The sequence below is a fragment of the Streptomyces tubbatahanensis genome, assembly GCF_022699385.1.
In the GTDB taxonomy this organism is placed as follows: Bacteria; Actinomycetota; Actinomycetes; order Streptomycetales; family Streptomycetaceae; genus Streptomyces; species Streptomyces diacarni.
The window spans coordinates 1,950,684-2,008,354 of sequence record NZ_CP093846.1; the positions used below are offsets into that span (position 1 = coordinate 1,950,684).

Genomic DNA, 57,671 nt, shown 5'->3' on the forward strand with positions numbered 1-57,671 from the left:
AGTAGATACGCAGCAGAGCACACTGCGTGTCGGCCTCCGCCTGCCGGCGCAGGGCCTGGATCAGCCCCGAGTGATCGACACTGATCCGGGAGCGGGTCGGCTCCCCGGCCAGCAGGCTGGCGGCGGCGCCCAGCAGGTAACCGGCGTCCACCAGGACGACGCAGCGGTCCACGACGTTCCACCCACTCTCGGTCATGACCTACAGCCGAGGCCCTGCCTTCGCGTGCTGGCCGTTCCCCGTGTCCTTCGGGTCTGCTCCGAGTCTGCCCGACCGCAGCGGGGTTATCAGCCCGACCTCGATCATCGGCGTGGCGCCGTCACCGGCAACCCCCCTTCGGCAATTGTCCGAAATGCAGAGCTATTACCGATATGCAAGGCTGAATTGACAGACCGCGCACCGGGCGGAACACCGCCCCAGGAGGCGAGCATGGCCAAGAACGCCAAGAACGCCGGGAACGCCAAGAACACAGAGCGCCAACAGACCAGCCGACAGGGACGCACGGCGGAGCAGCGGCAGCAGGAACAGGAGAGGGCACGCGCCGACGACGAGCGGGCGACCACCGGCGACGTGGCCCGCAAGGGCAAGCAGCGCCGCTTCGGCCACAACTGAGCCACCACACCCGGCCGTTACTCGCCGCCCGGGGGCGCGGGCCCCCGGGCGGCGAGCGGTCAGCCGGCCAGGCAGGACGGGCCCAAGAGCTCCTTGAGGTCACCGAAGAGGGCCGGGTCGGGCGTCACCCGGTGGCGGTCGAGCCGGAGCACCGTCGTCGTGCGAGCGCCCTGCAGGCGCACCCGGACCTCGCTGCCGCCGCGGTGCTGCGTGAGCACGTACCCCAGCTTCTCCACCAGCGGCGGCGTCACCTTCACGGTCGGGATCGTGATGGTGATGGGCGCGGAGGCGGACGCGTCGCTGAGATCGGGAATCATCAGCTCCATGGCCACGAGCCGGGGCACGTCCTCGCGCTTGTCCAGGCGGCCCTTGACGAACACGATGGCGTCCTCCACCAGCTGTGTGGAGACCAGCTGATAGGTCGCGGGGAAGAACATGCAGTCGATGGAGCCGGCCAGATCCTCGACCGTCGCGATGGCCCAGGCGTTGCCCTGCTTGGTCATCTTCCGCTGAAGCCCCGAGATGATGCCGCCGATGGTGACGATGGAGCCGTCCGAGTAGTCGCCGCCGGTCAGCTGGGCGATGGCCGCGTCCGCCTTGTCGTTCAGCACGTGTTCGAGGCCGAAGAGGGGGTGGTCGGAGACGTACAGTCCGAGCATCTCGCGCTCCTGCGCGAGCAGATAGGTCTTGTCCCACTCCTCCTCGGAGAACTGCACGTCGAGACCGAAGCCGGGCCCGGAGTCCGCCGCGTCGCCGCCGAGGTCGCCGAAGAGGTCGAACTGGCCCTCGGCCTCCTTGCGCTTGACCTGCACCACGTTGTCGATCATCGGCTCGAACTGGGCGGTCAGGCCCTTGCGGGTGTGGCGCATCTCGTCGAAGGCGCCGGCCTTGATCAGGGACTCGACGGTGCGCTTGTTGCAGACGACGGCCTCGACCTTGTCCAGGAAGTCGGGGAACGAGGTGTACTTGCCCTTGGCCTTGCGGCACTTGACGATCGAGTCGACCACGTTCTGGCCGACGTTGCGCACGGCGGTGAGCCCGAAGACGATCGTGGAGTCGTCCTGCGAGGTGAAGTTGGCCTCCGACTCGTTCACGTTCGGCGGCAGCACCTTGATGCCCATCTTGCGGCACTCGTTGAGGTAGACCGCCGACTTGTCCTTGTCGTCGCGCACCGAGGTGAGCAGCGCCGACATGTACTCCGCCGGGTAGTTGGCCTTCAGGTAGGCCGTCCAGTAGGTGACCAGGCCGTAGGCGGAGGAGTGCGCCTTGTTGAAGGCGTAGCCGGCGAAGGGGACCAGCACGTCCCAGACGGCCTGGATGGCGCCGTCGGAGTAGCCGTTGTCCCGCATGCCCTTCTGGAAGTTCACGAACTCCTTGTCGAGAACCTCCTTCTTCTTCTTGCCCATCGCGCGGCGGAGCAGGTCGGCCTGGCCCAGCGAGTAGCCGGCGAGCACCTGGGCGGCCTTTTGCACCTGCTCCTGGTAGACGATGAGGCCGTGGGTGATGTCGAGGACCTCCTTGAGGGGTTCCTCGAGCTCCGGGTGGATCGGGGTGACCTCCTGCTGGCCGTTCTTGCGCAGGGCGTAGTTGATGTGGCTGTTCATGCCCATCGGGCCCGGGCGGTAGAGCGCGGAGACGGCGGAGATGTCCTCGAAGTGGTCGGGCTTCATCATGCGCAGCAGGGAGCGCATGGGGCCGCCGTCGAACTGGAAGACGCCGAGGGTGTCGCCCCGGCACAGCAGCTCGAAGGTCTTGGGATCGTCGAGCGGGAGGTCCAGCAGCTTGAGGTCGACGTCCTTGTTCTTGCGGATCATCTTGACCGCGTCGTCCATGATGGTGAGGTTGCGCAGCCCCAGGAAGTCCATCTTCAGCAGGCCCAGCGACTCGCAGCTGGGGTAGTCCCACTGGGTGACGACTGTGCCGTCGTTCTTCGGGGAGAAGATCGGCGCGTGGTCGATGACCGGCTCGCTGGACATGATCACGCCCGCCGCGTGCATGCCCATCTGGCGCACCAGGCCCTCGATGCCCATGGCCGAGTCGATGACCTTCTTGACGTCCGGCTCGTTCTCGTACATCCCCCGCACCTCGCCCGCCTCGCTGTAGCGGGGGTGGTTGGGGTCGGTGATGCCGGACAGCGGGATGCCCTTGCCGAGGACGTCGGCCGGCATGGCCTTGGTGATGCGGTCGCCCATCGCGTACGGGTAGCCGAGCACGCGGGAGGCGTCCTTGATGGCGGCCTTGGCCTTGATGGTGCCGTAGGTGCCGATCATGGCGACCTTGTCGGCGCCGTACTTCTCCGTCACGTACCGGATGACGTCGCCGCGCCTGCGCTCGTCGAAGTCGATGTCGACGTCGGGCATGGTGATGCGCTCGGGGTTGAGGAACCGCTCGAAGATCAGCCCGTGGGTGACCGGGTCGAGGTCGGTGATGCCCATGGCGTAGGAGACGATCGAGCCCGCCGCCGAGCCGCGCCCCGGGCCGACCGCGATGCCGTTGTCCTTGGCCCAGTTGATGAAGTCGGCGACCACGAGGAAGTACCCCGGGAAGCCCATGTCGATGATGACCTTCATCTCGTAGTCCGCCAGCTCCTGGCGGTCCTGCGGGACCCCGCCAGGGTAGCGGCGGGCCATGCCGCGCCGCACCTCCTCCTTGAACCAGGAGATCTCGTCGTACCCCTCGGGCACGTCGAACTTCGGCATCAGGTTCTTCGGCTCGAACATGCCCTCGGTCTCGATGCGCTCGGCGACCAGGAGCTGAGTGTTGCGGCAGCCGGACTGCCAGGCGTCCGAGGAGTCGATGCCGTACATCTCCTCGGCGGACTTGAGGTAGTAGCCGGCGCCGTCGAAGCTGAAGCGGTCGGGATCGGAGAGGTTGCTGCCCGTCTGGATGCACAGCAGGGTGTCGTGCGCCGCGGACTCGCGCTCGTAGGTGTAGTGCGAGTCGTTGGTGACGATGAAGGGCGCGTCGATCTTCCGCGCGATGCGCTCCAGGCCGTCCCTGGCCCGCTTGTCGATCTCGATGTTGTGGTCCATCAGCTCGACGAAGAAGTTGTCCTTGCCGAAGATGTCCTGATACTCCCCGGCGGCCTTGAGGGCCTCGTCCTCCATGCCGAGCCGGATCTTGGTGCTCACCTCTCCCGAGGGGCAGCCGGTGGTCGCCAGCAGCCCGTCGGCGTACTCGGCCAGCAGCTCGCGGTCCATACGGGGCTTGCGGAAGAAGCCCTCCAGGCTGGCGCGGGACTGGGCGCGGAAGAGGTTGTGCAGCCCGGTGGCGTTGCGCGCCCACATCGTCATGTGCGTGTAGGCGCCGTTGCCCGAGACGTCGTCCCGCTTCTGGTGGGGGGTGCCCCACTTGACCGGGCGGGTGTTCCTGCGGTGGTCGGGGGCGAGGTAGGCCTCGATGCCGATGATCGGCGTGACCCCGGCGTCCTTCGCGGAGTGGAAGAAGTCGTAGGCCCCGTGCAGATTGCCGTGATCGGTCATCGCGATGTGCGACATGCCCATCTCGTTGCACGCGGCGAACATGTCCTTGAGCCGGGCGGCGCCGTCCAGGAGCGAATACTGCGTGTGCACGTGCAGATGCGTGAAGGGCTGCTCACTCACGGCGAAGGCCACCTCCGGGCGCGGGTCTTTGGGGGCGAATGAGGAGTCTACGACCCGGCACCGACAACCCGCCGACGAACCACCCGCTCCCCCGCGCCGACACCCGCCGGTGCGGCCGCACGCGCGGGACATCCGCTCGCACGGGGGTACGCCGGACATCCGCCGGCACGGGGGTACGCCGGACATCCGCTGGCACGGGCGTACGTCGGGCACTCGCCGGCGCGGGCGTACGTACGGACTCCGCTCGCGCGGCCGTACGCCCCGGGCACCCCCGCGCGCGGGCGTACGTTAAGGCGGACAGCACAGACCCACCGACCGCACCGACGGAGCGCACACATGACCAAGGCAGGCCAGGCAGCAGAGCGCGGCGAGACGATCCTGGAGGTCTTCGAGACCGCCTTCGGCGATCTCCTCGCCGCCGACCCGGCGGCCTTCCAGACGAAGTTCCGCAAGATGGCCGCCTCCGCCTTCGCCTTCTACCGGGGCACGGCCTGCCTGTTCTACGCTGACCTGCACGAGGGCAGGGACAGCGGCCCCTTCCTGAACGAGCGCACCAGCCGGGTGTGGATACACGGCGACCTGCACGCGGAGAACTTCGGCACCTACATGAACGCGCAGGGCCGCCTGCTGTTCAACGTCAACGACTTCGACGAGGCGTACGTCGGCCCCTTCACCTGGGACCTGAAGCGGTTCGCCGCCTCGGTGGCGCTGCTGGGCTACAGCAAGGCGTTCAGCGACACGCAGATCACCTCGCTGGTGACCACCTACGCCGACGCCTACCGCGACCGCATCCGCGCCCTGCTCTCCGGCGCCTCGGAGAGCGAGCCGCCCGCCCTCACCCTGGACACGGCGCGCGGTCCCGTGCTGGACGCCCTGCACTCCGCCCGCGCGAACACCCGCTTCGGGCTGCTGGGCACCATGACCGAGATCCGCGACTGGGAGCGCCGCTTCACCCCGGGCGGCGGCTCCATCGAGCTGGACAAGGCGACCAGGGAGACGGTCCTGGAGGCCTTCGACGCGTACCTGGAGACGCTGCCGCGCCACGAGGGCCGCGAGCGGCACGGCGCGCACCGGGTCAAGGACGTGGTGGGGCGGCGGGGCATCGGCATCGGCAGCGCGGGCCTGCCCTCGTACAACATCCTGCTGGAGGGCCACAGCGACGCGCTGGAGAACGACCTGGTCATCTACATGAAGCAGGCGCAGACCCCGGCGGTCTCGCAGCACATCACCGATCAGGCGGTGCGCGACTACTTCCGGCACGAGGGGCACCGTACGGTCATCTCGCAGCGCGCCCTCCAGGCGCACGCCGACCCGTGGCTGGGCTGGACGGAGCTGGGCGGAGCGGGCCAGCTGGTGGCGGAGGTCTCCCCGTACGCGGTGGACCTGGACTGGTCGGACCTGTCGGACCCGGAGGAGATCGGGCAGGTCACCGCCGACCTCGGGCGGGCGACGGCGACGATGCACGCGGCGGCCGACGAGGCGGAGAGCGGCCACAGCCTGGTGCCGTTCTCCACCGAGCAGGCGATCGACGAGGCGATCTCGCGGGACGAGGACGGCTTCCGCGCGATGCTGGTCGACTTCGCGCACTCCTACGGCGCCACCGCCCGCCGCGATCACCAGATCTTCGTCGACCTGTTCCGCAACGGCCGGATCGCCGGGGTCTGAGCCCACGCCAGGACCGCCGGTGCCCGAGCGCCGCCCGCCGCCGGCGGCGGCTCGGGCGCCATGCCGGGCGTTCCCGAACATCCCGGGCGCCCGGCGGCCCGTGAAACGGACGGGTCGGCGACCTTTAGGGACCGCTTACACGTCCTCGTGGCACACTCGGTCATCATGGGTGCGGTAGGCATACGAACAGCGCGGGCGGGGCTCTTCACGGCCCTGTGCGTCGCGCTGTCCTGCGGCTCGCACGTGCTGCTGTCCGGCGCCCCCGTCCCGCTGCGCCCGCTGCTGGCGGTCTCGGCCCTCGTCTTCGTCCTGGCGTTCGCCCTCGCGGGCCGCGAGCGCGGCTTCGGCCGGATCGCCGCCGCTCTCATCCCGCTGGAGCTGGCGGCCGACACGGTCTTCACCACCGGGCAGCACGCCTGCTACGGGCAGGCCGGCGGTCCCGTGACGGGGCCGCTGCGCTCCGTGGGCGTGGACCTGCTGTGCGGCGGCGGCAACGTCGGCACCCCGCTGGCGCGGATGGCCGCGCGCGGCGCCGACACCGGCGCGTACCCGCTGGGTGTCCACGGCGTGCCCGGTGCCGCGCTGCCGTGGCTGCTGCTGGCCGCGCACGTGTGCGTGGGCCTGCTGGCCGCGCTGTGGCTGCGGCGGGGCGAGGCGGCCCTGGCCCGGCTGCTGCGGGCGGTCGCCGCCACCGCCTTCCGTCCGCTGTGGTGCGCCGTGACCGCCTGCCACACCGCCTCCGGTGGTACGGGGCCGGCCAGCGCGGCACGCCCGCACCCCACACCCGCGCCCCACGCGCTGCCGCTGCTGACGCACTCTGTGCACCGTCGCGGCCCGCCCGCGCTCACCGCCGCCCCGGCGGCCTGAGCACGGTCGGGTTTCCTTTCGCGTACGGACATCACGGAGAAGAGAAGAACACTCATGAGCAAGCGCAACAGCCCCGAAGCCAAGCGTGCGGCCCGCGAGCGGCTGCGGGTCGAGCGGGAGAAGCAGGCCAAGAAGGAGCGCACCCGGCGGCAGTTGCTGGTCGCCCTGACGGTGGTCGGTGTGCTGGTCGTGGTGGCCGGCATCGGCGTCGCCGTCGCCAAGCTGAACGGCAAGGACTCCAGCGGCGACGACATGGCCGTCACCACGGGCGGCGCCAAGGCCGAGAAGACCATCGACGTCTACGAGGACCTGCGCTGCCCGGCGTGCGCCAGCTTCGAGCAGGCCATGGGTGAGCAGTTGCAGAAGGGCGCGGACGACGGCAAGTACAAGCTGCGCGTCCACCTCGGCTCGATCATCGACGACAACATGGGCGGCTCGGGTTCGAAGAACGCCGCCCGCGCGCTGGGGGCCGCCAAGGCGGTGAGCATGGACGCGTTCGTCGAGTACAAGCACCAGCTCTACTCGAAGAAGTGGCACCCCGAGGAGCAGGACGACAAGTTCGCCGACAACGCCTACCTGCTCAAGGTCTCCGACGAGGTCCCCGCCCTGAAGGACAACAAGAAGTTCGAGAAGGCGGTCGAGTCCAAGAAGTACAACAAGTGGGCCAAGGACATGATCGCCAGCTTCAACGGCGCCGAGATCCAGGGCACTCCGACCGTCAAGATCGACGGTGAGCAGGTGCAGCCGCAGGACCTGCCGGGCAAGCTCAAGGACATGGGCGTCGACGTGAAGACGGGCGGCAAGGAAGAGAAGAAGTAACGCACCGGCGCCGCGAGGGTGTTCTTCGCCCTCGCCGGCGCGGGTCGAGGGGCGGACCGCCACGTGTGCGCGGTCCGCCCCTCCTCGCACGCGTACGGCGGTCCGCACACTGAGCGGTCCGGTGCCCGTACGCTGTGCGCATGACTGGGGGAGGGCATGGCAGGCCCGGCGATGTCGTCGACGGCCGCTTCGAGCTGCTGGAACGGCTGGGTGCCGGGGGCATGGGCACCGTGTGGCGGGCGCGGGATACCGCGCTGGATCGCGAGGTGGCGCTCAAGGAGGTGCGGCAGCCCGCCCTCGGACCCGGCCCTGACCCGGACGAGGCGCAGGCGGCGCCCGAGGGGCCCGGCGCCGGCGCGCCGCGGGAGCGGGTGCTCAGGGAAGCGCGCGCGCTGGCCCGGCTCAGCCATCCGCACGTGGTGACGATCCACCACATCGTGGACGCGGGGCCCTGCCCGTGGCTGGTGATGGAGCTGGTACGCGGCCCCTCCCTCGAACAGCGGCTGGCTAGCGGGCCGTTGGAGCCGCGGGAGGCGGCGCGGCTGGGCCGCGAGGTGCTCGCCGCGCTGCGCACCGCGCACGCGGCGGGCGTCCACCACCGTGACGTCAAGCCGGGCAACGTCCTGCTGCGCGAGGACGGTTCCGCCGTCCTCACCGACTTCGGCATCGCGGCGCTCCAGGGCTCCGCCACGGTGACGGCGACCGGCGAGTTCCTTGGCTCCCCCGAGTTCGTCGCCCCCGAACGGGTGCGCGGCGTCGAGGACGACCCGGCCGGCGACCTGTGGTCGCTCGGGCTGACGCTCTACGTCAGCACCGAGGCGCACAGCCCGCTGCGCCGCGCCACCACGCTGGCCACCATCGCCGCCGTCCTCGACGACCCGGTGCCGCCGCCGGTGCGCAGCGGGGCGCTCGGCCCGGTACTGGAGGCGGTGCTCGTGCGGGACCCGGCCGCCCGGCCGACCGCCGAGGCCCTGGAGCGGATGCTGGCCGACGTCGCCGAGGGGCGTGCGGCGACGCCCTACCTGCCGACCGAGACGTCGATGCCGGTACGGAGCCCCTCCGCGTTGCCTCCGGGGACGGTGGCTCCCGGGACAGCCCTTTCCGGTACGGGTCCTTCCGCTACAGACCCTTCCGGTACGCATCCTTCTCCGGCGACGCGCCCCGGCGCGGTCCCGACCGGCACCGCCGCGCAGGGCGGGTCCGGCGCGGCCCCGGCCGCCCACGGCCCGGGCGGGGCCTCCCGCGCAGGGCACCGTCTTGGACGTGTCCCGCTGGTGGTGGCGGCCGCCCTCGTGGCGGCGGGCCTCGTCGCTGCCGGGATCTTCGTGCTCACCCGGCCCGACGGGACGGGGAACTCAGCCGACGACGCGCGCTCCCCGCTCCGCACCCCGACGGCGACCGACGCCGGCGACCGCTCCCCCGGCTCCGGCCCGTCCGACGCGGAGACCGCTCCCGGCCGCGAGAGCCGGAAGCCGGCCGACAAGGGGACGAAGAAGGCGGAGGACCCCGCGAAGGGACCCACCGCCGGCCCGGCCGCCCCCGAGAGGCAGGGCCCGGGCGACAGGTGGGTGGCCCAGCTGGGTTCGGTCGCCAAGTCGGAGGGGGTCGCGGCGCGCGAGAAGATGCGGGCCTCCCTCAGCCGCAAGGTGCCCGTCGTGCGCCACGTCGACAGCGACCGGTTCGCCTCCCTGCGCTCCGGCTACTGGATGTTCTACGCTCCCGGCCCGCCGGGCGGCTTCGCCAGTGGCCGGGCGGCAGCCGACTGGTGCGGCGAGCGGGGGCTGGCCTCCTCGAACCAGTGCGTGGGCCGGTACGTCAGCGACGACCCGGCCGACCGCGTGCACATCTGCTCCCCGGACAAGAGCCGGGGCACGGGCCGCTGCCGGCGGTGAGGCCGCAGGGCTACAGGGCTACAGCGTCTCCAGGAAGCCCAGCGCGGTGCGCCAGGTGGCCTCCGCCGCGTCCTCGTCGTAGTCGTCCAGCGAGGCGTGGGTGTACAGGTGCCCCACGCCGGGGTGGCGGTGGACCTCGACGTCGGCGCCGGCGCGCTGCATGCGCAGATACCAGGCGGTGAGCCAGTCGTGGGGCTCGAAGGCGTCCGGGTCGCCGACGTGGAGCTGGACGGGGAGGTCGTCGACGGCGGCGTCCTCGGGGATGTCGGACGTCCCCGAGAAGAGCAGGAGGCCCCGGGCCTTCTCGTCGGCCAGCGCGAGGGTCTGGGCGACGGAGCCGCCCAGGGAGAAGCCGGCGTAGACCAGCCCCCGGTCCAGGAGCGGGGCCGTGGCGGTCACGGCCCGCCGCAGCAGCTCGTCGCGGTCGGGGCTGCCCTCCTTCTCCCGCATCCGCATGCCCTCCTCGACCGAGGCCGCGGTCGCGCCCTCGAACAGGTCGGGGGTGACCACCTCGTGCCCCGCCGCGCGCAGCCGCTCGGCCGCGGCGTGCACGTCCGCCGTGAGCCCGCACACGGAGTGGAACAGGACGATCGATACGGGTGCCACTGGATGTCACTTCCTTCACAAAGGGCCGGGGTGAGCGCCCTGGAGCCGGTTACTCCACATGGTGCCAGGTACGGTCGTCGGTGGCCTGGACGGCCGCGTGCACGGGTGTGCGCACGGCCGTCGCCCCCGGCGCGCGGCGCCCGCGGGGTCCCCTAGGAGAAAGGCGACCATGGAGAACGTGCTCCGGCCCGTCATCGTCTTCGGTGGCGCGATCGTGCTGTCGTACGTACTCGCCTGGGCCCTCGACCGCCTGCTGGTCCGCCTCGACGCCCGGCACCCGGAGACCCCGATGTGGGGCCTGCTGCGCAGTGGCCGTGTCCCCTTCAACGCGGTGCTCTTCGTCGCGCTGGTCAGCGGCTTCTTCGACTCCACCCATCTGGCCAAGGACCACAGGGAAGGGGTCGACCTGTGGCTGACGATCATCACGATCGCGGCCTCGGCCTGGCTGATCCTGCGGATCGTCGCCGCGATAACCGAGACGATCGCCGCCCGGTACGCGGGCGCCACCCACGACCCGGCGCGCGGCCGGCGGGTGCGTACGCAGCTGACGCTGATCCGGCGGCTGATCACCGCCGTGGTGACGGTGATCGCGGTCGCGGCCGTGCTGCTCCAGTTCCCCGGCATGAAGACGTTCGGCACCTCGATGCTGGCCTCGGCCGGTGTGCTGGGCATCGTCGCCGGTATCGCGGCACAGTCCACGCTGGGCAACCTGTTCGCGGGACTGTCGATCGCCTTCGGGGACATGGTGCGGATCGGCGACGAGGTGGTGGTCGACGGCGAGATGGGCACGGTGGAGGAGATCACCGTCTCCTACCTGGTGATCTTCACCTGGGACGAGCGCCGGATCACCATGCCGGTCTCGTACTTCACCAACAAGCCGTTCGAGAACTGGTCGCGCGGCGGTCCCCAGATGACCGGCACCGTCTACCTCCAGCTCGACCACGCGGCGCCCGTCACCGAGCTGCGCGCCAAGGCCGAGGAGCTGGTACGGGCGAGCGACGAGTGGGACGGCCGCAGCTGGAGCCTGGTCGTCACCGACACCACCCCCTCCACGATCGAGGTACGGGTCGCCATGACGGCGCGCTCCTCGGGCGACCTGTGGACGCTGCGCTGCTCGGTGCGTGAGCAGCTGCTGGCCTGGCTGCACGACAAGCACCCCGAGGCGCTGCCGGGCATCCGGATCACCTCCCCGCAGGAGAAGACGCTCTGACCCGCCCCCGGGTGCGGGATCGGTTCACACGTCCCTCGGGCCCGGGCCGCACACGTCCCTCGGGCCCGGGCCGGCCGGGGGACCTGCCCTGAGGTGGGCCGCACGGGCCCCCGAGGGCGTTCACGCGGGTGAGGTCACGCGCCGCGGAAGCTGCGGACGTCGAGCTGGTGCAGCACGCGGTCCACGACCTCCGGGTCCACCCCGGCCTCGCCGCGCGCGGCGATCACCTCGTGGCGGGCGGCGGACAGCAGCTCGCCGTTGAGGCGCCGCATCTTCTGCAGCCGGTCCACGCGCTTGCGGTGGGCGGCCCGGCGCTCGTCGTCGACGATGTCGGGAGAGATCCGCGCCCCCATGTCCCAGACCCTCCTGGCCAGCGCCTCGGAGACCTCTTCGGGCAGGTCCTCGACCTCCTCGATCTCCCTCAGCCGCTTGCGGGCCGCCTTGGCCACCCGTACCGCCAGCTGCCGCTCGACCTCGCGCTCCGCGGCGCTGTCGGCCTGGACGTTCAGCCGGTTGACGAGCCACGGCAGGGTCAGCCCCTGGAAGACGAGCGTGACGAGGACGACGGCGAACGCGATGAAGATGATCGCCTCGCGCCCGGGGAACGCGCCGCCGCCCGCCTCGGGCTCCAGGCTCAGCGGCACGGCCAGCGCCAGCGCGACCGACGCCACTCCGCGCATCCCCGACCACCACACGACGACGGTCTCGCGCCAGTTGCGCGGAATGTCCTCGTCCAGGTCCTTGCGCTGGTGCAGCCGCTGGGCCAGCCACGCGGTCGGCAGCAGCCACAGCAGCCGCAGCACCACGACGACGCCGACGACCGCGCCCGCGGCGGGCAGCAACTGGCGCCACTCCTGCTGGACCGTGCCGAAGATCGTGTGCAGTTCCAGTCCGATCAGCCCGAAGGCGATGCCGGTGACCAGGGTGTCCACGATCTGCCAGAACGTCTGTCCGGCGAGCCGGCCCTGCACGTCGTCCGCGTCCACGGCGTGCCCGGAGGCCAGGTAGAGCGCGGTGATCAGCACGCCGAGCACGCCGGAGCCCATCAGCTCCTCGGCGAGCACGTAGGAGGCGAAGGGCACCAGCAGGGTCAGCCCGGTCTGGAGGGTGGCGTCGCCGAGGTAGCTCATGAGCTTGTTGGCGAGCCAGCCGAGCCCCAGCCCGACGGCGACCGCGACCACGCCGGAGAGCACCAGCTCGCCCGCGGCGACCGGCAGGGAGAAGGAGCCGGTGACGGCGGCCGCGATCGCCACGTGGTAGAGGGTGATGGCCGTCACGTCGTTGAACAGGCCCTCGCCCTCCAGCGCCGAGACCAGACGGCGGGGAAGGCCCACGTTGCCGGCCACGGCGGTGGCCGCGACCGGGTCGGGCGGTGCGACCAGGGCGCCCAGCGCCACGGCACCGGCGAGGCCGAGCCCGGGCACCAGCGCGTTGGCGACGGCGGCCACGGCGGCGGTGGTGACGAAGACCAGCGCGACCGCCATCAGGAAGATCGGTCTCTTGTTCGCCGCGAACTGGCGCCATGAGGTGCGCTGGGCCGCCGCGTAGATCAGCGGCGGCAGCACCAGCGGCAGGATGTACTCGGGCGGCAGCGAGACGTTCGGGATGGAGGGGACGACCGCCAGCACGCCGCCGAACAGGGTCATCAGCACCGGCGAGGGCAGGTTGAGCTTGTCCCCGAGCGGGACCATGACGACGGCGGCGAGCAGCAGGGCGAAGAAGAGTGCGAGCTGATCCATCGGTCAGGAGCTCTCCGCCCGCACCCGGTCGAGCGCCACCTGGAGGTCGTCGGGGTAGGAACTCTCGTACTCGACCCAGCGCCCGTCGCCCGGGTGTTCGAACCCGAGGCGTACGGCGTGCAGCCACTGCCGCTCCACCCGCAGCCGCTTGGCCAGCTTCGGATCGGCGCCGTAGGTGAGATCACCCACACACGGATGCCGGTGCGCGGCCATGTGCACCCGGATCTGGTGGGTGCGGCCCGTCTCCAGCTTGATGTCGAGCAGGCTGGCGGCCCGGAACGCCTCGATCAGGTCGTAGTGCGTCACCGAGGGCTTGCCCTCCGAGGTGACCGCCCACTTGTAGTCGTGCTGCGGATGGCGGCCGATGGGCGCGTCGATGGTGCCGCTGAGCGGATCGGGGTGGCCCTGGACCAGCGCGTGGTACCGCTTGTCGACGGTACGTTCCTTGAACTGGCGCTTGAGCAGCGTGTACGCCCGCTCGGACTTGGCGACGACCATCAGCCCCGAGGTGCCCACATCCAGCCGGTGGACGATGCCCTGGCGCTCGGCGGCACCGGAGGTCGCGATGGTGTAGCCGGCGGCGGCCAGCCCGCCGATGACGGTGGGGCCGCTCCAGCCGGGGCTCGGATGCGCGGCGACACCGACCGGTTTGACGATCACCACGATGTCGTCGTCGTCATGGACGATCTCCATGCCCTCGACGGGTTCGGCCACGATCCGCACCGGCTGCGCCTGCTGGGGCATCTCCACCTCGAGCCACGCGCCGCCCTGTACGCGGTCCGACTTGCCCGCGGGCGCCCCGTCGAGCAGCACCTTCCCCTCAGCGGCCAGCTCCGCCGCTTTGGTCCGCGAGAAGCCGAACATCCTGGCGAGCGCGGCGTCGACGCGCTCACCCTCCAGGCCGTCGGGTACGGGCAGGGTCCGGGTCTCAGGAAGCGTGCTCACCTGATCGAGTATGCCGGACACACCCGTACGGCCCGCACGCCCGCACCCGGGCGCTCCCTCACCCGCGCGGCTCACCCGGGGGTGCGGCGCCCCTGCCGCGAGCGGACGGTGTCACCACGGACAGCCCTTGAGCCCCGGGGTCGGCGAGCTTATGCGGAGGGATCAGCCGATGACGCCGCGCAGGACACCGAAGCGCCCCGCCCTGGCCGTGGTCACAGCTTTGGCGACAGCGTGCCTCACCCTCGTTCCCGTCCCGGTCGCGGCCGCCCAGGGCATCTCGGGGCCGTGCGCGATAGCGTCCGGCTCCGGCACCGACGAGGGGCCCCTCGGGGCGGGCTACGTCCGGCCGCGCGGGCACAAGCGCGCGCTGATGCTGATGGTCGACTTCCCCGACCACCCCGCCACCACCCCGGCCGGCGAACGCGCCCGCTTCTTCTCCCGGTACGGCGACCGCTTCCTCGACCGCGCCTCGTTCGGCAAGTACCGCCTGGAGACCGCCCCCAGCGCGGACTGGATACGCATGCCGCGGCCGTGGTCCTCCTACGGGATCACCCGCGGCATCCCCACAGGCCTGATGCGCGGTTACGTCCAGGACGCGCTGGAGGCCGCGCAGCGCCAGGGCACCGACGTGCGCGGCGCCGACCTGGTCTTCGTCGTCGCCGACAGCAACGTCCCCGCGCCGCCCACCGTCTCCCAGGCCCACACCTTCGAGGGACTGCGGGCGGGCGGCACCCCGGTGCACGGCGCCGCCCTCATCTTCGGCCGCGCCTCCGACTCGGCGCTGTGGCAGCGCGGCAACTTCGTCCACGAGGCCAACCACCTCTACGGGCTGCCCGACCTCTACAACGTCTCCCAGAACGCCTCGGTCGAGTACGCGGGCGGCTGGGACACGATGAGCATGGCCGGGATATCCGACCTGCTCGGCTGGCACAAGTGGAAGTTCGGCTGGCTGGACCGCTCCCGCGTCGGCTGCGTCACCGCGCCCGGCACCAGCGAGCACACCCTCTCCCCCGTCAGCGGCCGGAACGCGGGCATCACCGTCGTGCGGACCGGCAGCCACAGCGCCATCGTCGCCGAGGCCCGTACCCGCACGGGCCTGGACCGGGACATCTGCGCGGAGGGCGTCCTCGTCTACACCGTCGCCTCCAGCACGCCCACGGGCGAGGGTCCCGTCCGGGTGGTCGACTCCCGGCCGCACAGCGGCGGCGGTCCCGCCTGCGCCGACCGGCTGCCCACCGAACTCGCCGAGATGTCCGACGCGCCGTTCACGCCGGGCGAGAGCCACACCTTCCGCGGCGGGGTGCGCATCACGGTCACCGAGGCGACGCACGACGGCTACCGGATACGGGTGCACGTACCCGACCGCGAGAAGTGACGCCCGACGGGAGCGGGCGCGGCCGCGGGCCCGCTGCGACGGGCGGGAGGCGGGGAACGCCGGAAGCAGGGGGCGGGGACGGCGGCGGGTCAGTCGCGGTGGACGGTGCCGTCCGGGTCGAGACCGCGGAAGGAGAGCAGCACGATCAGGACGCCGCCGCAGACGATGGCCGAGTCGGCGAGGTTGAAGACCGCGAAGTGCTTGGGGGCGATGAAGTCCACCACGGCGCCCTGGAAGACGCCGGGCGCGCGGAAGATCCGGTCCGTCAGGTTGCCGCAGGCGCCGCCCAGCAGCAGCCCCAGCGCGATGGCCCACGGGGTGCTGTAGAGCTTGCGTGCGAGGCGGGCGATCACGACGACGACGGTCGCCGCGATGACCGTCAGCACGATCGTCAGCGCCTCGCCCACGCCGAACGCCGCGCCGGCGTTGCGGATGACGTTGAGCTGGAGCCAGGAGCCGAGCACCTCGATCGGTGCGTGGTTCTCCAGCTCGGCGACCACCACCAGCTTGCTGACCAGGTCCAGCACGAGGGCGAGCGCCGCCACCGCGACCAGCACGGGGATCCGGCGCCTGCCCCTGGCGGGCGCGGGCGACTGCCCGGCCTCGCCCGGCTGTTCGTCACCCCGCTGCTCGTCACCCTGCTGTGCGTCGTCCTCGGCCACACCGGCCGCGCGGTCGTCGGGGCCCTCGCCGGTCCGGTCCACCTCAGTCACGCCTTGAGGGTACGACATCCGGGCCTGACGCGGGTCATCGGCGGTCAGCGGCGCTCCTGCTTCTGCTTGCACTCCACGCACAGCGTCGCCCTGGGGAACGCCTGCATCCTGGCCTTGCCGATCGGCTTGCCGCAGTTCTCGCACAGGCCGTAGGTGCCCGCGTCCAGCCGCTCCAGGGCCCGCTCGGTCTGGTACAGCATCTCGCGGGCGTTGGCGGCCAGCGCCATCTCGTGCTCGCGGGTGATGTTCTTGGTGCCGGTGTCGGCGTCGTCGTCGCCCGCGCCGTCACCCGAGTCGCGCATCAGCCCGTTGAGCGCCTCTTCCGCCGAGGCGATCTCGTGCTTGAGGCGGGACACCTCCTCGCGCAGCCCGGAGCGCGCCTCCTCGACCTCTTCGGGGGACCAGGGGTCCTCGCCCGGGCGGACGGGCAGCTCCCCGGGGGCGGCGGGCCCTGTGCCGGTCCGCGCCGAGGGCACCGCCTCGGCCTGCGCCTTGGACGTCTTCTTCGCAGCCACCGTCTCAGCTCCCGTCGTGTTCTGCGCGGCCTGTCCGGCGGGCGCCTGGTGAGTGTCGCCCGGCCGGTCCGCGGCCGCGTCGGCCGCTGTCACTTCCGCCGCGGCCTCGGGTGCCGCGGGCCGTTCCCCCGCGGCCTTCTTCGCCGCGGCCTTCTTCGCCGGAGCCTTCGCCGGTGCCTTCTTCACCCCCGCCTTCCTGGCCGCCGTCTTCTTTTCCCCCGCCTCCCCGCCGGGAACCTTCTTGGCCGCCGCCTTTTTCGTGGCTTTCTTCGCCGCCGCCTTCTTCGCCACCTTCTTCGCGGCCCTCTCCTCCGCCACCATGACCGCGACCCCTTCACATTTTGTGATCTTGCTCGCGAAACGTGACCGGAACGATAAATCGACTTCAAGCGCACGGCAACGGGGCACGCCGGTCTGCATCCGTTGTGCCCCGCCCGGCCGGTCGAAAACCGCTCCGCCGCCCCGCGCGGAGCCCCGTACACTGGGGGTGGCGTGAGGCGATGAAGGGGACGAGTAACCCCGTAGGCAGCCCCAAGCGATCCGGGGACGGTGGGAGCCCGGAGGCGAGCGCGGTGTGAAGATCACCCCGGAGCCGCCGGAAGAAAGCTCCACGGACACCCTCCGGGAGCGAGTAGACCCGGCAGCGCTGCCCCAATGAGGGGGCGGAGGGCCGCTCCGGCCCGCCGCCAAGGAGGGTGGTACCGCGGGTTCGCCGCCGCAAGGCAGCGCGCTCGTCCCTCCGACGGTAATGAAGGCGCACCCGCCTTCTGGATGTCCGCCGGAGGAAGAAGACCCGACGATGCAGTACAACCAGGTGCCCGCCCAGGTCGACCTGCCCGCGCTGGAGCGGGCCGTGCTCGACTTCTGGCGCGAGAGCAAGGTGTTCGCCCGCAGCCTCGAGATGTCCGAGGGCCGCCCCGAGTGGGTCTTCTACGAGGGCCCGCCCACCGCGAACGGCATGCCGGGCGCGCACCACATCGAGGCCCGCGTCTTCAAGGACGTCTTCCCCCGCTTCCGCACCATGCGCGGCTACCACGTGGCCCGCAAGGCCGGCTGGGACTGCCACGGGCTGCCCGTCGAGCTGGCCGTGGAGAAGGAGCTGGGCTTCAACGGCAAGCAGGACATCGAGAACTTCGGCATCGCCGCCTTCAACGCCAAGTGCCGCGAGTCGGTCACCCGGCACACCGACGCCTTCGCCGAGCTGACGACCCGGATGGGCTACTGGGTCGACCTGGACGACGCCTACCGCACGATGAACCCCGAGTACATCGAGTCGGTGTGGTGGTCGCTCAAACAGATCTTCGAGAAGGGGCTGCTGGTCCAGGACCACCGGGTCGCCCCCTGGTGCCCCCGCTGCGGCACCGGCCTCTCGGACCACGAGCTGGCCCAGGGCTACGAGACCGTCGTGGACCCCTCGGTCTACGTGACGCTGCCGCTGACCTCGGGCCCGCTGGCCGGCGAGGCCTCGCTGATGGTGTGGACGACCACGCCGTGGACCCTGGTGTCCAACCTCGCGGTCGCCGCCCACCCCGACGTCACCTACGTGGTCGCCTCCAACGGCACCGACAAGATCGTCGTCGCCGAGCCGCTGCTGACCTCCGCCCTCGGCGAGGACTGGCACATCACGGGCCAGCGCTACACCGGGCGCGAGATGAACGGCTGGCACTACCAGCGCCCGTTCGAGCTGGTCGACATCCCGGACGCCCACTTCGTCGTCAACGACACCTACGTCACCACCGAGGACGGCACCGGCATGGTGCACCTGGCGCCCTTCGGTGAGGACGACTTCCGGGTGGCGCGCGCCAACGGCATCGAGCCGGTCGTGCCCGTCCGCGCCGACGGCACCTTCGACCCCGAGCTGGAGCTGATCGGCGGACAGTTCTTCAAGAAGGCCGACGAGGCGCTGGTCGCGGACATGGACGCGCGCGGCATCCTCTTCCGCCACGTCGCCTACGAGCACAGCTACCCGCACTGCTGGCGCTGCCACACGGCGCTCATCTACTACCCCCAGCCGTCCTGGTACATCCGCACCACCCAGATCAAGGAAGCCCTCCTGCGGGAGAACGAGGCGACCAACTGGTTCCCCGAGTCCGTCAAGCACGGCCGCTTCGGCGACTGGCTCGACAACAACGTGGACTGGGCGCTCTCGCGCAACCGCTACTGGGGCACCCCGCTGCCCGTCTGGCGCTGCGAGGAGGGCCACTTCACCTGCGTCGGCTCGCTGGCCGAGCTGAGCGACCTGTCCGGCACCGACCAATCGGGCCTGGACCCGCACCGCCCCTACATCGACGCCGTCACCTTCGCCTGCCCCACCGAGGGCTGCGGCCTGCAGGCCACCCGCGTCCCCGAGGTCATCGACGCCTGGTACGACTCGGGCTCGATGCCCTTCGCGCAGTGGGGCTACCCCTACAAGAACAAGGAGCTGTTCGAGAAGCGCTACCCGGCGCAGTTCATCTCCGAGGCCATCGACCAGACCCGCGGCTGGTTCTACACGCTGATGGCCGTCGGCACCCTCGTCTTCGACAAGTCGTCCTACGAGAACGTCGTCTGCCTGGGGCACATCCTCGCCGAGGACGGCCGCAAGATGTCCAAGCACCTGGGCAACATCCTGGAGCCCATCCCGCTCATGGACCAGCACGGCGCCGACGCGGTGCGCTGGTTCATGGCCGCCGGCGGCTCGCCCTGGGCCGCGCGCCGGGTCGGCCACGGCACCATCCAGGAGGTCGTCCGCAAGACGCTGCTGACCTACTGGAACACCGTCGCCTTCCAGGCGCTGTACGCGCGCACCAGCGGATGGGCGCCCGCCGAGTCCGACCCCGCGCCGCACGAGCGCCCCCTGCTCGACCGCTGGCTGCTCAGCGAGCTGCACGCCCTGGTCGACCAGGTCACGCTCGCCATGGACGGCTATGACACGCAGCGCGCCGGCAAGCTGCTGTCCACCTTCGTCGACGACCTGTCCAACTGGTATGTGCGCCGCTCCCGCCGCCGCTTCTGGCAGGGCGACCCGGCCGCGCTGCGCACCCTGCACGAGGTCGTCGAGACGGTCACCCAGCTGATGGCGCCCCTCACCCCGTTCATCACCGAACGGGTCTGGCAGGACCTCATCGTCCCGGTCACCCCCGGCGCCCCCGACTCCGTACACCTGTCCGCATGGCCGCAGGCCGACCTGAGCCGCATCGACCCCGAGCTGTCCCAGGACATGCTGCTGGTCCGGCGCCTGGTCGAGCTCGGCCGGGCGTCCCGCGCCGAGTCCGGCGTCAAGACCCGCCAGCCGCTGTCCCGCGCCCTCATCGCCGCACAGGGGTTCGAGACGCTCTCCCCCGAGATGCGGACGCAGATCACCGAAGAGCTCAACGTCGAACAGCTGGCCTCGCTCTCCGAGGTCGGCGGCTCCCTCGTCGACACCTCGGCCAAGGCCAACTTCCGGGCGCTGGGCCGCCGCTTCGGCAAGGACACCCAGGCCGTCGCCCAGGCCATCGCGGGCGCCGACGCCGCGGCGCTGTCCGTGGCGCTGCGGGAGGGCAACGCCACGGTGGAGGTCGACGGCGCGACGGTCGCGCTCAGCCCCGAAGAGGTCATCATCACCGAAACCCCGCGGGAAGGCTGGTCGGTGGCGTCCGACACCGGCGCCACGGTCGCGCTCGATCTGGAGATCAGCCCGGAGCTGCGCCGCACCGGCCTGGCCCGGGACGCCATCCGGCTCATCCAGGAGGCCCGCAAGAACTCCGGGCTCGACGTGGCCGACCGCATCGAGCTGCGGTGGCAGTCCGCCGACGAGGAGGTGTCACGCGCCCTGGCCGAGCACACCTTCCTCATCGCCGAGGAAGTCCTGGCCACGGAGTTCGCCCAGGGCGACCCCACCGAGCTGGAGGGCCCCTCCTTCGAGGACGAGGCCCTGTCCCTCACGTTCCGGCTGCGCAAGGCGTAGCGGGCTCTCTCCCCTACCCCCCCTTCCCGAAACTGGGGGCTCCTCCCCCAGTTTCGGGAAGGGGCGGGGTAGGGGACAAAAACGGCCCGGGCCCGAGAGCGGAAGGTGCTCTCGGGCCCGGGCCGTCTTACAAGGTGTCCAGCGTCAGCTGTCGTCCTCGTCGATGAGGAAGCCCCGCATCGGCGAGGGGGCCTGCGCCGCCTGGGGACCGCCCTGCGGGCGGACCGGCGCCATCGGCTGCGTCATCGCGGGCGACATCTGCTGCTGCCCGCCGTACGACTGCCCGGCTCCGCCCTGGGTGTGGTGCGAGCCCGCACCCGGGCCACCGTGGCCGCCCATGGAGTGCCCGTTGGCACCCATCGACTGGTGGCCGCCCATGGAACCGCCACCACCCGCGGGCCCCTGGGAGGGGCCGCCGGCACCGGCCGTCGCCATGGAGGGCGAGGGCGCGGGCAGCGAGGCGGTCGCGGGCGTCCGCGGGGGTGCCAGCGAGTCGTCGGCCTGGTTCTCCAGCTGACGCAGCTGGCTCTCCAGGTACGACTTCAGCCGCGTGCGGTACTCGCGTTCGAAGCCGCGCAGGTCCTCGACCTTGCGCTCCAGCGTGGCGCGCGCGGACTCCAGGGAGCCCATCGCCACGCGGTGCTTCTCCTGCGCGTCCCGCTCCAGCGCGTCGGCCTTGGCGCGGGCGTCCCGCTCCAGGCCCTCGGCGCGGCTGCGTGCCTCACCGACGATCTTGTTGGCCTCGGAACGGGCCTCCGCGATCGCCTGGTCGGCGGTCTGCTGCGCCAGCGACAGCACGCGCGCGGCGCTGTCGTTGTTCTGGCCGCCGGGACCGCCGGGACCGCCGGGGCCACCCGGGCCACCGGGCATCTGGGGGCCGCCCTGCGGACCGCCGGGGCCCATCGGACCGCCCTGCTGCGGCCCCGGACCACCGGGACCCATCGGGCCGCCCTGCGGGCCCGGACCACCGGGACCGCCGTGCCCACCCGGGCCACCGGGGCCCGCGGGGAGCTGCGCCTGCGCGCCGGGAAGCTGCGGCGGACCGCCCATGCCCTGCTGCTGGGGCGGGACGGGCTGCGGTCCGGATATGGCGGCGGGCACAGGCGCCCCGCCTTGCTGCGGCTGCCTGTCCTGAGGTTCAGGAGGCTTTCGCATACCGCCCTGTTGCTGGTTCTGCGCGGCCGCGCGCGTGGCTGCTGCCAGCTTGGCGCGCAGGTCCTCGTTCTCCCGCAACAGGCGGGTCAGTTCGGCTTCGACCTCATCGAGGAAGGCATCGACCTCGTCCTCGTCATAGCCTTCACGCAGACGGACGGTCGTGAACTGTTTGTTCCGCACGTCCTCGGGGGTCAGGGGCATCTCTTCACCTCAACGTAAGTCGTCGGCATACCGGCAAGACCATTCCGATCGTTCACACCCAGCCCACGACGCTGATCAGGATGTAGACGATGATCATGAGCACGAAGAAGGACAGGTCTAGCGCTACGCCCCCGAAGCGCAGCGGGGGGATGAACCGCCGCAATAGCTTGAGTGGCGGATCGGTGACAGTGTAGGTGGCCTCCAGAACGACCACCATCGCCTTGCCGGGTTGCCAAGAGCGGGCGAACTGGAAGACGTAGTCCATCACCAGTCGGAAGATCAACACGAGTAGGTAGACCCACAGCACGATTTGGACCACGCCCAAAGCGGTTCTCATCTGCGCGTCCCTCTCCCCTGGGGGTGCTCTGTGCGGTCCTGCCGACCGTTTCCGGACTCTGCCTGTCTCAGCTCTGGTTGAAGAACCCGCCCTCTGCGATGCGGGCCTTGTCCTCCGCCGTGACATCGACGTTAGCAGGAGACAGCAGGAACACCTTCTGCGTCACTCGCTCGATACTGCCGTGCAGACCGAAGACCAGACCAGCCGCAAAGTCGACAAGTCGCTTCGCGTCGGTGTCGTCCATCTCCGTCAGATTCATGATCACAGGAGTGCCTTCACGGAAGTGTTCCCCGATGGTACGGGCTTCGTTGTAGGTCCGGGGATGCAACGTGGTGATCCGGTACGGCTCTCGCTCGGACACGACCTTGGGCATGATCACCGGGGCACTCTTCTCGACGTTCTGGCGTTCAGGTGTGATGGATGACACCGGGGCGATTCTCCCCGCTCGTCCACTTTCGGCGGCAACTGCCGGAGTCGGCTCCGTCTCCCGTTCCCGCTGCGCCGGCGGGTGAACGACCCGTACCGGTTCGTCCGGTTCGGTCTTTTGAAGGGAATGATGTGACTCTTCCGACTCGTACCGTCGACGGTCGCGTTCGGGCTCGGGTTCGGGCTCGAACTCGTCGTCGGGGTCGAAGCCCCGGCTGTCGTACCCATCGTCCTCCACGAGGCCGAGGTAGACCGCCATCTTGCGCATCGCGCCGGCCATTCTCTGCGTCCTCCGCTCTGTGGTGGATCGACTCCATCGACGCAGCCCCCGTCACCGGTGGCCCTGGGATGATCCACGCAGCCTCTCCGACCGGTCTTTTCCGGCGGAAATGACCATATATTCTGCTGTGGCCCAACTCGTTTGGCGACGTTACCGGAGCGGGGGGCGCCGACCGAGTACCGCGCTGCCGACGCGCACATGTGTCGCACCCGCACGCACCGCCTCTTCGAGATCCGAACTCATCCCTGCCGAGACCATCGTCGCAGCAGGATGCGCCGTACGCAGGCCGGTTGAGATTTCCCTCAGCTGCGCGAACGCCTCCTGCGGCCGCCCGGCGAGCGGCCCGGAAAGCGGCGCGACCGTCATCACTCCGTCGAGCCGCAGCCCTTGGGCCGCCCCGATCGCCTCCGCGAGATCCGTCACACCGTCGGGTGCCACGCCCCCGCGCTCCCCGACGGAGCCCGCCTCGGCGTCGAAGGCGACCTGCACCGCGCACCCGATCTCGCGTTCCGCGCGCGCCGCGGCGTTCGAGAGCGCGGTGACCAGCCGCAGCCGGTCGACGGAGTGGACGCGCTCGGCGTAACCGGCCACCGAGCGGGCCTTGTTCGTCTGGAGCTGGCCGACGAAGTGCCAGCGCAGCGCGGTGTCCGCGCACGCGGCGGCCTTCGGCGCGGCCTCCTGGTCGCGGTTCTCGGCGACGTCACCGACACCGAGCTCGGCCAGCAGCCGCACGTCCGAGGCGGGGTAGGTCTTGGTGACGACGACGAGGGTGACCTCCGCGCGCTCGCGCCCCGCCGCGTCACAGGCGCGCGCGATGCGCTCCTCCACCCGGGCGAGGTTGGCGGCCAGCTCGGCCTTGCGCGCCTCCCCGTCGGCGCCGAAGGACGCCGCGGTCATTCCTGCCGTCACTACTCAGTTCGCCTCGATCCAGACATAACTCGCAAGCCGTCCCGTCGTCTTGTCCCGCCGGTACGAGAAGTGATCACCCGATTCGAGGGTGCACACGGACGAGAGTTCCCCCTGCGTGACACCCGCCCGGGCGAGCTGCGCCCGCACCCCGGCCGCCATGTCCACGGCCGGTGTGCCCCACCGGGTCGTCGCACGCGCCTCGGGAACGGCGGCCGCGACCTCCTCGCGCATCCACGCGGGCACCTCGTAGCAGCCGCCGCACACCGCGGGGCCCGTGCGGGCCACGATGCGGTGCGGCTCGGCGCCGAGCCCGACCATGGCGTCCACCGTCGCACCCGTCACGCCGGACAGCACCCCCGGCCGCCCCGCGTGCGCCGCGCCCACGACCCCGGCAACCGGGTCGGCCAGCAGCACGGGGGTGCAGTCGGCGGTGAGGACGGCGAGCGCGAGCCCCCGGCGCGCCGTCACGACCCCGTCGACCTCCGGCGCGTCCGCACCGAACGGCGCATCGACGACCGCGACGTCGCGCCCGTGCACCTGACGCATCCACACCACCTCGTCGGGCGACAGACCGAGCGCCCGCGCGGCCCGCTCCCGATTGGTGCGTACCGCGCCGGGGTCGTCACCGACCGCGCCGCCGAGGTTCAGCTCCTCATACGGAGCGGCGCTCACCCCGCCCCACCTGTCGGTGGAGGCGAAGTGCGCGCCGCTGACGTTCTCTTGTGCGGATATCACTTCGACACTCGCATCACTTCGCCACTCGCGTCACTTCAGGAAGTCCGGCACGTCCAGTTCCTCGGCCTGGCTGTCGTGGTACGGACGGGCCGGCGGCACCTGCGGCGTGGTGGGCGGAGGCGGCGGCACCTCACCCACGGGCGAGGGCTCCCTGCGGGAGGGGATCGAGTCCTCCTCCTCACGCGGCGTCACCGAGCCGAGGCCGCCGAACGCGGGGCGCTCCGGCTCCGGATCGCTGCTCGGGGACGGCGGCTCCTCCTTGTACGCGGGCTGCGAGGAAGACGACGAGGAGGAGGAACCGAGCGCCTTCTCCCCCTTCTTGGAGGGCGGCTGACCGCCGTCGAAGCCCGCGGCGATGACGGTGACCCGCACCTCGTCGCCGAGTGCGTCGTCGATGACGGCGCCGAAGATGATGTTCGCCTCGGGGTGCGCGGCCTCGCTCACCAACTGGGCGGCCTCGTTGATCTCGAACAGCCCGAGGTCCGAGCCGCCCGAGATGGACAGCAGCACCCCGCGCGCCCCGTCGATGGAGGCCTCCAGCAGCGGCGAGGAGATCGCCATCTCCGCCGCGGCCACCGCGCGGTCGTCCCCGCGCGCCGAGCCGATCCCCATCAGGGCCGACCCCGCCTCGGACATCACGGACTTGACGTCGGCGAAGTCGAGGTTGATCAGGCCCGGGGTGGTGATCAGGTCGGTGATGCCCTGGACACCCGAGAGCAGCACCTGGTCCGCCGACTTGAACGCGTCCAGCACGCTGACCTGACGGTCGGAGATGGACAGCAGCCGGTCGTTCGGAATGACGATCAGCGTGTCGACCTCGTCGCGCAGCCCGGCGATGCCGTCCTCGGCCTGGTTGGCGCGGCGGCGGCCCTCGAAGGTGAAGGGGCGGGTGACGACGCCGATGGTGAGGGCGCCGAGCGAGCGGGCGATGTTCGCCACGACGGGCGCGCCGCCCGTGCCGGTGCCGCCGCCCTCGCCCGCGGTCACGAAGACCATGTCGGCCCCCTTGAGGACCTCCTCGATCTCCTCGCGGTGGTCCTCGGCGGCCTTGCGGCCGACGTCCGGGTTGGCGCCGGCGCCGAGGCCGCGAGTCAGCTCGCGGCCCACGTCGAGCTTGACGTCGGCGTCGCTCATCAACAGGGCTTGCGCGTCAGTGTTGATCGCGATGAACTCGACGCCCTTGAGACCGACCTCGATCATCCGGTTGATGGCGTTCACGCCACCGCCGCCGATTCCGACGACCTTGATGACTGCGAGGTAGTTCTGCGGTGCTGCCACGTCGAAGGCCTCTCGCCTCGAGTTACGTATCCCTGTGGGGCGGTCCGAACGCCGACCCGAACCCTAAGCGTGAAGTTTAGGGTTACCAGTGCCTGTCTTACTTGGACTCTTCGCAACGGACACTAAGTCGACAAGTGCTGGGTGTTCAACGAACACGCCGAACCTCCCGTTTTTCTTTTCACCCTATGTGATCAGGCCTTGCAGTAGCCATCCAGGGTGCTCACCAGCGGCTATGTCAGTCAACTGACCAAGCCGCCGACCGATGTGGGTTCAGCCTGGACAAGCCGGGTGCCGCCGGTCAACTGACGCGGCCACGAGCGTGGCGACTCCAGCCGTTCGCCGAACCCGGCCGGGGGTACACGGGGGTTGTGCCGCCCGTACCACGACGGGTGGACGGGCGCGGTTCAACCGCCCGAGGCGGCGGGGGCACTGGGCACCGTGACGTCGAAGTGGGTGGCGTCCTCGGCCGCCTTCAGCAGGGCGGTCAGCGCGGCGGCTTTCGCCTTGCCGCGTTCGGCGCTGCCCCACCGCACGGTGCGGTCCTCGGCGAGTTCGACGGTGATGTCGTCGTATGAGCGGACTCTTACCAGCCGGGTGGCGTCCTGGACGGCGTCGGGCAGGGAAGTGGCGACCCGCGCCGCCTCCTTCCGCAGCCGCCGCGCGGAGAAGTACCTCTCGGCGGCTTCCTTCTTCGGTTCCACGGCGAGAAGCGGAACGCCTTTCGGTGGCTTGTCGTCTGTGGCGAATCGCACGCCTTCGGCGTCCACCTCGACGTACTTTCCCGCCTTCTCCATGGCGAGTTCGGGCCGTCTTTCGGTGACGGTGAGGGTGATGCCGTGCGGCCAGTCCCGCTCGGCGACCACCTCGCGCACGCGCGGCAGCGCGGCGCGGACGCGGCGCTGCACCGCGCCCTTGTCGACGGAGATGAGCGGCTCCCCGAGCGGGACCGCCGCCGCGCGGGTGACCTCGGAGCGGGTCAGGGCCCTGGTCCCGTCGACGGAGACGTTCTCGGCGCGCAGCCAAGGGGAGCCCCAGAGCACCCAGGTGCCGAACCCGCCGAGCGGCAGCACGAGCGCGAGGGCGAGGACGAGGGTGCGGCGACGCGGTACGCGTGCCCCCAACCCGGCCCGGCGCAGCGGCCCCTGCGGCTGATCACCGTGACCGGGCCCCGGCCCGGAACCGGAACCCGAACCGGAGGCGCGGGCGCCGGGCGCGAGGCGGGCGCCGGCGCGCCCGCCCTCGGCCTCGGCGGTCCGCGCCCGTGGCCGCGCCGCCGCCGCTTCGGCCCTGCCGTTCGCCTGCTCCGCCTGGGCAGCCTTGGCAGTTCTGGCAGCTCTGACCACGCCGGACCACCCTGCTTTCTGCGTTGTCGGCGAGTCGCCGCCGCACCGCGCGGGGCTCAGCCCTCGCGGCGCGAGGCGATCGCCTCGTACACCATGCCGACGAGGAGTTCGTCGGCGTCCGGACGGCCGAACTCGGCTGCCGCGCGCGACATGGCGGTGAGCTGCTGCGGGTCGGTGAGGACCGGGAGCACGCTGCCCTGGATCCACTCCGGTGTCAGTTCCGCGTCGTCGACGAGGAGTCCGCCGCCGGCCTTGACGACCGGCTGGGCGTTGAGCCGCTGTTCGCCGTTGCCGATGGGCAGCGGCACGTAGGCGGCGGGCAGCCCGACGGCCGAGAGTTCCGCCACGGTCATCGCGCCCGCGCGGCAGAGCATCATGTCGGCCGCGGCGTACGCGAGATCCATCCGGTCCACATACGGTACCGGCAGATAGGGCGGCATTCCGGGCATCTGCTCCACGTGGGGGAGCTCGTTCTTCGGGCCGACGGCGTGCAGGATCTGCACGCCGGCGCGCTGGAGATGCGGAACGACCTGCTGGACGACCTCGTTGAGCCGCCGCGCGCCCTGCGAGCCGCCGGACACCAGCAGCGTGGGCAGGTTGGGGGAGAGCCCGAACGCGGCGCGCGCCTCGGCACGCAGCGCGGCCCGGTTGAGCGTCGCGATGGAACGGCGCAGCGGGATGCCGACGTACCGCGCGCCGCGCAGCTTGCTGTCGGGGGTGGAGACGGCCACGCCGTGGGCGTACCGGGAGCCGATCTTGTTGGCGAGCCCGGGGCGCGCGTTGGCCTCGTGGACGACGATGGGCACGCCGGCGCGCTTGGCCGCCAGGTAGCCGGGCAGCGCGACGTAGCCGCCGAAGCCGACGACGCAGTCGGCCTTGTTGCGCTCCAGGATCTGCTCGGCCGCCTTGATGGTGCCGCGCAGCCGTCCCGGCACGGTGATCAGCTCGGGTGTGGGTTTACGCGGCAGCGGAACCGCCGGGATCAACTCGAGCGCGTAGCCGCGCTCGGGCACGAGCCGCGTCTCCAGTCCGCGCTCCGTACCGAGGGCTGTAATCCCCACGGTCGGGTCCTGCCTGCGCAGGGCGTCCGCGAGGGCGAGCGCGGGCTCGATGTGGCCGGCGGTCCCCCCACCGGCGAGTACGACGTGCACGCTGTTTCACCGCTCTCCGGACGGCGGCCGGGTGGCGCGCCGTCTCATCGTCTTCTTACTCCTCCGCCCGTAGGTGGCCCCCGGACGTAGCACCCCCGGCCCTCCTCCCGTGCGCAGCCGCAGGGCGGGCTGTCGCACGGCCAGCGCCGCACGTGCCGCCGGGTCGCTGCGCGCGAAGGCGATCAGCAGCCCGACGGCGAACATCGTCGGCAGCAGGGCGGACCCACCGTAGGAGAACAGCGGGAGGGGGACGCCGGCGATCGGCAGCAGGCCGAGCACCGCACCGATGTTGATCACCGCCTGGGCGGTGATCCACGTTGTCACGCCTCCCGCGGCGTACCTCACGAAGGGTTCCTCCGAGCGTCCGGCCACGCGGATACCCGCATAGCCTAGAGCCGCGAACAGAGCGAGTACCGACAGCGTCCCCGCCAGTCCGAGTTCCTCCCCGGTCACGGCGAAGATGAAGTCGGTGTGCGGTTCGGGGAGTTGGCCCCATTTTTCCATACTCGCACCGAGTCCGGAACCGAACCAGCCGCCCGAGGCCAGCGCGTAGATGCCGTGCACGGCCTGCCAGCACTGGTCGTCGCGGCCCGGTTCGGTGGCGGCGATGCAGCCGAGGCGGGACATCCGGTTGGGGCTGGAGACGATGAGGAACGCGCCGGCGGTGACGGCCGCGGCGAGCACCCCGGTGAACAGCCGGGTGGGCGCCCCGGCCAGCCACAGCAGTCCGAACAGTACGGCGGCCAGGATGATGGCGGTGCCCATGTCGCCGCCGAGCATGATGAGCGCGAGGAGCAGCAGGCCGACGGGCACCAGGGGGACGAGCAGGTGTTTCCACTGGGCGAGCATCTTCTTCTCGCCCTTGCGTGCCAGCAGGTCGGCGCCCCACAGCACGAGCGCCAGCTTGGCGAACTCGCTGGGCTGGAGCTGGAAGGGGCCGCCCAGGTAGATCCAGTTCCGGTTCCCGTTGACGGTCTGCCCGATGCCGGGCACCTGGACGAGGCACATCAGGAAGACGGAGCCGGCGAGCAGCGGGTAGGCCAGCGCCCTGTGCAGCCGCAGCGGCATCCGGGCGGCGGCCAGCAGCAGCACCGCGCCGAGCGCGGCGGCGACGAGCTGCTTGCGGAAGTAGTAGGTGGAGGCGAGCCCGGACTGGAGGGCCTGGATCTGCGAGGCGGAGAAGACCATCACCAGTCCGAGGACGGTGAGGAGCAGGCTGCCGCCCGCGATCAGGTAGTACGCGGTCAGGGGCCGGTCCCAGGCGCGTTTGGCGCGCAGGAACAGGCGCTGGGGCGCGGTGGTGCCCGGCGTCGCCCGGGGGCGCCCCGACTCACGCGGGGGCGCGGGACGGGTGCTCGTGCGCCGGGGTGTGGGCGGTTTGGCGGATCGCGCCGTCATCCGTGTCCCCTCCGTCTCCCCCGCGTCCACGGCCGACGGGGCGCGGGGTCACTGCTCGCTGCGGCCTTCGGCGGCCAGTGCGCGGACCGCCTCGGCGAACGCGTCGCCGCGGGCGTTGTAGTTGACGAACATGTCCATCGACGCGCACGCGGGAGCCAGCAGTACGGTATCCCCCTGGCGTGCCAGCGCTCTCGCCTCGCGGACGGCCGAAGCCATCGCCCCAGTGTCGGTGCGGGCCACGTCGGTGACCGGCACATCGGGGGCGTGTCGCGCCAGCGCTTGCCTGATCAGCTCCCGGTCCGCGCCGATGAGGACCACACCGCGCAGCCGCGGCGCCGACCTGGCCACCAGGTCGTCGAAGGTCGCGCCCTTGGCCAGCCCGCCCGCGATCCACACGATCGGTTCGTAGGCGGCCAGCGAGGCCTCGGTGGCGTGGGTGTTGGTGGCCTTGGAGTCGTCGACGTAGGCCACCCCGTCCACGTCGGCGACGTGCGTGATGCGGTGCGCGTCGGGGCTGAAGGCGCGCAGCCCGTCGCGGACGGCCGAGGGCGGCACGCCGAAGGCGCGGGCGAGCGCGGCGGCGGCGAGCGCGTTGGCGATGTTGTGCGGGGCCGGAGGATTGACGTCGCCGACCTCGGCGAGCTCCTGCGCCTGCTGCTGCCGGTCCTCGACGAAGGCCCGGTCGACGAGCACCCCCTCGACCACACCCAGTTGCGAGGGCGCGGGCGTACCGAGCGTGAAGCCGATGGCGCGGGCGCCCTCGACCACGTCGGCCGCGCGCACCAGGTCCTCGGTGCGCGGCGTGGCGTCGGCAGGAGCGTCGGCGTTGTAGACGCAGGCGACCTGGTTGCCCTCGTAGATGCGGCCCTTGGCGGCGGCGTACGCCTCCATCGAACCGTGCCAGTCGAGGTGGTCGGGGGCGAGGTTGAGCACGGCGGCGGAGTGCGGGCGCAGGCTGGGGGCCCAGTGGAGCTGGTAGCTGGACAGCTCGACGGCGAGCACGTCGAGCCCGTCGTAGGGCTCCTCGCCCAGCACCGCGTCGATGAGGGAGACGCCGATGTTGCCGACCGCGGCCGTGCGCAGCCCGGCGGCCCGCAGGACGGCGGCCAGCATCTGCACGGTGGTGGTCTTGCCGTTGGTGCCGGTAACCGCGAGCCACGGCGCGCTGCCGGGCCCGCGCAGCCGCCAGGCCAGCTCCACGTCGCCCCACACCGGGACGCCCGCCTCGGCCGCCGCCTCGAAGAGGGGGCTGGTGGGCTTGAACCCCGGCGTGGTGACGACCAGGTCCGTGCCCTCGGGAAGGGTACGGTCGTCGCCGAGCCGCACGGCGATGCCGAGGGCCTCCAGCTCGGCGGCCTGCCGACGCGGCCCCTCGCCGTCGCCGCCGTTGACCGCCGTGACGCGGGCACCGAGGCGGTGCGCCACCTTGGCCGCGGGCATGCCGCTGACGCCGAGCCCGGCCACCACCACGTGCTTGCCGGACAGCTCCCGCGACAGTGCGGTCGTATCCGCCGTGCTGGTGGAGGTCACGCGCTCGCCACTCCGTGAGGTCACTTGCTGGCCGCCCAGCCCGCGTAGAAGATGCCGACGCCGACGATGGCGCACATGCCCTGGATGATCCAGAACCGCACCACCACAAGGACCTCGGACCACCCCTTGAGTTCGAAGTGGTGCTGGAGCGGCGCCATCTTGAAGACGCGCTTGCCGGTCAGCCTGAAGGAGCCGACCTGGATGACGACGGACATGGTGATGAGCACGAACAGCCCGCCGAGGATGGCCAGCAGCAGCTCGGTGCGCGAGCAGATGGCCAGGCCGGCGAGCGCGCCGCCCAGCGCCAGGGAGCCGGTGTCGCCCATGAAGATCTTCGCCGGGGAGGTGTTCCACCACAGGAAGCCGAAGCAGGCGCCCATCAGCGCGGCGGCGACGACGGCGAGGTCGAGCGGATCCCGTACCTCGTAACAGCCGGGGCCCGCGGTGGCGATGTGCGCGCAGGACTCCTGGTACTCCCACACGCAGATGAACACATAGGCGCCGAAGACCATCACCGAGGCGCCGGTGGCCAGACCGTCGAGACCGTCGGTGAGGTTCACGCCGTTGGACATCGCCAGGATCATGAACAGCGCCCAGACGACGAACAGCACGGGCGGCAGTGCCCAGCCGAAGTCCTGGGTGAAGGAGAGCTTGGTGGAGGCCGGGGTGAGCTCGCGCGCGTTCTCGAAGCTGAGGGCGAGGGCGGCGAAGGCGATACCGACGATGAGCTGCCCGGCCATCTTCGCCTTGGCGCGCAGACCCAGGCTCCGCTGCTTGACGATCTTGATGTAGTCGTCCAGGAAGCCGACCAGGCCCATGCCCGCGAACAGGAAGAGCACCAGCACGCCGGAGAAGGACGGCGGTGCGCCGGTGACCAGCTTGGTGAGCACGTAGGCGAGCAGCGTCGCCAGGATGAAGGCGATGCCGCCCATCGTGGGGGTGCCGCGCTTGCTGTGGTGGTTCTGCGGGCCGTCGTCGCGGATGAACTGGCCGTAGCCCCGCGAGGCGAGCAGCTTGATCAGCAGCGGGGTCCCGACCAGGGACAGGAAGAGTCCGATGACCCCGGAGATAAGGATCTGCCTCATCGGGCGGCGCCTCCGGCCTCGTGCGCCGAACCGGCCGTTCCCTCCAGGAGGGCTGCCGCCACCTTCTCCAGACCCACCGACCTGGAGGCCTTCACCAGTACGACATCCCCCGCGCGCAGTTGCTCACGCAACAGGTCGACGGCCGCCTCAGTGCCGGACACGTGCACCGACTCCTCACCCCACGAACCCTCGTTCTTGGCACCCATGTCGAGCCAGGCGGCCTCCCGGCCTCCGACTGCCACGAGCTTGCTGACGTTGAGCCGGACGGCGAGCCGTCCGATCGCGTCGTGCTCGGCGAGCGAGTCGTCGCCGAGCTCGGCCATCTCACCCAGCACCGCCCAGGTCCGGCCCCCCCGGGCCTTCGCTGCCTGGCCCATGGCGGTCAGCGCGCGCAGCGCGGCCCGCATGGAGTCGGGGTTGGCGTTGTAGGCGTCGTTGACGACCGTGACGCCGTCGGCGCGTTCTGTGACCTCCATCCGCCACCGGGAGAGCGTGCCCGCCGCGGAGAGCGCGTCAGCGATGTCTCCAGCGGGCATGCCCAGTTGGTGGGCGACGGCGGCCGCGGCAAGCGCGTTCGACACGTGGTGCTCACCGTACAGGCGGAGGGTCACGTCCCCGCACCCGGTGGGTGTGTGAAGCGTGAAAGCGGGGGTACCGCGCTCGGACAACCGCACGTTTTCCGCCCGTACGTCCGCTTCGCGATCCTCGCCGAAGAACAGGACGCGGGCCTCGGTGCGCGCGGCCATCGCGCGCACGTACGGATCGTCGGCGTTGAGCACCGCCACTCCCCCGTCGTCCGCGCCGGGCAGCGTCTCCACCAGCTCGCCCTTGGCCTGGGCGATCGCCTCGCGGCCGCCGAACTCACCGATGTGCGCGGTGCCGACGTTGAGGACGACGCCGATCCGCGGCGGTGTCAGCTCGGTGAGGTACCGGATGTGCCCGATACCGCGCGCGCCCATCTCCAGCACCAGGTGCCGGGTCTCCGCCTCGGCACGCAGCGCCGTCAGCGGCAGCCCGATCTCGTTGTTCTGGGAGCCCTCGGGCCACACCGTGGGGCCCAGCCGCGACAGCAGCTGGGCGATGAGGTCCTTGGTACTGGTCTTGCCGCTGGACCCGGTCAGCGCCACCACCTCGGTGCCGAGGGTCTGGACGGTGTGCCGGGCGAGGGCACCGAGGGCGCGGGTGACGTCGTCGACGACGATCGCGGGCACACCGACGGGACGGGTGGCGAGCACGGCGAGCGCGCCCGCTTCGACGGCCGCCGCCGCGAAGTCGTGGCCGTCGGCACGCTCACCGGGGAACGCCGCGAAGAGGGCGCCGGGGCCCACCTGGCGGGAGTCGATCACCACGGGCCCGGTGATCCACGCGTCCTGGTCCGTTATGTCGTGCTGCCGTCCGCCGGTGAGGGCGGCGATCTGGGCGAGGGAGAGGGGGATCATCGGTTCTGGTCGTCTGTCCGGTGGGTCTCGGCGGATGGGGACGGATCGCTGCGCTCAACGGAGGGGGCCTGCGGGGCCGCGGCACACTCGGCGGCCCGCTCGTGGATGGCCGCACTGAGCACCTGGGTGTCGTCGAAGGGCCGCACCACGCCCGCGATGTCCTGGCCCTGCTCGTGTCCCTTGCCCAGGACGAGCACGGTGTCGCCGCTGCCGGCGCGGGCCACGGCCGCGCGGATGGCGGCGGCCCTGTCCTCCTCCAGCAGCACGGTGCCGCGCTCGTACGCGGGGACCTCGGCGGCGCCGCCGAGCATGGTGGCCAGGATCGCCAGCGGGTCCTCCGTGCGGGGGTTGTCCGAGGTGAGCACGGCCGTGTCGGACAGCCGGGCGAGCGCCGCGCCCATGGCGGGGCGCTTGTGCGGGTCGCGGTCGCCACCGCAGCCGAGGACGGCGTGCACCGCGCCGTCGGTGACCTTGCGGACGGCGTAGAGCACCGACTCGACGGCGTCGGGCTTGTGCGCGTAGTCGACGATCGCGAGGTAGTCCTGGCCCGCGTCCACCCGCTGGAGGCGTCCCGGCACGCCGGGCACCTCGCTGATGCCCTCGGCGGCCGTGTGCGGGTCGATGCCGGCGGCCACCAGCGCGGTCAGCGCCGCGAGCGCGTTGGCCACGTTGAAGGGTCCTGCCAGCGGAACGCCCGCGGACACCTGCTGCCCCTCGGGGCCTACGGCCGTGAACGTCGAACCGAACGGGCCGAGCACCACGTCCTGGGCCCGCCAGTCCGCGTCGGGGTGCCCCTCGGCGGAGAAGGTGGTGACGGGGAAGCCCTCCTCCCCCAGTTCGGTCAGCAGCCGGAAGCCGTACTCGTCGTCGAAGTTGACCACCGCGGCCCGCGAGCGGCGCGGCGTGAACAGCTGCCGCTTGGCCTGGAAGTAGTCCTCCATGTCGGGGTGGAAGTCCAGGTGTTCGGGGCTGAGGTTGTTGAACACCCCGATGTCGAAGACGCAGCCGTCCACCCGGCCGAGGACGAGCGCGTGGCTGGAGACCTCCATGGCCACCGCGCCGACACCGCGCTCCCGCATCACCGCGAACAGCGCCTGGAGGTCGGTCGCCTCGGGGGTGGTGCGCTCCGACTTGATCCGCTCGTCGCCGATGCGGGACTCGACGGTGCCGATCAGACCGGTCAGCTCGGCGCCGCCCCGGGCGGGCCGCGCCGCGCCCGGCAGCCCCTTCTCGGCGGCCTTCCGCAGCCCGCCGTCCACCAGGTAGGCGGTCGTCGTCTTGCCCGAGGTGCCGGTGATGCCGATCTGCAGCAGGTCCTCGCCTGGCTTGCCGTAGAGGGTGGCCGCCAGTTCGCCCATACGGCCGCGCGGGTCGGGCACCGTCAGCACCGCGAGCCCCGTGGCCTCGGCGCGGGCCGTGCCGCCCGGGTCGGTGAGCACGGCGACGGCGCCCAGGCTGCGCGCCTGCTCCACGAAGTCGGCGCCGTGCAGCCGGGCGCCCGGCAGTGCGGCGTAGACGTCGCCGGGGCGCACGGCGCGCGAGTCGTGGGTGATGCCGGTGGCGGACACGTCGGTGTCCCCGGTCCCGGTCACGACCGCGTCCGGTGCTTCGGCGTCCAGCAGTCGGGCCAGCTCCGCGAGCGGCACGGGCTCCACCCGCGCGGGGCGGGGCGGCCCGGGGTAGGACTCGGGGGAGGTCTGATCAGCTTGTGGCACGGCGGTGAGCGTACCGGGCGGGGCGGTGGTGCCGCGAAGCGAGGGGCGCGGCGCCGCTTCGGCCACCTGGGGGTTGCACTCGCTGTCAGTGATCGTTCTCACGTGGTGCATGGCTCAGTCGTTCTTGTCCTTCTCCGCGGACACGGGAAGCCGCGCGGACTTGGCCCCCGTCGGGGGGATCTGGAGGGTCTTGAGGGAGAACTTCATGACCTTCTTGTAGACGGGCCCGCACACGTCGCTGCCGAAGTAGCTGCCCTTCTTGGGGTTCTGGACGGCGCAGTAGACGGTGATGCGGGGCTTGTCGGCGGGTGCGAACCCGGCGAAGGAGGAGGTGTAGCCGTGGTAGCGGCCGGTCTTGGGATCCACCCGGTTGGCCGTACCCGTCTTGCCCGCGACGCGGTAGCCGGGGATCTTCGCCGTGGTGCCGGTGCCCTCCATGTCGGAGACGACCGACTCCAGCATCCTGGCCAGCGTCGTGGCGGTCTTCTCGCTGACGACACGGCGCTTGGCGGGCGGTTCGGCGGGCCGGTAGCGCCCGTCGGGGCCCGTGGTGCCGCGGATCAGGCTGGGTTCGATCCGCTGGCCGCCGTTGGCGATGGTCGAGTAGATGGAGGCGGCCTGCACCGCGTTGAGGGACAGGCCCTGCCCGAAGGGGATCGTGTACTGCTGGGAGGCGCTCCAGTTCTCCGGCTTCTCCAGCAGGCCGTTGGTGCCGCCGGGGAAGTCGAGCCCCGTGGGGCGCCCGATGCCGAACTTGCTCAGGTAGCTGTGGAGGACCTTGTTGGCCTGCTTCTGGGTCTTCCCCAGCTGCTCGGTCGCCAGGATGGTGCCGATGTTGCTGGACTTGGCCAGGACGCCGTTGAGCGTCAGGTGCCAGGTGGGGTGGTCGACGTCGTCGGCGAAGGAGCGGTCGGCGCGCTTGAGCCGGTTGGGGACGGTGACCGCGGTGCGCGGAGTGGCCTTGCCCTCCTCCAGCACGGCCGCCATCGACATGACCTTGCTGGTGGAGCCGGGCTCGTAGGCGTCCTGCACGGCCGGGTTGCCGAAGGAGTCCACCGTGGCGCTGCCGATGTCGTTCGGGTCGAACACCGGTGCGCTGGCCATGGAGAGCAACTCTCCCGTGCGGGTGTCCTGGACGATGACGTACCCGCTGTCCGCGTGCGACTTCGCCACCTGGTCGCGGATCGCCTCCTGGGCGGCCCACTGGATGTCACGGTCGAGTGTCAGCTCCACGTCGGCGCCCGGCCGTGGCGCCTGCTCGCGGACGCCGGCCGTGGGAACCTGGCGGCCGCCCGACTGGGCGTAAGTGATCTTGCCGTTGTCGCCGGCGAGCTTCCGGTTGAGCATCGCCTCGACCCCGGCGCCGCCCTTGCCCTCCCGGTTGACGAAGCCGAGGACGGAGGCGGCGAGCTTCTTGTTCGGGTACACGCGCTTGGCGTGCTTCTCCTGGTAGACGCCGGCCAGCACGCCGGGCCCCCCGTCCCCGGCCTTGCCCGCCGCCTTCTCCGCGAGCTCCTGTTTGAGTTTCTTGATCTTCCGCCAGGTCTGCGGGGTCTGCTGGCGGGCCAGCAGCACGTAGCGGGTGTCCGGCTTGGAGAGCTTCTTCACCAGCTCGGCGGGGCTCTTGTCCAGCAGCGGGGCCAGGATCTTGGCGGCGCGCTCGGGGGCGTCGGCGACCTTGGCCTGCTTCGGCGTGAACAGGAACGGGTCGGCGGTGATGTCGTAGGCGTCCACGGTGGTCGCCAGCGCGGAGCCGTCCCGCGCGCTGATGGTGCCGCGCTCGGCCGCCAGCGGCACGGTGATGTACCGGTTGACGGCGGCCTTCTGCGCGTACGCGCCCGCGTCCACGGCCTGCACCTGGAGCAGCCTGGCCGTGAAGACGAGCATGACGAGGGTCAGCGCGACGGCGACCAGCCGCAGCCGGGGCCGCGGGTTCACCAGCCGCAGCGCCTTGGACGTGCCGGCCCCGCCGCCTCGTGGGGGCCGGCCCCCGGTACGCGGTGGGCGCCGCGCGGCGGCCGGGCGGGCGCCCCTGGCCGCGCCCGCGCCGGAGGCGGCGGAGCCGGAAGCGCCACGGGCCGATCCGCTCCGGCCCGAACCGCTCCGGCCCGATCCGGCGTCGCGGTCCGCGGGGTTCCTGGACGAGGGGGTGCGGCCCGGTGTCCTGGACGACGGGGTGCGGCCCGGTTCCCTGCCGCTCGGGCGGGGGACCCGGCGCGGGCCCTGCCCCGCGCCACGGCCCGGTTCGCGGGGGCGCTCGCTCACGGACCCACCTGCCCCGCGCCGGCTTCGCCGGCCTCGCCGCCACCCGGAGTGCCGAGCACGGTGCCGTCGGGGCGCAGGAAGACGGGGTTGCCACCGGGCACCAGGCCGAGTTCGCGGGCCCGGTCCTCCAGGTGGTCGGGGGCGGAGTAGCCGTCCACCTCCTGCTGGAGGGCCTGCTGCCGGTCCGTCAGCTCCTCGGTCTCCTTCTCCAGCTTCGACAGCTGGAAAGAGCCCTTGTTGAGGGAGGCGTTCAGCAGCAGCAGGGCCAGCAGCCCGCTGCCCAGCAGCAGGACGATCAGCAGGACGAAGGGGGTGCGGGCCGCCTGTGCGCTGCCCGCGGGCACCAGTCTGGCCAGGCGCGCGAGGCGCTGCTGTGCGGTCACCTCGCCTCCCGGGGGTCGCTCGTGCGGGTGGTCACGTGGCCTCCCTGATGCGCTGGACGGCCCGGAGCCTGGCCGGGGCGGCCCGGCGGTTCTCGGCGATCTCCTCGTCGGTGGCCTGCTCGGCGCCGCGGGTCAGCAGGCGCAGCCGGGGCTGGTACTGCTCGGGCACCACGGGCAGTCCCGGCGGGGCGGTGTTGGCGGCCCCCGCGGCGAACAGCCGTTTGACCAGCCGGTCCTCCAGCGAGTGGTAGGACATCACGACCATACGGCCGCCCACCGCGAGCGCTTCCAGCGCGGCAGGCAGCGCCCGCTCCAGCACCGCCAGCTCCCCGTTGACCTCGATGCGCAGCGCCTGGAAGGTGCGCTTGGCCGGGTTGCCGCCGGTGCGCTTGGCGGCCTGCGGCAGCGCGTCACGGATCAGTTCGACCAGCCGGGCGCTGCGCGTGAAGGGCTCCTTCTCCCGCTCCCGCACGATGGCCTCGACGATGCGGCGGGCCTGCTTCTCCTCCCCGTAGGTACGCAGGATGCGCACCAGGTCGCCGGGGGCGTAGGTGTTGAGCACCTCGGCGGCGCCAGGGCCCGTCGTCTGGTCCATGCGCATGTCCAGCGGCGCGTCCTGCGCGTAGGCGAAACCCCGCTCCGCCTCGTCCAGCTGGAGGGAGGAGACCCCCAGATCGAACAGGACGCCCTGGATCCGGGGGACGCCGAGGCGCTCCAGCACCTCGGGCAGCTCGTCGTAGACGGCGTGCACCAGCGTCGCCCGGTCGGCGTACGGGGCCAGGCGCTCGCCCGCCAGTTCCAGCGCGGCGGTGTCCCGGTCCAGGCCGATCAGGCGCGCGGCGGGAAAGGTCGACAGCAGGGCCTGGCTGTGGCCACCGAGACCGAGGGTGCAGTCCAGGACGGTCGCGCCGGGCTCGGCCAGCGCGGGAGCGAGCAGGTCCAGCGTGCGCCGGAGCATCACCGGATTGTGCAGTTCGCCCACGGGACGCTCGTTGGTGGTCACTGTGCCCTCTCAGATCTGGCGGGCACCGTGCACGTGCTCCTTGGTCCCCGCCCGCTCGAAGGGGAGTGGCCGCAGCGCCGTGAAACGCCGTCGGCCGGGAGCGGGAGGAGGCCGAGCCGCACGTGCGCGCCCGCGGGCGCGAGGGGAATCGGGGTCCTTGGGGAGCGTTCTTGCCTCCCACTTCGCGTCACTTTAGTCCACTCGTCCCCTCGGTCAACTACGGGACCAGGCGCGTCCCGACAGGGGCTGACACCCGATCCGTGGACGTGTTGCCCGCCGGACGGGTGAGACGGGGCTCCCGCCTGTGTATTACCTCACAACCGGGTGCACCGTTCCCTCTTTCACCCGGCTCCGGGCAGGCCACCCGCGCCGCGGCGGGCTAACGTCATACACATGTCGATATCCGCCCCTCAGTCACCCGAGCCCTCCCTCTCCGCCACCGAGGCCGCCATCGCCGCCAACCAGGCGTACGCGCGCGGCTTCACCGACCCCGGTCTGGGCGCCCGTCCGGCGCGCCAGGTGGCCGTCGTCACCTGCATGGACGCCCGGCTGGACCTGTATCCCGCGCTCGGCATGAACCTGGGCGACTGCCACGTCATCCGCAACGGCGGCGGGGTCGTCACCGACGACGTCATCCGCTCGCTGACCATCAGCCAGCGGGCCCTGGGAACCCGCTCGGTCATGCTCATCCACCACACCACCTGCGGACTGCTCAGCATGACCGAGGACTTCCGCGCCGAGCTGGAGCAGGAAGTGGGCCAGCGCCCCTCCTGGGCCGTCGACTCGTTCCAGGACCTCGACCAGGACGTGCGCCAGTCGATCGAGCGGGTGCGGACCTCGCCGTTCCTGCCGCACCGGGACGACGTACGCGGCTTCGTTTTCGACGTGGCGACGGGCGAGCTGCGCGAGGTCGCGCCGGCCTCGGCCTGAGGCGAACCGTCCGGTCCCACGCCGTCGCGCCCGTCGCGCCGTCGCCCGCAGCTCCGTCGCTGCCGCGCGGCGGGGCGGCGGGGCGGTGGGGCGGCCGGGCGGCCGGGCGGCGGGGCGGCGGGGCGGCCGGGTGACCCCGGGGGGCCCGACCGGCCGGGTTCGGTGCCGGGGATGCCCCCGGAAGAGTGACGGAAGGCCCTGTGGCCGTGAAGAATGAGCAACAGCGCACAATGCAGGGCCAGGTCGAGCGGACGCGAGGGGCGTACGCCCGGGTGGTACGAGCGGGGATGGGGCCGAGGAGGGCCGGTGACGACCTATGACGAACGGGCGAACCTGAGCGAGCTGAGCGCCACGGCGGGCGAGGTGCGCCGCTGTGTCGAGTCGGTGATCGAGGGCAAACCCGAGGCCGTGCGGCTCTCGTTGACGGTGCTGCTCGCCGAGGGGCACCTGCTGATCGAGGACGTGCCCGGCGTCGGCAAGACGATGCTCGCCAAGGCGCTGGCCGCATCGGTCGACTGTTCGGTGCGCCGTATTCAGTTCACCCCCGACCTGCTGCCCTCCGACATCACCGGGGTCAGCGTCTACGACCAGCAGCGCAAGGACTTCGAGTTCAAGCCGGGCGCCGTCTTCGCGCAGGTCGTCATCGGCGACGAGATCAACCGCGCCTCGCCCAAGACGCAGTCCGCGCTGCTGGAGTCGATGGAGGAGCGGCAGGTCACCATCGACGGGAAGTCCTACGAGCTGCCCGACCCGTTCATGGTCGTGGCCACGCAGAACCCGGTCGAGATGGAGGGCACCTATCCGCTGCCCGAGGCCCAGCGCGACCGGTTCATGGCGCGGATCTCCCTCGGCTACCCCAGCCCGTCCGCCGAGCTGGAGATGCTCGACGTGCACGGCAGCGCCTCGCCGCTGGAGGACCTGCAACCGGTGGCGCACGCGCACGACATCGTCAAGCTGATCGAGGTGGTGCGCCGCGTGCACGTCGCGGACGCGGTGCGGCGCTACGCGGTCGAGCTGGTGTCCGCCACCCGCGCGCACCCGGAGCTGCGGCTGGGCGCCTCGCCGCGCGCCACCCTGCACCTGCTGCGCGCCTCCAGAGCGGCGGCCGCGCTGGCCGGGCGCGAGTTCGCGCTGCCCGACGACGTGCAGGCGCTGGCCGTCCCCGTGCTGGCCCACCGCCTGCTGCCGACCGCGCAGGCGCAGTTGAACCGGCGTACGGCGGATCAGGTGGTGGGCGAGATCCTGCAGCGCGTGCCGGTGCCCGCCCTCGGCTCCGGGTCCGGGCACGGGGCGGGTCCGGGTGCCGGCGCCCCGCCCGGCGCCTTCGGGCAGCCGCAGCAGCCGGGCCGGCCGCCGACCGGCGCGGGCGGCCGTCCGCCGGCCGGGCAGCCCCGGGGCTATTGATGACCCACGGACCGCCCCCCGCGGCGCCGCCCGGCGGCCCCGCCTCCGGAGCCGGGCCGTACGGCGGTGCGGGCCCACACCACGGTGCCGGGCCGAACAGCGGTGCCGGGCCGCACGGCGCCCCGGGGGCCGGGCCTTCCCAGGGTGCCCGCGCGGGTGCGGGCCCGGGGGCGGGCGGGAGCGGGGGCGGCGCAGACCCGCGGAGCGGGGACGGTGGCGGAGCGGGCCGCTCCGAGGAGCGCAGGGGCTCGCTGCGCAAGGCGTTCGCCGGGCTGACCACGCGCGGCCGGTCGTTCCTGGCGGCGGGCGTGGCGGCCGCCATCTGCGCGTACGCGCTGGGGCAGGAGGAGTTGCTGCGGGTCGGCGTGCTGCTGGCGGTGCTGCCGCTGGTGTGCGTCCTCGTCCTGCACCGCACCCGCCACCGCGTCACCGGGTACCGCAGGCTGTCCCCCTCGCGGGTGGCGGCGCGCACGGAGACGCGCGTGCACCTGCGCGTCGACAACGTCTCACGGCTGCCCACCGGGCTGCTGATGCTCCAGGACCGGGTGCCCTACGTCCTCGGCCCGCGCCCCCGGTTCGTGCTGGACCGGGTCGAGCCGGGCGGGCGGCGCGAGGTCTCCTACCGGGTGCGCTCGGACATGCGCGGCCGCTACCCGCTCGGGCCGCTCCAGCTGCGGCTGACGGACCCGTTCGGCATGTGCGAGCTGACGCGCTCCTTCAGCACCTTCGACACGCTCACCGTGGTGCCGCCCGTCGAGGGGCTGCCGCCCGTACGGGCCGCTTCGGCGACCGGCGGCTACGGCGAGGGGCGGCAGCGCGCCGTGGCGCTGGCGGGCGACGACGACGTGATTCCGCGCGGCTACCGGCACGGCGACGACCTGCGACGTGTGCACTGGCGTTCGACGGCACGCTACGGCGAGCTGATGGTGCGCCGCGAGGAACAGCCCCAGCAGGCCCGCTGCACCGTGCTGCTCGACACCCGCCGCGCCGCGTTCACCGGCGCGGGACCCGACTCCCCGTTCGAGTGGGCGGTGGCAGGCGCCGCCTCGGTCTGCCTGCACCTGCTGGAGCACGGCTGGTCAGTGCGGCTGCTGACCGACGCGGGCGCCACCGCGCCCACCGCGGAGGGCGGCGGCGCCCTCGCCGACCCCTCGGACATGGCCGGCCTGCTGCTGGACACGCTCGCGGTGGTCGCCCACTCCGAGGAAGCGGGGCTGGCCGGCGCCTACGACGCGCAGCGGCGCGGCGGCGGCGCGGGGAACGAGGGCCTGCTGGTGGCCTTCCTCGGGGCGCTGGACGAGGAGCAGGCGGACACCCTGGCCCGTATGCGGCAGCGCAGCGGACGGGCGGTCGCGTTCCTGGCCGACGCGCCACCCACCGCCTCCGACCCGACCGGCCCATCCGGCCCATCCGGCCCGTCTGCGGAGGCGCCGCTGCGCGTGCTGCGCGAAGCGGGATGGACGGCGCTGCCCGGCGGCCCGGGGGTGGCGTTGCCCGCGCTGTGGCAGGAGGCCGACGCGCAGAGCGCGAGAGTGCGCGAGTGACGCGCGTCAGGGGCGGACGGGGCGAGGGCGACGGGTTTGAGAGGACGCAGGGCGCGCGAGCAGGAAGCGGCGCCAGGGTGCGCGGCGGCGCCAGAGCGCGAAGGGCGCGAGTGGCATGAGAGGGCGGATGTGAAGAGGGGGCGGACGTGATGAGCGGACGGGGACGGCTGGCCGTCTGTGCCGCGCTGGCCACACTGGCCGCGGCCTGTGCACTGCTGCCGCTGGTGGACCCCGCGACCTGGCTGCTCCAGGCCGCGCTGCTGGTCGCCGTGCAGACGGGAGTGGGCGCGGCCGCCCGTCGCGTGCCGCTGGCCCGCCCCGTGACCGTGCTGCTGCAGTGCGTCGTCTCGGTGCTGCTGCTCACCGTGCTCTTCGCCCGCGCGTACGCACCGGCCGGTTTCCTGCCCTCCCCCTGGGTCTTCGTCCAGTTCGCCGACCTGCTGACCCAGGGCGCGGAGGACGTGAGCCGGTACGCGATCCCCGCGCCCGTCACGGACGGGATCCGGCTGATGCTCGTCGGCGGCGTACTCGCCGTCGGCCTGCTGGTGGACATACTGGCCGTCACCTACCGCAGCGCCGCCCCCGCCGGGCTGCCCCTGCTGGCCCTCTACTCGGTCGCCGCAGGGCTCTCCCAGGGCGGCGCCCGCTGGCTGTGGTTCCTGTGCGCCGCCTCCGGCTACCTGCTGCTCCTGCTCGCCGAGGGCCGGGAGCGGCTCTCCCAGTGGGGCCGCCTGTTCTCCGACAGGTCGCGCCCCGGCTCGGCGCCCGACCGGCCCGGCGGGGCCGTGGCGCCCGTCCGCACCGGGCGCAGGATCGGCGTACTGGCACTGGGGCTGTCACTCGTGGTGCCGCTCGCGCTGCCCTCGCTGAGCGGCGGACTGCTGGACGCCGCGGGCGGCGGTGACGGCGGCGGCCGGAAGGGCGGCGGCACCGTCTCCGCCGTCAATCCGCTGGTCGCCCTCCAGGACAGCCTCAACCAGCCCGAGAAGCGCACCGCGCTCGTCTACGCGACGGACAGCGAGGAGACGCAGGACCTCTACATGCGCATCGTCGCGCTGGACAAGTTCGACGGCTCCGCGTGGAAACCGTCCGAACGGCGCATCGGCGAGATCCCCGACCCCATGCCCACCCCGCAGGGCCTCTCCCCGGGCGTACGGGCCACGAAGGTGCGCAGCACCATCAAGGCGGCCAAGTGGTACGCGCAGGACTGGCTGCCCATGCCCTTCCCCGCCAACCGGGTGAAGGCCGAGGGCAAGTGGCGCTTCGAACCCGAGGGGCGCACCCTGGTCGGCTACGACGGCCAGACCACCCGGGATCTGCGCTACCAGGTCGAGAGCCTCCAGGTGCGGCCGACCGCCGAACAGCTGCGCAACGCGCCCGAACCGCCCGCCGACCTCGAACGCGAGTACACCGCCGTCCCCGACTCGCTGCCCGACGTCGTGCGCGAGACCGCCGCCAAGGTCACCCGCGGCGCGGAGGACGACTACGACCGCGCGGTACGGCTCCAGGACTGGTTCGCCGAGGACGGCGGGTTCACCTACGACACCGAGGTGCGGGCCGGCAGCGGCACCGCCGCCATCGCCAACTTCCTGGAGCAGAAGGAGGGCTTCTGCATCCACTTCTCCTTCGCGATGGCGTCCATGGCGCGCACCCTCGGCATCCCCGCACGGGTCGCCGTCGGCTTCACGCCCGGCACGGCGCGCGGCGACGGCAAGATGGAGGTCGGCCTCCAGGACGCCCACGCCTGGCCCGAGCTGTACTTCGAGGGGGTGGGCTGGACCCGGTTCGAGCCGACGCCGACCCGCGGCACCACCCCCTCCTACGCGCAGCCGGACGCACCCGACGTCGACGAGAACCCGGGCGAGCAGCTGCCCGACCGCGGCCAGAACGACCAGCCCTCCACCAACCCCTCGCAGCCGGACGCGTGCACCCCGCAGGAGAAGCGGGCCGACCCCGAGTGCGGTCTGGCGGCGCCGCCACCCGACGCGGGCAACCGCGACGGCGGCATCCCCGTGGGCGCCCTCGCCGGGATCTTCGCCGCGGCGCTCGCGGTGGTCGCGCTGCTGTTGCTGCCGATGCTGCTGCGGCTGCGCAGACGCGCCCGCAGGCTGCGGCCCAGGACCGCCGTCGACCCCGCGACCGTGACGGCCTGCGTCCTCGACGCCTGGCAGGAACTGATCGACACCGGGTGGGACCTGGGTATCGTCCCGCAGGACTCCGCGACCCCGCGCAACGCCGCCGCGCGGCTGGCCCGGATCGGTCAGCTGCCCCCCGCCGGGGCGGACGCGGCGCACCGGGTGGCGCTCGCCGTGGAACAGGTCCTCTACGCGCCGGTGCCCCGGGCGACCCCGGGCCTGCCCGACGACGTACGCCGGGTGCGCGAGGACCTGCGGGCCGCCGCCCCCCGTGTGCTGCGGGCCCGCGCCCTGTTGCTCCCCGCGTCCACGGCGCGGCTGCGGGCCGCAGCGGTGCAGCGCGTCCGCGCCCTGGGCACCCGCTGGACCCGGGCGCTCCGCCTCCGGCCCGCCAAGTGAGCGGATAGCCGCCTCGCGGCGCGCGCCTCGTCCCGGGTCCTCGGATGCGACCGGGCCCGCGGGGCGACCGGGCCAGGCGGGGTTGCCACGCGCGCCGTACCAGCCGGTCGGTACGGCGCGGGCGTTCGTGTCCCGCACATCAGGGCCGAACGGCAAGGCGGGCAGCAGCGGCATGGGCGGCACGGGCAGGCGATACCGGGGGCCGGCTTCGGGCCGGTCACCTCAGCGGCACTGCCCGGGCCTTGTCCGGGCACGCGGCGCCTGGAGGGCCGGGCGGGCCGGGGCTGCCCGGGTACGGGAGCGCGTGGGCGGGGCCCCGCCCACGCGGGGCGAAGGTCACGCCACGGGGCTGTGCCGGGGGCCACCGCCCGGCTTCCGTCCGGAGGCAGGCGGAGGCTTGCGGCCGGTGGCAGAGGTATGCGGTGGTGACGAGGAGGGGACGGAACGCGTGGTCAGTGCTGCCCTTCGTCGCGGCGACGCTGCCAGCGCTCCTCGATCCGGGTCATCATCGACCTGCGGGCCCGTGGCTGCTGCCGGCGCGGGGAGCCCTGCGAGGTCTGCCCCTGATCCTGGCCCTGGCTCTGGCCCTCGCCCTGCTTGGGGGCTTTCCGCCAGCTGGTCACAGCGAGGACGGCGCAGCCCAGCATCACGAGGAAGCCGACGACGCTGATCCAGATCTGCTGAGCGACCATTCCGGCCATGAGGAGCGCGATACCCACCAGAAAGCCCGCCACCGCTTGGTAGACCCGCTTGCGGGTGTACCGGCGCAGCTCACTTCCCTCGAGCGCTGTCGCGAACTTGGGATCTTCGGCGTACAGCGCTCGCTCCATCTGCTCGAGCATCCGCTGCTCGTGCTCAGAGAGCGGCACGGAGTCCTCCTACTCGTCGGTCGCGGGGGCGACCGGGTGCGACTCTTCAAGGATAGGCAGGGAATCGCCCCCGTGAAACCCGCCCCTCTACGCCAGTTCCTCCCACCACACCCGACATGACGGACGAGGGTGCCCGGGGTGTGTTCCGTACATTCCCGCGCCACCTTTCCGCCATGCCGGACGGTGTACCCCGATCATACGGCGGGTAGCCGCTGATCGGGCGGCCGAGAACGAGGCGGAACCACGCGGCGCGGCCGGACCGTGAGGAGCGGGCGACGCGCCCCGGCCGGGAGGACCGGCGGCTCGGATGCCGAAGCGACGGCCACACGGCGCGGCGCGACGGCGGACAGGCGCCGAGCGGAGCGCTCAGCCGGGCGCACCCGGCGTCGCCCGGGGCGGCACCTCCGCCAGTACGTGCAGCTGGCTGGCCACCGACTGGAAGTCGGGCAGCTCCGCCGCGGTCGCCTCCAGCCTGGCGAGGGCCTCCAGCGCGTCCGGCTCGGTGTCCACGAGCGCGCCGGGCACCAGATCGGCGAAGACGCGCACGCCGTGGACGGAGATGACCTCAAGACCGGTGCCGGTGACCAGCGCGGTGAGCTGTTCGGGGGTGAAGCGGCGGGGCATGGGGTCGCTGTCCCCCCACCGGCCGCCCGGGGAGGTGAGGGCGTGCCGCGCCTCGGTGAAGTGCCCGGCCAGCGCGCGGGCCAGCACGGCTCCGCCGAGCCCGGACGCCAGCACGCTCAGGGTGCCGCCCTCGGGCCGCAGCGCCGCGACGGTGTTGCGCAGCCCCTCGGCGGGGTCGTCCACGTACTCCAGGACGCCGTGGCAGAGCACCACGTCGTAGCCGCCGCGCTCGGCGACGTCGAAGAGGCCGCGCACATCGCCCTGCACGCCCCGTACGCGCTCGGCGACACCCGCCTCGGCGGCGCGGCGCTCCAGCGCGAAGAGCGCGTTGGGGCTCGGGTCGACCACGGTGACCCGGTGTCCGAGGCGGGCGACGGGCACCGCGAAGTTCCCGGTGCCGCCACCGGTGTCGAGCACGTCCAGCTCCGTGCGGCCCGAGAGTTTGGCGCGCTGGTCGAGAGCGCCTCGCAGCACGTCCCAGACCACTGCTGTACGGAGGGTTGCGCTCGGGCGGGACATGCGGCTGCTCCTCGGCTCTGTGACGGGCAGCCCCCACCCTATTGCCTCGGACGTCGGCGCTCCGTCCGGCGGGGCCCTCGGACCGGCAGGTCCGAGGGCCGCGGGGGTGCACGGGTGCGCGGGGGCGTGCCTCATCCCGCGCGCCGGTCGCCCGGGTGTCCCCCGCCGGCGTGCGGCTCGTCGGCGGGGGCGGTGCGGGGCCTGGGCAGCGCGGGCTGGGAGACGAGCATGCGCTCGACCAGGCGCAGGAACATTCCGGCGTGGTGGACGAGCTCGTCGGCCTCCTGCCTGCTGGCGGCCCCGGCTATCCCCGCCTCGGCGCGGGCCCGGCGCGGGGCGCCCGAGGCGAACAGGGCGCTCCACTCGGCGAGTTCGGGGGCGACTTCCGGCAGGACCTCCCAGGCGCTGCGGATCGCGGGGCGCCGTGGGCGGCGTGCGGCGCCGCCCCGGCGGGCGGGCTCCGGCTCGGGCCGGCCGCGGACGGCGAGCACGGCGGCCGCCGTGCGCAGGGCCGCGAGGTGGGCGGCGGCGTAGCACTCGTTGGCCGTCTCGCTCTCGGCGGCCTCGTCGAGCCCGTGCTGCGCCTGGGCGAGCAGGTCCAGCGCGGCGGGCGGAGCGGTGGCGCGGCGGAGCACCGGGTGGATGTCCTCGGCGGCACCTGCCCGGCCGGCTGTGCCGTGGTGGCGGGTGGAGGGCGTGGTCGGCTGCGGGGGCGCGGGGCGCGCTCCCCGAGAAGGTCGCGTCACGTGAATCAACCTCCCGTCGGTCGAAGCCGGTTCGACGAACCGGTCGTATGTGCACATCGTGGCGCATGGCACTGACAATCCACGCTGACCTGCGCAAACAGCCCGCAACCCGGGAGCGGGGGCGGTCCGATTGGCCCGCCGGGCACCGACTGCGGCATACTTTGAACTGACCGGTCAGTTCAAATTGTCGAGGACAGGTCGCGTGCCGCGCCGCGGACGCGCGACGGGCAGCGGGAGGTGCCGTGACACAGCTGCGGGGAGCCGCCGTCTCGGCGGCGGACTTCGGGCTCGACGGGCCGCGCGGTCCCGTCTTCGCGGGGGTCGGCTTCGCGGCAGAGGCGGGCTCGCTGATCGCCGTCACGGGCCCTTCGGGGTCGGGCCGCACCTGCCTGCTGCTCGCGCTGACAGGCCGGATGAAGGCCGGGCACGGGCACGCGAAGGTCGCGGGGCACCCGCTGCCGCGGCGGATGGCGGCCGTCCGGCGCCTGACCGCCCTGGGCCAGGTCCCGGGCGTCAACGACCTGGATCCCGCGCTCACCGTCACCGAGCAGCTGCGCGAACGCGTGCTGCTGCGGCGGCGCTTCGGCGGCCCGCTGCGCTCGCTGCTGCGCACCCGCCGGGAGCGCGCCGCCGCGAGCCGGGAGCAGCTCGAAGCGGCCCTGGCCACCGCGGGCCTGGACCTGGACACGTTGCCCAGGGGTGGCCGTACGGCCGTACGGGATCTGGAGCGCCTGGAGGAGCTGCGACTGTCGGTGGCGCTCGCCCTGCTGGGCGAGCCCGGGCTGCTGGCCGTCGACGACCTCGATCTCAAGCTGTCCGAGGCCGAACGCGAGGCCGCCTGGGCGCTGCTGCGCGGGGTGGCGGACACGGGCGTCACGGTGCTCGCGGTGTGCAGCGAGCCACCCGGCGAGGGCGCCGTGGTGGTCCGCACCCGTACCGGCGACGGGGAAGCCGGTGCCCGGGCGGGCGGCGACCAGGCGTCCGGCGGCAAGGCAGCCGGGGGCCGGACAGGCGGCGACCGGGCGGACGGCGACCAGTCGAGCGGCGACCAGGAAGCCGAGCGGGAGACGGACAAGGAGGGGGCCGCCGATGCGATCGCCAAGGCTGGCCGCGCTTGAGCTGAAGCGGTTCGGCAGGGGCCGGCTGCCGCGCGCGGCGATGGCCGCGATGCTGCTGCTGCCGCTGCTGTACGGCGCGCTGTACCTGTGGTCGTTCTGGGACCCGTACGACCGTCTGGACAAGATCCCGGTCGCGCTGGTGAACGAGGACCAGGGCGCCACCGCCGGGGGCAAGAAGATCACCGCGGGCGACGACATCGTCCGCGGACTGCACGGCAGCGACTCGTTCGACTGGCGTCAGACGAGCGCGAAGGACGCGCGCGAGGGCGTCGAGGACGGGCGGTACTACCTGTCGCTGACCGTGCCGAAGGACTTCAGCGAGCGGGTCTCCTCCAGCTCCGGGGACTCCCCCGTCACGGGCGCTTTGAAGGTGCGCACGAACGACGCGAACAACTACATCGTCGGGCAGCTCTCCCGCACCGTCTTCTCCGAGGTGCGGGCCAGTGCCTCCAGCAAGGTCTCGCGCGGCTTCTACGACAACATCTACCTCTCGTTCTCCACCCTGCACGGCAAGACGGCGGACGCCGCCAAGGGCGCGGACGATCTCGGCGACGGCATCGGCGAGGCCAAGGAGGGCGCGGGCAGGCTCAAGGGCGGGCTCGGCGAGGCCGAAGGGGGCAGCGGCAGCCTCAAGGACGGCACCGCGACGCTGCACGAGGGCGCCGGCACGCTCGCCTCGGGCGCGGGGCAGGTCGCCGAGGGCACCCAGAAGCTGGCCGACAAGGTGAACGGCGCGGCCGGCGCCGTACGCCCCTACCTGGACGAGCACAGCGGCGACATCGGCAAGGCCGCCCGCGGGGTCGCCCGGACGAGCGAGACGCTCAAGAAGAACCTCGGCAAGCTGCCCGACGCGGCCCGGCGCGCCAAGACGGACTCGCGCGAGGCCGCCGACGCCCTCTCGACGCTGTATGAGAACCGGTGCGGCAAGGACACCGGTGGCGCCGGCGCCACCGGCGCACCGACGCCGAAGGGGCCGTCAGCCGACCCGTCCACCGCTCCGTCCGCCGGGCCCACCGCTCCGTCCGCCGGGCCGTCGGACGGCGCGTCGCCGGGGCCCTCCGAAGGGGCCAGGAGCGGTACGCCGAAGGACCCCGCCGCGGAGTCCTGCCCGCAGCTGAGGAAGGCCGCCGACGCGGCCGAGCGGTCCGCCACGATCGCCGCGAAGGTCGACGGGTACGTCAAGAACGAGAAGCACCTCGACGAGCTCGGCGGCCACCTCGACGACCTCGGTACGGCGGCCACCGCGCTGGCCGACCGCGCCCCGCACCTCACCCAGGACGTGGACGCGGCCGTACGGCAGATCAACAAGCTCAACAGGGGCGCCCACGCGGTCTCCACGGGGGCGCACACGCTCCAGACGGGGCTGGGCACCGCCAAGGACGGGGCGGCCACCCTCGACACCGGGCTCGGCAAGCTGTCCGACGGTGCCGCAAGCCTCGACGGGGGGCTGTTCAAGCTGGCGGACGGCTCGGGGAAGCTGGCAGGCGGCCTGCACGACGGCGTGAAGCAGATACCCGATCTGGGCCACAAGGAGCGCGACGCGCGGACGGGCGTGATGGCCGACCCGGTCGGCCTGGCCTCGGACGCGGCGCACGCGGCGCCCAACTACGGCACGGGTTTCGCGCCGTACTTCATCCCGCTGTCCCTGTGGGTCGGCGCCATGGTCGCCTACATGCTGCTCCAGCCGCTCAACAAGCGGGCGCTGGCGGCCGGGGCGCCCGGCTGGCGGATCGCGCTGGCGGGCTGGCTGCCGGTGGCCGCGATCGGGGTGGCGCAGGTGGCCGCGCTGATGAGCGTGCTGCACTGGGCGCTGGGGCTCCAGATGGCGCGCGGCGCGGCCACGGTGGGCTTCCTGCTGCTGGTGACGGCGTGCTTCACCGCGCTCGTGCAGTTCCTCAACGCCCGGTTCGGGCCCGCGGGCAGGATCCTCGTCCTGGCGATGCTGATGCTCCAGCTGACCTCTGCGGGCGGCACGTACCCGATCCAGACCAGCCCCGGCTTCTTCAACGCGCTGCACCCCTTCCTGCCCATGAGTTACGTGGTGGACGGGTTGCGCCACCTGATCACCGGCGGTCAGCTGTGGCCCGTGTGGCGGGCGTGCCTGGTGCTGCTCGCGTTCGCGGTCGGCGCCCTCGCGCTGACGGCGCTCACCGCGCGCCGCAAGCAGGTGTGGACGCTGGAGCGGCTCCGCCCGGAGATCTCGCTGTGAGGCCCGTGGACGGGCGCAGTGGGGACCGGAAACGGGTCCCGCGCCGCCCGGGAGCGGGTGCCGCGCGGGCGGGGCGCCCCGCCCGGCGGAGGAGAATGACCGCATGACGAGTGCCCGCACCACCAGTTCACGCAGCCGCAACGCCACCCGGGACAAGCTCTTCCAGGCGGCGGTGACCCTCATCGCCGAGCAGGGGTTCTCCTCCACCACGGTGGAGGAGATCGCCGAACGGGCCGGGGTCGCCAAGGGCACGGTCTACTACAACTTCGCCAGCAAGACCGAGCTGTTCGAGGAGCTGCTGCGGCACGGGGTGGAACTGCTCACCACCGACCTGCGGCAGGCCGCCGAGCGGACCGCGGAGCGGGGCGGCGGCCGGGTGGACGCGCTCGACGCCATGGTCCGCGCCGGCCTGGTGTTCATCGACCACTACCCGGCCTTCACCCAGCTGTACGTGGCCGAACTGTGGCGCACGGGGCGCGCCTGGAACGACACCCTGCTGATGGTGCGCCAGGAGGCCGTCGCCGTGGTGGAGAGCGTGCTGCGGGCCGGGGTCGCCGAGGGCGAGCTCAGCGAGGAGATCGACGTCCAGCTCACGGCGGCCGCGCTCGTGGGCATGGTGCTGGTCGCCGCGCTCGACTGGAAGGCCTTCCAGCCCGAGCGCTCACTCGAAGACGTCCACGCGGCCCTTTCCCTGCTGCTCCAGGGCCGCGTCGCCGGCCACCCCCGCTGAGGCACGCGCCGGGTCGGCAACCGCTCAGCGCACCTCTTGGCTGCCCGTTCCCGGGAGGGCGAACGGTCTCGTTCCGCGGCCCCGTGTCAGCGGTCCGGTACCCCGCCCTCCCGTGGCCCCTCACTCTGCCGCCCGCGCCGCCCCGCCTGAATCGGCGTTCCTACTCAAGAGCCCACCTGAGTACGCCTACCTAGCCGCCCCTCAGCGCACGCCCCCGGAAAGGCTAGAGTCGCTGGTCATGGGACGGATCGCGGTGGTCGGTGCGGGTCTTGGCGGAATGGCGGCGGCCGCGCGGCTCGCCGTCGCGGGCCACGAGGTGACGGTGTACGAGCGGAGCGACACCTACGGCGGCGCCGTGCGGCGGTACGCCCGTGACGGGTTCGCCTTCGACACGGGGCCCGGGCTGCTGCACCTGCCTGCCGTCTACCGCGACCTGTTCGTCAAGACAGGCCGTGAGCGGCTCGAGGACCTGGTGGACCTGGTGCAGGTGCCGGTCACGGCGCGGCACGTGTTTCAGGACGGTACGGGCGTCACGCTGCCGAACGCCGCACGGGGCAGGGTGGTCGCCGCGCTGGACGACGGACTCGGCGCCGGCGCGGGTGAGCGCTGGGCACAGTTGCTGACCCGGGCCCGCGAGGCGTGGGAGACGTGCCGGCGCCCGCTGCTGGAGGAGCCGCTGCGCGCGGAGCCGTCCTCGCGGGGGGCGCTGGCACAAGACGGCGCCTATCCCGCGCTCCGCAGGAGGGTGCTGCCGCGCCTCCCCCGGGCGCTGGGCGGGCGGGACGTCCCGCGGCCGACGCTGGCCGAGGTCGCGGACGGCGAACTGCGCGATCCGCGGCTGGCGGCGATGCTGTGCGGTGGCGTGCGGGCGCACGGTCTCGACCCGGCGCGGACTCCGGCCGCCGCGGCGATACTGGCCTACGTCGAGGACTCGTTCGGCACCTGGTACGTGCGGGGCGGCGGCATGCGGGCGCTCGCCGACGCGCTCCACGAGCGGTGCCGCCGGCGGCGGGTGGCCTTCCGCTTCGGCTGCCGGGTGGCGGCCGTACGGGAGAAGGACGGGCGGGCGGCCGGTCTCGAGCTGGCCGACGGCAGCGCCCTCGACGCGGACGTGGTGCTCGCGGGCGGCGGCCCCGCGGCGCCGGGCGGGCCCGCCGACACGGGCGCAGGAGCGGCGCGGCTGACCGTGCTGCTGGCGCTGCGGGGCGCCCGGCCCCAGGGCACCGCGCACCGCACGCTGGTGCACGGCGCCCCGGGGCCCGGCGGGCCGCTGACGGTGCTGCGCCCCGACGATCCGGCGCTGCGGCCCGACGACGCGCACGAGACGGCGGTCCTCAGCGTGCCGGTGCCACCGGGTGCGGTCACGGGGAGCGGCGAGGCCGAAGCGCTGGCCGAGCGGCTGCTGGCCGCGGCGGACGAGGCAGGTCTCGGACTGGGCGAGCGGCTGCTGTGGCACGAGGTGCGCACCCCGGCGGACAACGAGGCCGAGACGGGCGCGCCCGGCGGCCGGGTGCCGCCGCCCTCGCTGCCGGGTGCCGGCGGTGCCTTCCTGCGCCCGGCGAACCAGGCGTCGCCGCTGTCGGGTCTGTACGCGGTCGGCGGCTGGTCCCATCCGGGCGGCGGGCTTCCCGCGGCGGGGATGTCGGGGGCCATGGCGGCGGGGCTGGTCCAGGACCCGGACTGGCGCGGCTCGGTCTGAACCGTCCCCCGCGCCCCACGCCGGACGGCCTGTGCCCCGCGCCGGGGACGGTCCGCGCTCCACGCCGGACGGGGGGGCGGACGCCCGTGCCCGTCCGTGGCGCCGGGCGTGCGGCCTCAGTGCCTGCCGTCGCCGTAGTAGCCCTGCGGGTAGGGGTGGGCCTGCGGTTGCTGCGCCCAGCCGTCGGCGGATCCGTCGCCGTAGTAGGCACCCTCGACGGGCTCGGCCCCGTAACCGTAGGGGTCCTGCGGCTGGTCCTGCGGCGGTGGCGGGGCGCCGTCGCGCTGTTGCGGCACCCAGACGCCGCCCGGCGGGGTCTCGGGCACGTCGGGGTAGTACGGCTGCTGCGGTGCGGCCGGGTATCCGTAACCGGCGTACTGGCCCTGCTCCTCGGCGCCGAAGGCGCCGTAGCCCCCGTACGGGTCCGGGGTCTCCTGGTACGCCTGGTAGTCGGGGTACGGGGTGTGCTCCGGGTAGCCGAAAGCGCTCTGGTAGGCGGAGTCGTCCGCTCCCGTGCCCTGGTGGAAGGAATCCGTGTGGCCCGCGGGCTGTGCGTAGTCCGGGTAGTCCGGGTATCCCTGCGCCGGGTAGGGCCCGCCGAGTCCTGCGTCGTAGGCGTAGGCCTGCGTCTCGCCGGGCGCGCCGCCGAAGACGGAGGGCTCCTCCTCATAGCCGCCGTACCCCGGGGAGGGGACGTAGCCCTGGTGTCCTTCCCAGGCCGGCTGCTGGTCGTAGCCGGGCATCGGGGCGTGGCCGGGCGTCCCGGCGTAGCCCGGGTCTGCGTACCCGGCGGACCCGGCGGACCCGGCGGACTCGGCGGACTCCGCACCGCCCGGCTGGTCGTGGCCGGAGGGCCCGTAGCCCGCCTGCCCGTAGCCGGCCTGTCCGTAGTCGTCGACCGGCTCGGGGAGCGGGACCTGGACCGGTGTGGTCTCGGGGGCGTCGGCGAAGGGGCCCGATTCGGCGTCGGGGCCGTGGGTGCGCAGATCGGTGACTTCCAGGGAGGGGTCCGCCGCGCCGGAGGTGCCCCCGGCGCGGCGGCGCCGGCTCGCACCGGGGCCGCGGTAGGCCCAGCCCTCGGTGAAGCCGCTGCGGACGGAGAGCGTCACGAAGGTCTGTCCGAGAGCGAAGGCCGCGATGCCGAGGCCGATCACGATGACGGACGGCAGCGCTGTGGTGCCGACGACGACGGCGAGGAAACCGCCGAAGGCCAGCAGCCGCCAGCGCAGCCGCGCCTTGTACTGGAGCAGCACCTCGCCCAGCAGCCACAGCGCCACGACGCCGAACGCGATATAGAGGACCGTCCAGCCCATCTACGCCCCTCTTCCGCTCCCCGGCTGCCTCGCGGTCTTAAGGCAGCTGGGCCTTCTGCCGAAGACCCAGATTCTGGTGGATTTCCAGCGTCGCCGTGGAGTGGTTGAGCGTAATGAAATGCAGTCCCGGGACGCCCTCGGCCATCAGCCTCGCACACAAGTCTGTGGCGTACTCGATACCGACAGAGCGTACCGCCGCCGGATCGTCCTCCACCGCCCGGAGTCGCTCCACCATCTCGCCGGGGAGGGTGGCGTTGCTCAGCTGCGCGAACCGCTCGATCTGTTTCACGTTCGTGACGGGCATGATCTCCGGGATGATGGGCGTCGGGCAGCCCGCGGCGGCGGCGCGGTCGCGCAGCCGCAGGTAGTCCTCGGCCCGGAAGAACATCTGGGTGATGGCGTAGTCGGCACCGGCCTTGCACTTGTTCACGAAGTGCCTGATGTCCGAGTCCCAGTCGGTGGAGCGGGGGTGCATCTCGGGGAACGCGGCGACACCGACGCAGAAGTCGCCGGACTCCTTGATCAGCTCGACGAGTTCGGCGGCGTAGCCGATGCCCTCCGGGTGCTTGACCCACTCCCCCAGCGGATCGCCGGGCGGGTCACCGCGCAGCGCCAGCACGTCGCGGATACCGGCGTCGGCGTACTGCCCGATGACGTTGCGCAACTCGGTCCGCGAGTGGTTCACGGCGGTGAGGTGCGCGACCGGGGTGAGGGTCGTCTCGTTGGCGATGCGCTCGGTGTTGCGGACGGTGCCCTCGCGGGAGGAACCGCCGGCGCCGTAGGTGACGGAGACGAAGGTCGGGGAGACCGCCTCGATGCGGCGCAGCGCGTTCCACAGGGTCCGCTCACCCTTCTCGGTCTTCGGCGCGAAGAACTCGAAGGAGAAGGACTGCTCGCCGCTCGCGAGCTTGTCACGCACGGTCGGCGGACGGTCTGTCCTGGGAGCTGAGATACCGATGGCCATGCATGCAGGCTAACGGCCTGGCCTGCGCAGCGGCTCGGCGCGGAGACGTTAAAGGCGGTTCTGTCCGGTTCCCGGATGGCCGATGTCCACCTGGTGGACAGCCCGGCCACTCCGTGCTACCGGACCGTGCCCGGATTGTCCCCTTCGGCCGCCTCCCGCAACCGCCCCGCGAGCGAGGCGGCGGCCGCCTCCGGATCGTCCGCACCGGTCAGCGCACGGACCACGACCGCCCTGCGGGCCCCCGCCTCCAGCACCTGATCGAGATTCCCCGCGTCGATACCGCCGATCGCGAACCACGGCCGCCCCACCGGGTCCGCCGCCGCCCTGGCCGCGGTGTGACGGACGAGATCCAGCCCCGGTGCCCTGCGGCCCGGCTTGGTGGGCGTCGGCCAGCAGGGGCCCGTGCAGAAATAGTCGACACCGGGCTCCCGCAGCGCCGCGTCGGCCTCGGCCGCCGCATGGGTGGAGCGGCCGATCAGCACCTCGTCGCCGAGCAGCGCCCGGGCGGCGGGCACCGGCAGGTCGCCCTGGCCGAGGTGGAGCACATCGGAGGCGGCGGCGTGCGCCACATCGGCCCGGTCGTTGACCGCGAGCAGCGCGCCGTGCCGGCGGCAGGCGTCGGCGAAGACCGCGAGGTGCTCCAGCTCCTCGGCCGCCTCCATGCCCTTGTCCCGCAGCTGGACGATGTCCACACCACCCGCCAGCACCGCGTCGAGGAACGCGGGCAGATCGCCCTGCTCCTTGCGCGCGTCGGTGCACAGGTACAGCCGGGCGTCGGCGAGCCGCTCGCGGGCGGTGGGCCGCCGCACGGCGGCGGGCGAGGTGCGGGACATGGCGGTGTACTTCCCCCCGGGAGGGGGCGCACGGGCCGGGAAGGGCCCGTGCGCCCGGTGGATGTGCGGTGGTACGTGCGGCGGCCGCGGGTGCCGCCGCGGATCAGCCGCTCAGACGGCCAGGGCCTGGGCGCGGCGCTTGACCTCCGTGCCCCTGTTCTCCCGCAGGGCCGTCACCGGCGCCCCCGGCAGCGACTCGTCCTCCGTGAACAGCCACTCCAGCATCTCCTCATCGCTGAACCCGTCGTCCCGCAGCAGCGTGATCGTGCCGGCCAGGCCCTTCACGATCCTGCCCTCGCCGACGAAGGCGGCGGGAACCTGCAACACCCTGTTCCCCGACTCGGCCTCGCGCCGGACGGCGAGCAGCTGCCCCTCCTTCACGAGCTGCCGCACGCGGGTCACTTCGACGTCGAGCTTCTCGGCGACCTCGGGCAGGGTGAGCCAGGCGGGGACGAGAGCATCGGTCTTTGCGTCAATCTCGGTCACGGTGTCCAGACTGCCATCCAGGGCTGAGCG

46 protein-coding genes (1 of these 46 only partly in view) are annotated in these 57,671 nt (G+C 72.6%); 16 read left to right on the forward strand and 30 right to left on the reverse strand.

The annotated features are described in order from the left end of the window. A protein-coding gene (locus MMF93_RS08415; protein WP_242750577.1) for an NYN domain-containing protein crosses the window boundary here: on the reverse strand, positions 1 to 196 show its 5' portion. Its footprint begins 1,145 nt before the window's first position; only the first 196 of its 1,341 coding nucleotides appear in the window; the start codon lies at positions 194 to 196; its stop codon lies off the left edge, out of view. Between the two features lie 231 nt (positions 197 to 427). Here MMF93_RS08415 and MMF93_RS08420 point away from each other — a divergent pair, with 231 nt between their 5' ends. Then, positions 428 to 610: a hypothetical protein gene (locus MMF93_RS08420; RefSeq protein WP_242750578.1), complete on the forward strand. Its 183-nt coding sequence runs from the start codon at positions 428 to 430 to the stop codon at positions 608 to 610. Between the two features lie 59 nt (positions 611 to 669). Here MMF93_RS08420 and dnaE read toward each other — a convergent pair whose 3' ends face one another. Then, positions 670 to 4,212, reverse strand: coding sequence for a DNA polymerase III subunit alpha (dnaE, locus tag MMF93_RS08425; protein WP_242750579.1), 3,543 nt, complete (start codon positions 4,210 to 4,212; stop codon positions 670 to 672). A 336-nt stretch (positions 4,213 to 4,548) separates the two neighbouring features. Between dnaE and MMF93_RS08430 the strand changes: the two genes are divergently transcribed. The 4 genes from MMF93_RS08430 to MMF93_RS08445 all read left to right on the forward strand — a co-directional run bounded on the left by MMF93_RS08430 (position 4,549) and on the right by MMF93_RS08445 (position 9,455). Further along, entirely contained in the window at positions 4,549 to 5,877 is a 1,329-nt protein-coding gene (locus MMF93_RS08430) for a DUF2252 domain-containing protein (protein ID WP_242750580.1), read from the forward strand. A 165-nt stretch (positions 5,878 to 6,042) separates the two neighbouring features. Continuing rightward, a complete protein-coding gene (locus MMF93_RS08435) occupies positions 6,043 to 6,744 on the forward strand; it encodes a hypothetical protein (protein WP_242750581.1) in 702 nt (233 codons plus the stop codon). Between the two features lie 54 nt (positions 6,745 to 6,798). Next, a complete protein-coding gene (locus tag MMF93_RS08440; protein ID WP_242750582.1) occupies positions 6,799 to 7,563 on the forward strand; it encodes a thioredoxin domain-containing protein in 765 nt (254 codons plus the stop codon). Between the two features lie 140 nt (positions 7,564 to 7,703). Beyond that, positions 7,704 to 9,455, forward strand: coding sequence for a serine/threonine-protein kinase (locus MMF93_RS08445; RefSeq protein ID WP_242750583.1), 1,752 nt, complete (start codon positions 7,704 to 7,706; stop codon positions 9,453 to 9,455). Between the two features lie 18 nt (positions 9,456 to 9,473). Here the strand turns inward: MMF93_RS08445 and MMF93_RS08450 are convergent, their stop codons facing one another. Beyond that, a complete protein-coding gene (locus tag MMF93_RS08450; protein ID WP_242750584.1) occupies positions 9,474 to 10,061 on the reverse strand; it encodes a dienelactone hydrolase family protein in 588 nt (195 codons plus the stop codon). Positions 10,062 to 10,230: 169 nt separating this feature from the next. Here MMF93_RS08450 and MMF93_RS08455 point away from each other — a divergent pair, with 169 nt between their 5' ends. Further along, positions 10,231 to 11,271 carry a mechanosensitive ion channel family protein gene (locus tag MMF93_RS08455; RefSeq protein ID WP_242750585.1) on the forward strand — a complete coding sequence of 347 codons (1,041 nt, stop codon included), beginning with the start codon at positions 10,231 to 10,233 and terminating at the stop codon, positions 11,269 to 11,271. Between the two features lie 134 nt (positions 11,272 to 11,405). On the opposite strand, the gene MMF93_RS08460 is transcribed toward MMF93_RS08455, so the two are convergent. Together MMF93_RS08460 and MMF93_RS08465 are read right to left on the reverse strand one after the other, a co-directional pair. Then, the gene (locus tag MMF93_RS08460; protein WP_242750586.1) at positions 11,406 to 13,010 is read right to left on the reverse strand and encodes a Na+/H+ antiporter; all 1,605 of its coding nucleotides are present in this window, start codon (positions 13,008 to 13,010) and stop codon (positions 11,406 to 11,408) included. Positions 13,011 to 13,013: 3 nt separating this feature from the next. Continuing rightward, entirely contained in the window at positions 13,014 to 13,955 is a 942-nt protein-coding gene (locus tag MMF93_RS08465; protein ID WP_242750587.1) for an RluA family pseudouridine synthase, read from the reverse strand. A 169-nt stretch (positions 13,956 to 14,124) separates the two neighbouring features. Between MMF93_RS08465 and MMF93_RS08470 the strand changes: the two genes are divergently transcribed. Beyond that, positions 14,125 to 15,330: a metallopeptidase domain-containing protein gene (locus MMF93_RS08470; RefSeq protein ID WP_242750588.1), complete on the forward strand. Its 1,206-nt coding sequence runs from the start codon at positions 14,125 to 14,127 to the stop codon at positions 15,328 to 15,330. An 89-nt stretch (positions 15,331 to 15,419) separates the two neighbouring features. Here MMF93_RS08470 and lspA read toward each other — a convergent pair whose 3' ends face one another. Together lspA and MMF93_RS08480 are read right to left on the reverse strand one after the other, a co-directional pair. Further along, positions 15,420 to 16,043, reverse strand: coding sequence for a signal peptidase II (gene lspA, locus MMF93_RS08475; protein ID WP_423835375.1), 624 nt, complete (start codon positions 16,041 to 16,043; stop codon positions 15,420 to 15,422). 44 nt (positions 16,044 to 16,087) lie between these two features. After that, positions 16,088 to 16,879: a TraR/DksA family transcriptional regulator gene (locus MMF93_RS08480; protein WP_242750589.1), complete on the reverse strand. Its 792-nt coding sequence runs from the start codon at positions 16,877 to 16,879 to the stop codon at positions 16,088 to 16,090. Between the two features lie 478 nt (positions 16,880 to 17,357). Between MMF93_RS08480 and ileS the strand changes: the two genes are divergently transcribed. After that, complete coding sequence (gene ileS / locus MMF93_RS08485; RefSeq protein WP_242750590.1) at positions 17,358 to 20,486, forward strand: isoleucine--tRNA ligase; 3,129 nt, start codon at positions 17,358 to 17,360, stop codon at positions 20,484 to 20,486. A gap of 144 nt (positions 20,487 to 20,630) precedes the next feature. Here ileS and MMF93_RS08490 read toward each other — a convergent pair whose 3' ends face one another. The 16 genes from MMF93_RS08490 to rsmH form a co-directional block, all read right to left on the reverse strand. Continuing rightward, positions 20,631 to 21,842: a DivIVA domain-containing protein gene (locus MMF93_RS08490; RefSeq protein ID WP_242750591.1), complete on the reverse strand. Its 1,212-nt coding sequence runs from the start codon at positions 21,840 to 21,842 to the stop codon at positions 20,631 to 20,633. A 52-nt stretch (positions 21,843 to 21,894) separates the two neighbouring features. Beyond that, positions 21,895 to 22,179 (reverse strand): YggT family protein, encoded by a 285-nt coding sequence (locus MMF93_RS08495; protein WP_114022719.1) that lies wholly within the window; start codon positions 22,177 to 22,179, stop codon positions 21,895 to 21,897. Between the two features lie 67 nt (positions 22,180 to 22,246). Next, complete coding sequence (locus tag MMF93_RS08500) at positions 22,247 to 22,885, reverse strand: cell division protein SepF (protein ID WP_114022720.1); 639 nt, start codon at positions 22,883 to 22,885, stop codon at positions 22,247 to 22,249. A 150-nt stretch (positions 22,886 to 23,035) separates the two neighbouring features. Then, complete coding sequence (locus MMF93_RS08505; RefSeq protein WP_242750592.1) at positions 23,036 to 23,782, reverse strand: YggS family pyridoxal phosphate-dependent enzyme; 747 nt, start codon at positions 23,780 to 23,782, stop codon at positions 23,036 to 23,038. Positions 23,783 to 23,797: 15 nt separating this feature from the next. Then, the gene (gene pgeF, locus MMF93_RS08510; protein ID WP_242750593.1) at positions 23,798 to 24,529 is read right to left on the reverse strand and encodes a peptidoglycan editing factor PgeF; all 732 of its coding nucleotides are present in this window, start codon (positions 24,527 to 24,529) and stop codon (positions 23,798 to 23,800) included. Positions 24,530 to 24,559: 30 nt separating this feature from the next. Then, complete coding sequence (gene ftsZ / locus MMF93_RS08515; protein ID WP_242750594.1) at positions 24,560 to 25,807, reverse strand: cell division protein FtsZ; 1,248 nt, start codon at positions 25,805 to 25,807, stop codon at positions 24,560 to 24,562. A gap of 404 nt (positions 25,808 to 26,211) precedes the next feature. Further along, the gene (locus MMF93_RS08520; RefSeq protein ID WP_423835585.1) at positions 26,212 to 26,943 is read right to left on the reverse strand and encodes a cell division protein FtsQ/DivIB; all 732 of its coding nucleotides are present in this window, start codon (positions 26,941 to 26,943) and stop codon (positions 26,212 to 26,214) included. A gap of 263 nt (positions 26,944 to 27,206) precedes the next feature. Further along, on the reverse strand, positions 27,207 to 28,301 hold the full coding sequence (murG, locus tag MMF93_RS08525) for an undecaprenyldiphospho-muramoylpentapeptide beta-N-acetylglucosaminyltransferase (RefSeq protein WP_242750596.1): 1,095 nt from the start codon (positions 28,299 to 28,301) through the stop codon (positions 27,207 to 27,209). Between the two features lie 6 nt (positions 28,302 to 28,307). Further along, a complete protein-coding gene (gene ftsW, locus MMF93_RS08530) occupies positions 28,308 to 29,699 on the reverse strand; it encodes a putative lipid II flippase FtsW (RefSeq protein ID WP_242750597.1) in 1,392 nt (463 codons plus the stop codon). 48 nt (positions 29,700 to 29,747) lie between these two features. Beyond that, positions 29,748 to 31,139 (reverse strand): UDP-N-acetylmuramoyl-L-alanine--D-glutamate ligase, encoded by a 1,392-nt coding sequence (murD, locus tag MMF93_RS08535; RefSeq protein ID WP_242757375.1) that lies wholly within the window; start codon positions 31,137 to 31,139, stop codon positions 29,748 to 29,750. Between the two features lie 110 nt (positions 31,140 to 31,249). Next, positions 31,250 to 32,314: a phospho-N-acetylmuramoyl-pentapeptide-transferase gene (gene mraY / locus MMF93_RS08540; RefSeq protein ID WP_114022727.1), complete on the reverse strand. Its 1,065-nt coding sequence runs from the start codon at positions 32,312 to 32,314 to the stop codon at positions 31,250 to 31,252. Next, a complete protein-coding gene (locus tag MMF93_RS08545; RefSeq protein WP_242750598.1) occupies positions 32,311 to 33,753 on the reverse strand; it encodes a UDP-N-acetylmuramoyl-tripeptide--D-alanyl-D-alanine ligase in 1,443 nt (480 codons plus the stop codon). Before MMF93_RS08545 ends, mraY begins: the two co-directional genes overlap by 4 nt. After that, on the reverse strand, positions 33,750 to 35,570 hold the full coding sequence (locus MMF93_RS08550) for a UDP-N-acetylmuramoyl-L-alanyl-D-glutamate--2,6-diaminopimelate ligase (protein ID WP_423835376.1): 1,821 nt from the start codon (positions 35,568 to 35,570) through the stop codon (positions 33,750 to 33,752). Before MMF93_RS08550 ends, MMF93_RS08545 begins: the two co-directional genes overlap by 4 nt. Before the next feature lie 12 nt (positions 35,571 to 35,582). Continuing rightward, positions 35,583 to 37,733 carry a peptidoglycan D,D-transpeptidase FtsI family protein gene (locus tag MMF93_RS08555; RefSeq protein WP_242750600.1) on the reverse strand — a complete coding sequence of 717 codons (2,151 nt, stop codon included), beginning with the start codon at positions 37,731 to 37,733 and terminating at the stop codon, positions 35,583 to 35,585. Then, on the reverse strand, positions 37,730 to 38,116 hold the full coding sequence (gene ftsL / locus MMF93_RS08560; RefSeq protein WP_242750601.1) for a cell division protein FtsL: 387 nt from the start codon (positions 38,114 to 38,116) through the stop codon (positions 37,730 to 37,732). Before ftsL ends, MMF93_RS08555 begins: the two co-directional genes overlap by 4 nt. A 31-nt stretch (positions 38,117 to 38,147) precedes the next feature. Continuing rightward, the gene (rsmH, locus tag MMF93_RS08565; protein WP_242757377.1) at positions 38,148 to 39,074 is read right to left on the reverse strand and encodes a 16S rRNA (cytosine(1402)-N(4))-methyltransferase RsmH; all 927 of its coding nucleotides are present in this window, start codon (positions 39,072 to 39,074) and stop codon (positions 38,148 to 38,150) included. A 438-nt stretch (positions 39,075 to 39,512) separates the two neighbouring features. On the opposite strand from rsmH, the gene MMF93_RS08570 reads away from it, so the two are divergent. From MMF93_RS08570 to MMF93_RS08585, 4 genes are all read left to right on the forward strand, one after another. Next, positions 39,513 to 40,049 carry a beta-class carbonic anhydrase gene (locus MMF93_RS08570; protein WP_242750602.1) on the forward strand — a complete coding sequence of 179 codons (537 nt, stop codon included), beginning with the start codon at positions 39,513 to 39,515 and terminating at the stop codon, positions 40,047 to 40,049. A gap of 306 nt (positions 40,050 to 40,355) precedes the next feature. Continuing rightward, the gene (locus MMF93_RS08575; RefSeq protein ID WP_242750603.1) at positions 40,356 to 41,453 is read left to right on the forward strand and encodes an AAA family ATPase; all 1,098 of its coding nucleotides are present in this window, start codon (positions 40,356 to 40,358) and stop codon (positions 41,451 to 41,453) included. Then, complete coding sequence (locus MMF93_RS08580) at positions 41,453 to 42,997, forward strand: DUF58 domain-containing protein (RefSeq protein ID WP_242750604.1); 1,545 nt, start codon at positions 41,453 to 41,455, stop codon at positions 42,995 to 42,997. The genes MMF93_RS08575 and MMF93_RS08580 overlap by 1 nt, the downstream gene beginning before the upstream one ends. Positions 42,998 to 43,146: 149 nt before the next feature. Further along, positions 43,147 to 45,531 (forward strand): transglutaminase TgpA family protein, encoded by a 2,385-nt coding sequence (locus MMF93_RS08585; RefSeq protein ID WP_242750605.1) that lies wholly within the window; start codon positions 43,147 to 43,149, stop codon positions 45,529 to 45,531. A gap of 452 nt (positions 45,532 to 45,983) precedes the next feature. Here the strand turns inward: MMF93_RS08585 and MMF93_RS08590 are convergent, their stop codons facing one another. From MMF93_RS08590 to MMF93_RS08600, 3 genes are all read right to left on the reverse strand, one after another. After that, positions 45,984 to 46,400 carry a DUF3040 domain-containing protein gene (locus MMF93_RS08590; RefSeq protein WP_242750606.1) on the reverse strand — a complete coding sequence of 139 codons (417 nt, stop codon included), beginning with the start codon at positions 46,398 to 46,400 and terminating at the stop codon, positions 45,984 to 45,986. Between the two features lie 366 nt (positions 46,401 to 46,766). Continuing rightward, complete coding sequence (locus MMF93_RS08595) at positions 46,767 to 47,543, reverse strand: methyltransferase (protein WP_242750607.1); 777 nt, start codon at positions 47,541 to 47,543, stop codon at positions 46,767 to 46,769. A gap of 131 nt (positions 47,544 to 47,674) precedes the next feature. After that, on the reverse strand, positions 47,675 to 48,289 hold the full coding sequence (locus tag MMF93_RS08600) for an SAV_6107 family HEPN domain-containing protein (RefSeq protein ID WP_423835377.1): 615 nt from the start codon (positions 48,287 to 48,289) through the stop codon (positions 47,675 to 47,677). Positions 48,290 to 48,531: 242 nt separating this feature from the next. Here MMF93_RS08600 and MMF93_RS08605 point away from each other — a divergent pair, with 242 nt between their 5' ends. From MMF93_RS08605 to MMF93_RS08620, 4 genes are all read left to right on the forward strand, one after another. Continuing rightward, positions 48,532 to 49,407, forward strand: a complete 876-nt coding sequence (locus MMF93_RS08605; protein ID WP_242750608.1) for an ATP-binding cassette domain-containing protein — start codon at positions 48,532 to 48,534, stop codon at positions 49,405 to 49,407. After that, positions 49,379 to 51,616 carry a YhgE/Pip domain-containing protein gene (locus MMF93_RS08610; RefSeq protein ID WP_242750609.1) on the forward strand — a complete coding sequence of 746 codons (2,238 nt, stop codon included), beginning with the start codon at positions 49,379 to 49,381 and terminating at the stop codon, positions 51,614 to 51,616. Before MMF93_RS08605 ends, MMF93_RS08610 begins: the two co-directional genes overlap by 29 nt. Before the next feature lie 103 nt (positions 51,617 to 51,719). Then, a complete protein-coding gene (locus MMF93_RS08615; RefSeq protein ID WP_242750610.1) occupies positions 51,720 to 52,346 on the forward strand; it encodes a TetR/AcrR family transcriptional regulator in 627 nt (208 codons plus the stop codon). A 238-nt stretch (positions 52,347 to 52,584) separates the two neighbouring features. Continuing rightward, positions 52,585 to 54,045, forward strand: a complete 1,461-nt coding sequence (locus tag MMF93_RS08620; RefSeq protein WP_242750611.1) for a phytoene desaturase family protein — start codon at positions 52,585 to 52,587, stop codon at positions 54,043 to 54,045. Positions 54,046 to 54,161: 116 nt separating this feature from the next. Here the strand turns inward: MMF93_RS08620 and MMF93_RS08625 are convergent, their stop codons facing one another. The 4 genes from MMF93_RS08625 to MMF93_RS08640 form a co-directional block, all read right to left on the reverse strand. Further along, positions 54,162 to 55,358, reverse strand: coding sequence for a hypothetical protein (locus tag MMF93_RS08625; RefSeq protein ID WP_242750612.1), 1,197 nt, complete (start codon positions 55,356 to 55,358; stop codon positions 54,162 to 54,164). A gap of 37 nt (positions 55,359 to 55,395) precedes the next feature. Next, complete coding sequence (metF, locus tag MMF93_RS08630) at positions 55,396 to 56,322, reverse strand: methylenetetrahydrofolate reductase [NAD(P)H] (protein WP_242750613.1); 927 nt, start codon at positions 56,320 to 56,322, stop codon at positions 55,396 to 55,398. Positions 56,323 to 56,438: 116 nt separating this feature from the next. Further along, on the reverse strand, positions 56,439 to 57,155 hold the full coding sequence (gene thiE / locus MMF93_RS08635; protein WP_242750614.1) for a thiamine phosphate synthase: 717 nt from the start codon (positions 57,153 to 57,155) through the stop codon (positions 56,439 to 56,441). 111 nt (positions 57,156 to 57,266) lie between these two features. Next, positions 57,267 to 57,641 (reverse strand): Rv2175c family DNA-binding protein, encoded by a 375-nt coding sequence (locus MMF93_RS08640; protein WP_242750615.1) that lies wholly within the window; start codon positions 57,639 to 57,641, stop codon positions 57,267 to 57,269. Positions 57,642 to 57,671: the final 30 nt, after the last annotated feature.

Coding starts and splice junctions, on each gene's coding strand:
- MMF93_RS08420 (WP_242750578.1), top strand. CDS start 428: ATGGCCAAGAACGCCAAGAACGCCGGGAACGCCAAGAACACAGAGCGC.
- MMF93_RS08430 (WP_242750580.1), top strand. CDS start 4,549: ATGACCAAGGCAGGCCAGGCAGCAGAGCGCGGCGAGACGATCCTGGAG.
- MMF93_RS08435 (WP_242750581.1), top strand. CDS start 6,043: ATGGGTGCGGTAGGCATACGAACAGCGCGGGCGGGGCTCTTCACGGCC.
- MMF93_RS08440 (WP_242750582.1), top strand. CDS start 6,799: ATGAGCAAGCGCAACAGCCCCGAAGCCAAGCGTGCGGCCCGCGAGCGG.
- MMF93_RS08445 (WP_242750583.1), top strand. CDS start 7,704: ATGACTGGGGGAGGGCATGGCAGGCCCGGCGATGTCGTCGACGGCCGC.
- MMF93_RS08455 (WP_242750585.1), top strand. CDS start 10,231: ATGGAGAACGTGCTCCGGCCCGTCATCGTCTTCGGTGGCGCGATCGTG.
- MMF93_RS08460 (WP_242750586.1), bottom strand. CDS start 13,010: ATGGATCAGCTCGCACTCTTCTTCGCCCTGCTGCTCGCCGCCGTCGTC.
- MMF93_RS08470 (WP_242750588.1), top strand. CDS start 14,125: ATGACGCCGCGCAGGACACCGAAGCGCCCCGCCCTGGCCGTGGTCACA.
- MMF93_RS08480 (WP_242750589.1), bottom strand. CDS start 16,879: ATGGTGGCGGAGGAGAGGGCCGCGAAGAAGGTGGCGAAGAAGGCGGCG.
- ileS (WP_242750590.1), top strand. CDS start 17,358: ATGCAGTACAACCAGGTGCCCGCCCAGGTCGACCTGCCCGCGCTGGAG.
- MMF93_RS08490 (WP_242750591.1), bottom strand. CDS start 21,842: ATGCCCCTGACCCCCGAGGACGTGCGGAACAAACAGTTCACGACCGTC.
- MMF93_RS08495 (WP_114022719.1), bottom strand. CDS start 22,179: ATGAGAACCGCTTTGGGCGTGGTCCAAATCGTGCTGTGGGTCTACCTA.
- MMF93_RS08500 (WP_114022720.1), bottom strand. CDS start 22,885: ATGGCCGGCGCGATGCGCAAGATGGCGGTCTACCTCGGCCTCGTGGAG.
- MMF93_RS08505 (WP_242750592.1), bottom strand. CDS start 23,782: ATGACCGCGGCGTCCTTCGGCGCCGACGGGGAGGCGCGCAAGGCCGAG.
- ftsW (WP_242750597.1), bottom strand. CDS start 29,699: ATGACGGCGCGATCCGCCAAACCGCCCACACCCCGGCGCACGAGCACC.
- murD (WP_242757375.1), bottom strand. CDS start 31,139: ATGCCCGCGGCCAAGGTGGCGCACCGCCTCGGTGCCCGCGTCACGGCG.
- mraY (WP_114022727.1), bottom strand. CDS start 32,314: ATGAGGCAGATCCTTATCTCCGGGGTCATCGGACTCTTCCTGTCCCTG.
- MMF93_RS08545 (WP_242750598.1), bottom strand. CDS start 33,753: ATGATCCCCCTCTCCCTCGCCCAGATCGCCGCCCTCACCGGCGGACGG.
- rsmH (WP_242757377.1), bottom strand. CDS start 39,074: ATGCTCCGGCGCACGCTGGACCTGCTCGCTCCCGCGCTGGCCGAGCCC.
- MMF93_RS08570 (WP_242750602.1), top strand. CDS start 39,513: ATGTCGATATCCGCCCCTCAGTCACCCGAGCCCTCCCTCTCCGCCACC.
- MMF93_RS08580 (WP_242750604.1), top strand. CDS start 41,453: ATGACCCACGGACCGCCCCCCGCGGCGCCGCCCGGCGGCCCCGCCTCC.
- MMF93_RS08585 (WP_242750605.1), top strand. CDS start 43,147: ATGAGCGGACGGGGACGGCTGGCCGTCTGTGCCGCGCTGGCCACACTG.
- MMF93_RS08595 (WP_242750607.1), bottom strand. CDS start 47,543: ATGTCCCGCCCGAGCGCAACCCTCCGTACAGCAGTGGTCTGGGACGTG.
- MMF93_RS08610 (WP_242750609.1), top strand. CDS start 49,379: ATGCGATCGCCAAGGCTGGCCGCGCTTGAGCTGAAGCGGTTCGGCAGG.
- MMF93_RS08615 (WP_242750610.1), top strand. CDS start 51,720: ATGACGAGTGCCCGCACCACCAGTTCACGCAGCCGCAACGCCACCCGG.
- MMF93_RS08620 (WP_242750611.1), top strand. CDS start 52,585: ATGGGACGGATCGCGGTGGTCGGTGCGGGTCTTGGCGGAATGGCGGCG.
- MMF93_RS08625 (WP_242750612.1), bottom strand. CDS start 55,358: ATGGGCTGGACGGTCCTCTATATCGCGTTCGGCGTCGTGGCGCTGTGG.
- metF (WP_242750613.1), bottom strand. CDS start 56,322: ATGGCCATCGGTATCTCAGCTCCCAGGACAGACCGTCCGCCGACCGTG.
- thiE (WP_242750614.1), bottom strand. CDS start 57,155: ATGTCCCGCACCTCGCCCGCCGCCGTGCGGCGGCCCACCGCCCGCGAG.